Raw genomic sequence first — 56830 nt, forward strand, 5'->3', positions numbered from 1 at the left:
CCTTGGCGTCGTCGCCCAGGGCGCGGGCGGCGGCGGCGGCGGTGCGCAGGGCGGCCACGTGGTCCGGTACCGCGGCCAGCACGGTCGTCGCCTGGTCCAGCGCCTCGGCGGGACGGCCGGCGTCCAGCAGCAGCCGGGCGACGTGCTCGCGGACCGCGTGGTTGCCGGGGTCCGCCGTCAGCGCGCCGAGCAGGGCCTGGATCACCGGGTCGTCCGTCACGCGGCGTAGGGTACCTGCGCGCCGACCCTGTGGTGGGCGGGTTCGTCGTGGGCTATCGGGGTGGGTGTGATGGACGACGGTGCGGAGGTCGCGTTCCAGCGCGGTCGGGCGTTGCTCGACCTCGGGCGGGCGCGGGAGGCCGAGGCGCAGTTCCGGGTGGCGCTCGCGGCGGACCCCGGCAACCCCGTGGCGCACACGCTGCTCGCGCAAGCCCTGTTGCGGCAGGAGAAGTACCCCGAGGCGCGGGACGCGAGCCGCACCGCGCTGGCCGCCGCACCCGAGTTCGTCCTCGCGCACTCGACGCTCGCCGCGGCGCTGGCCGGCCTGGGCGAGCACGCCGCCGCGCTGGACGCGGTCCGCGGCGGTCTGGCCCTCGCGCCGGAGGTCGCCGGGCTCCACCTGCAGGAGGCCTACGTCCTGCTGGCGCAGCAGCGCAACGCCGAGGCGCTCGCCAGCGCCGAACGCGCCCGCGCCCTCGACCCGGACAGCGCCGACGCGGCGGCCGTCCACGCCGCCGCCCTGTACGAGTCGCAGCGGCTGGACGAGGCCGACGCGGCCGTACTGGAGGCGCTGCGGCTCGACCCCCAGAACCTCGACGCGCACCGGGTGCGCGGCCTGCTGGCGTTGCGGCGCGGTGGCGGTCGGTCGGCCGTGCAGGCGCACCGCACGGCGATGCGGCTGGACCCCACGGACGCCGGCATCCGCGACGGGCTGTCGGTCGCGCTGAAGTCCCGCAACCCGCTCTACGGCCTGCTGCTGCGGCTGAGCCTGTGGCTCAACGCCCAGCCGAAGGCGTTGCGCTGGGGCTTCCTGCTGCTGCCGTTCGTCCTGACCCGCCTGCTGCGACCGTTCGACGGGCAGACGTGGGCGCTGGTGCTGCTGGTGCTCGTGGTCGCCTTGGTGCTGCTGAGCTGGACGCTGGAACCGTTGATGAACCTGGTCCTGCTGTGCACGCGGGACCGGCACCTGCTGCGCCGGGCCGCCCGGCAGGCCACCTACGGGTTCGTCGGGTTCGGTGGCGCGGCGATCGCGGTGGCGGTGATCGGCGCGGCCGGTGGTCCGCCGCGACTGCTCGGGCTGGCGTTCGGCCTGGGCCTGTGGGCGATGGCGGTCGGGTCCGCGCACACCATCGCGGCGAAGCGGCGCCGCATCCTCCTGACGGCGTCCTGGGTGGCCGCCGCCGTGGCGGTGTTCGCGTTCGCGGGGACGCTGGCCGGGTTGGGCGGCGCGGTGCCGGCCGTGACGGTGCTGTTCCTCGGCGGCATCGCGGCGACGTGGTTCACCGTCCTGAGCTGACTCACTTCCGCCGCTTGCGCGGCAGGGCCTTGCGCAACAACTCCGTCTCCCGCTCGGAGGCGGAACGCGCGAAGTGCAGGAGCACGCCCTCGGGGTCGCCGGACGCGGACAGCACCTGCCGCAACGCGTTCGCCGCCGCCTCCGCCCGGCCCAGCGCCGGTTCGTAGCGGTAGGCCTTGCCGTCGAGTTCGCGCCGGACCCAGCCCTTGCGGTGCAGGTTGTCCAGCACGGTCATGACGGTCGTGTAGGCGAGCGGTTTGTCCAGCCGGTCGAGGACGTCGCGCACCTTCATCGTCCCGGACGCGCCCCACAGCACGTCCATCACCGCGCTCTCCAGTTCTCCGAGCCCGTGCATCGTGCCCCCCTGTCGCCGCGGCCATGCTACCGAGCGTGAATCGGGTCGGACGCGCCGTGCCCGGGTCGCGGGGTTGCGGGCGGACCGGCCCAGTGGCGTGGGGTCTGGCCGTTCGCGCCGAATGCGTCCGAATTGATTCCGACCTGATCGTCGATCATGTCCGGTGTCCGGAAATCGGCCATTCCGGCAATCGGGTGCACCCTTTCGCATTCCCCTGTTCGGACGCCCGTAGGCCTGCCTTTGCGGCCGTTGACACGTCACTGTGACCTGCATAACATGGCGAGCCGCTACCTGGGCGAACGAGGCCGCAGCGACGTGGGAAAAGCCGCCCCGCGGGCCCGGGAAAAGGGGGAGTGGTGGCGGGGGCCGATTCCGGGTTCGGGGCCTATTCACGTTTGCTGCGCGAGCCCGGCGCGGTCGCGTTGGGATTTTGGGGGATGGTCGGGCGGTTCCCCATCGCGATGCGGCCGATCAGTTGCCTGTTGCTGATCTCCGCCGTCACCGGGTCGCTCGGCGACGCGGGCGCGGTCGCGGCGGCCATGCTGGTCGCGCAGGGGATCGCCAGCCCGGCGCTGGGCCGGCTCGCGGACCGCGTCAGCCAACGACGCGTGCTGCTCACCGCCTGCGCCGCGCACGCCGCGGCGATCACCTCGCTCCTCGTCGCGATCCTGCTCGGCGCGCCCCTGTGGCTGCTGGTCGTGGCGGCGGCGGCCACCGGGTGCGCCTCGGTGTCGTTCACGTCGTTCATGCGCGCCCGCTGGACGCGGATGGTCGACCACGGCCTCCTGCGCACCGCGTTCGCCCTCGAATCCGTCCTCGACGAGACGATCTTCCTGCTCGGTCCGCTCCTGGTCACCGCGCTCGCCGCCACGGCGCACCCCGCGGCCGGGCTGGTCGCGTGCGCGGTGCTGACCACGGCCGGGTCCGTGGTGGTCGCGCTGCACCGCCGGTCCGAACCGGTGCCGGCGCCCACCACCGAACGGCCGCCGCGCGCGATCGGCGTCCCCGGCGTGCAGGTGCTGATGGTCGCTTACGCGGGCATGGGCTTCCAGCTCGGCGCGGTCGACGTCACGCTGGTCGCGTTCGCCCGCGAGTGGTCGATGCCCGCGCTGGGCGGCGTGTTCCTGTCCCTGACGGCGGTCGGCAGCCTGGTCGCCGGCGTGGTCTTCGGCGCGGTGGACGCGAAACTGCCGCCCAGGCGGCTGCTGTCGGTCACGACCGGGGTGCTGGCGCTGGGCGCGGTCCCCCTGGCGTTCGCCGGCTCCCCACTGGTCATGGGCCTGTTCGCGGCGACAGCAGGGGTCGCCATCGCGCCCGCCCTCATCACCGGCAGCACGCTGCTGGAGTCGTTGGCCCCCAGGGGTTCGCTCTCCGAGGGGTTCTCCTGGCTGACCAGCGCGGGCGCGGTGGGCATCGCCTCGGGCACGGCCGTGGGCGGGCGGCTGGCCGACGGCGGTTTCGCCGGATCGGCGTGGGTCGCGGTCGGCGGCGGCGTGCTCGCCCTCGTGCTCAGCCTCGGCGGGCAGGCGGCCCTGCGCCCGCGCGAAGAAACGACAGCACAGTGAGGAGTGCAGCATGAGCACAACGGGCTTACCGGTGCCGCGCCTGTCGTTCGACGAGTTCACCGCCTTCGGGCGGGAGGCGCTGATCCGGGCCGACGTCCCGGTGGTGATCACCCTGCCGGACAGCGTTCAGGGCCTGGGCCGCGACGGCGTGGCCAAGCGGCTGGGCACCATGCGCGTCACCCTGTTCACCGAACCCAGCGACAAGCAGAACTCCCGCCGCTGGACCACCCGCGAGATCGAGCTGCGCGAGTTCTTCGAGGACGAGCGCTACCAGAACGACCCGGCCACGTGGAACCGGATCGTCTCCAACATCCGCAACAGCCCCGAGGACGTCAACGCCATCCTCGGCTTCGACGCCGCCGAGCTGTTCGACTACCAGCGCTCCCTCAACGCCGCCAACCTGTGGATCAGCCACCGGGGCGTGTTCACCCAGAGCCACTTCGACGAGCTGGAGAACTTCAACATCGCGCTGGAGGGCCGCAAGCGGTTCGTGCTCGCGCCGCCCGGGTCGTTCGACTACTACCCGCGGTCCATCCGGCGCGGCTTCGGCGACAAGTCCCGGGCGCCCGACTTCGACGACGTGGACGCCCGCCGCTTCCCCAGGCTGGCCGCCAAGCTCGCCCGGCGCCGCGAGGTCGTCCTCGAACCCGGCCAGATGCTGTACCTGCCGCTGGGCTGGTGGCACCAGGCGGAGTCGTTGGAGGACCTGAACATCAACCTGAACTTCTGGCTGCGCGACCCGAAGATCTTCCGCCGCCCGTACGTGCTGGGCGTGGCGATCTACACGGCCGTCTACCGCAAGCTCAAGGGCGTCTACAACTACCAGCCCGCCGAGGGCGCCAAATGAGGGACATCGCCCCGACCCACCGCCACCGCAACAACGACAAGGCCATCGGCGTCGGCAACGCGTTCTGGGACATGTCCGAGCGCAACGGCCTGGCGGGCATCGTCGCCGAGCTGGCCGACGGCGTCCTGCGCACCGCCGACGGGCACGAGTTCGTCAACTTCACCTGCTGCTCCTACCTCGACCTGGACTCGCACCCGGCGGTGATCGACGGCGCGGTGGCCGCGCTGCGCCGCTTCGGCGTGCTGGACCACTGCATCCCGCGCAGCCGCGTGCAGATCCCGGCGCTGCTGGAGCTGGAGGCGTCGCTGGGGGAGCTGTTCGGCGCGGACGTGGTCAGCGCGATCTCCGCCGGCGTGGCCAGCGCGGGCCTGCTGCCGCTGATCGCGTCGGGCCACCTGGGCAACGGGGTCCGGCCGCTGATGGTGTTCGACAAGAACTGCCACGTGTCGATGGCCGGCGCGAAACCGTCGTGCGCCGACGAGACCGAGGTCGTGAACTGCGACCACCACGACGTCGGCTTCCTGGAAGACATGTGCAGGCGGTACCAGCGGGTCTGCTACGTCGTGGACGGCTCCGACAGCCTCGGCGGGTACGCGCCCGTGTTCGAACTGGCCGAGTTGCAGGAGAAGTACGGCCTGCTCGTCTACTACGACGACTCGCACTCGATCTCGGCCTACGGGGAGCGCGGCATCGGGTACGTCCGCACGCACAGTCCGGTGCTGGACGAGCGGACGATCACCGTGGCGACGTTGAACAAGGCGTTCGGCACCAGCGGCGCGGCGATCATGCTGGACGGCTTCCCGAAGCGGGTGCTGCGGATCGTGGAGCGGTTCGCGGGCGCGTTGAGCTACTCGCAGCCGATGAACACCGCCGCCGTCGGCGCTTCCCTGGCCTCCGCGGAGATCCACCGCACGCCGGAGCTGGGGCTGTTGCAGAAACGCCTGTACGCCAACATCGAGCTGTTCGACTCGCTGCTGGCCTCGGAGCAGTCCGGGTCCACCTACCCGATCCGGGTCGTGCCGGTGGGCGACGAGGCGGTGGTGGCGGCCGGCCGGCGGGTGTTCGAGGCCGGGTTCTACGTGTCGCCGGTGTTCTTCCCGATCGTCGCGCGCGGCACCGCGGGGTTGCGGGTGATGCTGCGCGCCGGTCAGACCGAGGAGCAGATCCGCGCGCTGTGCGCGGTGCTGGGGGAGGCGACCGCCGCATGAGAGCCACCCCGCGCAGCATCCTCTACACGCCCGCGCTGTCCCTGGACCGCCTGGTGAAGGCCTGGTCGTACGACGCCGACGTGCACCTGATCGACCTGGAGGACGGCGTTCCCGGGCCGGACAAGGCCGCCGCCCGCGCCGTCTGCCGCGCCGCGCTGGAGAAAGCGCCCGAACCGCGGAACACCGCCGTGCGGATCAACCAGCTCGGCACGATCGAGGCCGTCCGCGACGTGCTCGCGCTCACCGAGTCGCCGGTGCCGCCGGGCACCGTCATGATGACGATGGTGGACTCGGCGGTGGAAGTGGTGCTGCTCAGGGACATGCTCGCGTCCGCCGGCGCCCGGCCCGAGATCTACGTGACCGTGGAGACCCCCGCCGCCGTCGCGCACGTGGACGCGATCGCCGAGGCGGCGGACGGCCTGGTGCTCGGCTCCGCCGACCTGGCCGCGACCCTGGGCATCGAGATCACGTGGGCGGGCATGCTGGCCGCGCGGCAGGCGATGGCGCTGGCGTGCGCCCGCCACGGGACGGCGTGCATCGACACCGCCAACTTCCGGCTCGCCGAACCGGACGTGCTGGCCGAGGAGGTCGAGCGCGTCCGGGCGCTCGGGTTCCACGGCAAGGCGACCGTGCACCCGGGCGAACTGGCCGCCATCAACGCCGCCCTGCGCCCCGACCCGGACCGGCTGGCGCACGCCCGGCGCGTCACCGAGGCCGTCCGGGCGGCCGACGGCGGGATCGCCGTGCTGGACGGCAGCATGGTCGGCCCGCCGTTCGCCCGGCTGGCCCGCGACACCGTGGCCGCCCACGACGCCTGGACCGCCCGGTTCGGCGCGGGAGGTGCCCGATGACCCGCGTGGCCGTGATCGGGACCGGCGCGATCGGCCGGGACCTGGTCGGCAAGGTGCACCGCTCACCCGTGCTGGACTGCGCGCTGGTCGCCGGCCGCAACCCGGACTCCGAAGGGCTCGCCCACGCCGCCCGGCTCGGGTGCGCCACCTCCGCCGAGGGCATCGACGCCGTGCTGGCCGCCGGGCCGTTCCCGATCGTCTTCGACGCCACCAACGCCATGTCCCACCGGGAACACTGGCGGCTCCTCGAAGACACCGACACCCTGCTCATCGACCTCACGCCGAGCCGAGTCGGTGACATGGTCGTCCCCACGGTCACCGGCACCCAGGCCCCGACCGCCCGCGACGTCAGCCTGATCAGTTGCGGCGGCCAGGCGTCGATCCCGATCGCGCACGCGCTCGCGAGCCGGTTCTCCGTGTCCTACCTGGAGGTCGTGTCCACGGTCGCGAGCCGCATCGCGGGCCGGGCGACCCGGCTCAACCTGGACGAGTACGTGGCCACCACGCAAGCCGCGCTCACCGCGTTCTCCGGCGTCCGCGACACCAAGGCCATCCTCAACATCAGCCCGGCGGTCCCGCCGGCCACCTTCCGCACAGCCGTCCACGCCGTCATCCCCGACGCGTCCACCGCCGACGTCCGCGCCGTGGTCGCCGAGGCCGCCGAACAGGTCCGGGCCTTCGCCCCCGGCTACGAGGTGCGGGCGTGCGAGGTGACCGGCGACCGGGTCGTGGTGTCGCTGGAGGTCGCGGCGGACAGCGACGTGCTGCCCCGGTACGCCGGCAACCTCGACATCATCAACTCGGCCGCCATCCTGGTCGCCGAGCAGCACGCGGCACGACTGGCGGCGGTGGGCGGATGAACGCGGTCACGATCCACGACCCGACCCTGCGCGACGGGCAGCACGCGGTGCGGCACCAGTTGAGCGCGGCGGCCCTGCGCGGGTACGCGGAGGCGGCCGACGCGGCGGGCGTCCCGGTGGTCGAGGTGGGGCACGGCAACGGGCTCGGGGCGTCCTCGCTCCAGGTGGGCCGGGCGGCCGTGAGCGACGACGTGATGCTCTCCACCGTGCGGGAAGCGTTGCGGCACAGCCGGATGGCCGTGTTCATGCTGCCCGGCTGGGGCACGTCCGACGACCTGCGCAAGGCCCTCGCGCACGGCGCGGACGTGGTCCGCGTCGGCGTGCACTGCACGGAGACCTCGCTCGCCGAACGCCACCTGGAGTTCCTGGCGGGGGAGGGCGCGGAGGCGCACTGCGTGCTGATGATGAGCCACATGGCCACGCCCGCCGAACTGGCCGAGCACGCCGCCACGGCGGTCGGGTACGGCGCTCGCGGCGTCGGCATCATGGACTCCGCGGGCCACTTCCTGCCGCGCGACGTCAGCGAGCGCATCGGGGCGATCGCCGCCGCCGTGGACGTGCCGGTGATCTTCCACGGCCACAACAACCTCGGGATGGCCGTGGCGAACTCGGTGGCCGCCGCCGAGGCCGGCGCGACGGTCGTCGACGCCTGCGCGCGGGGGTTCGGCGCGGGTGCCGGGAACACGCAGCTGGAAGTCCTGGTGCCGGTGCTGGAGCGCACCGGGTTCACCACCGGCATCGACCTGTACGCGCTGCTGGACGCGGCCGAGTACGCCGAGCGCGAGCTGGTGCCCGCGCCGCCGGTGACCGGGTCGTTGAGCATCGTCAGCGGCCTGGCCGGGGTGTTCTCCGGGTTCAAGCACCCCGTGCTGGAGGCGTCCGGGCGGGCCGGCGTGGACCCGCGGGACGTGTTCTTCGAACTGGGCCGCCGGCAGGCGATCGCGGGTCAGGAGGACCTCATCGTGGACGTCGTCGCACACCTGCGGGAGGCCGCCCGATGACCGACCCGGAAGCCCTGGCCCGCGTCATCGACGCCTTGGCGGAGGCGTTCGCCGACCTGTCCTCCGGCCGCACGCGGTCCCCGTCCCGCACGGTCGTCGAGCACGGCCCGCACCGCCAGCTGCTGACCGGCACCGCGGTGTGGGAGCGGCGCGGCGTGGCCACCGTGAAGATCACCACCATCACCCCGGACAACCCCGACCGCGGCCTGCCGCTGATCCACGGCGTGGTCGTCCTGGTGGACCTGGAGACGGGCCGCGTGACCGCCCAGTTCGACGGGGCCGACCTGACCGCCGTGCGCACCGGCGCCACCGCGGCCCTCGCCACCCGCCTCTGCGCCCCCGAGGACGCCGCCGAACTGGCCGTCATCGGCGCCGGCGTCCAGTCCCGCGCACTCGTGGAAGCGATCTCCGCGGTCCGTCCCATCACCCACGTCCACGTCCACTCCCGAACCACCCCGACCGCCTTCGCCGAGTGGGCGACCGCCACCCTCGGCCACGAGGTGTCGATCCACCACAACGCGAAATCCGCAGTGGAGAACGCCCCGATCGTCTGCACCGCCACCTCGACCGACGATCAGACGCCCCTCATCGACGCCTCCTGGATCGCGCCGGGCGCGCACGTCAACATCATCGGTGGCACGCACGAAGACGCCATCGAGGTCGATCCGACCCTCCTGGCAAACGCTTTCGTGGTCGTGGAACAACGAGAAGCGGCCATCGCCGACGCGGGCGAGGTCCGCGCCGCCCTCGCCACCCACCGGATCCGCGCCACCGACCTGCACGAGCTGGGCGCCATCACCGGCCGACCACCCGGCGCCACTTCGGTGTTCCGCAGCGTCGGCATGCCCATCGAGGACACCGCCGCAGCCGCCGCGCTCCTCAGCCCCGGCACCGGACCATGAACGACCGCTCGAACACGATCACCACTTCCCCGGTGGACTTGGTCCCGGTGGTCTCGACGGTGACGATCCCGTTGCCCGGCCGGGACTTCGACAGCCGCTTGGCCAGCACCCGACTGGTCGCGTAGAGCGTGTCCCCGACGAACACCGGCTCCTTCAACCGGACCCGGTCCCACCCCAGGTTCGCCACCGCCCGCGCCGACAACGCCTGCACGGTCATGCCGCCCACCAGGCACAACGTGATGCCGCTGTTGACCAGCACCCGTCCGTACTCGGCTTGCGCCCCGTAGTGGGTGTCGAAGTGCAGCGGGTGCTGGTTCATGGTGAGCAGGGTGAGCCAGGTGTTGTCGGTCTCGGAGATCGTGCGGCCGGGCCAGTGCCGGATCACCATGCCCGGCGCGAAGTCCTCGTAGTCACCGCCGTGCTCCTCGACGAACTCGTTGTCCCCGACGCGGCGCAGCGTCATCGCGCGCTCCTTCCCGAGCGGTCACCCGAACCGTACAGTCGTTGCCTGCCACAGTGGACGGACCGATTCGGGGGACCCGCCCGTGACCAACACCCACCCGTGGTTCGGCACCCACCACCTACCGCCCGCAGCCGACGCCGACACCATCCGCACCTCGCTGAGAACCGCCATCCGCGACACGGGTTGGCCCTACCAACCCCTACTCCCCGCGGCCCCGATCGTCATCCCCCGCGGCTCCTACGCCGAACTGTTCCGCGTGACAGCCGCCCTCCTGGACCTGATCCGCCGCACGGCCCTGGAAACCGGCCCCACCACCGCGGACCGCCTGGCGGCGTACCGGATGCCCGAGTCCGAGCACAACCTGTTCATGGCGGACCAGTTCTTGGAGGAACGCTACGCGGACTGCGTGACCAGACCGGACATCGTCATCGGCGACCAGGGCCCGCAGTTCCTGGAGTTCAACGTGAGCGGAGCCCTGGGCGGCCCAGTGGAAACCCACTGCCGCCTGGAGGTCTGGCGCACCCTCTACCAAGACAGCCACGGCCGCGCCCCGTTCGCCCACCGAAGCCCCTTCGCCACCAGGGCCGAGATGTTCCGCCACCTGGCCAACGAGCTGGGAGTGGCACCAAGGATCGCCATCGTGGGCAGCGCCAGAGACCAGGGCGTCACCTCAACGCGTTACTTCGACATAGAGGTGGAGTACTTCACCAACCACGGCCTGACAGCCCAATTCTTCGAACCAGAAGACCTGCACAAGGCCTGGGACTGCCCACCCCACCTCCGCTACCCGTTGGGTTTGAGGAACTTCACCATCCCAGACTGGCAAGAACTGTCCATAGACACCACCCCGGTCCAAGCCGCTCTGGACCACGGCTGCCTCCTGGTAGGCACCCAGACATCAACGTTCCTGTCCAGCAAACTAACCATGGGCCTACTCTCCGAAGGCCGCCCGTGGATGACCACAGCAGAACGCGCCCTGGTAGACCAATACCTCCCATGGACGAGAGTATTGTCAGAACGCAAAACCACGTGGGAAGACCGTAAAATAGACCTGATCCCCTGGGCGGTGGACCGCAAGGACACCCTGGTCCTCAAAGAGGGTCTAGGGATGAGCGGCAAACAAGTCCTGATCGGCAAAGAAACCCCTCAGGCACTCTGGGAATCCGCCATCACCAAGGCCGCCCCCACGGCAACGAGCATCATCCAGAAGTACGTAGAGCCCAGGTCCTGCAAACTGGCCATGGTGGCCGACAACGCAGAGGAGCCCTACGAAACCGAAGTAGCCCCAGTCCTGGGCCCACTACTCTTCGGAGGCCGCCCAGCAGGCATGTTCTCCCGCTTCTTCGGCGACAACCGAACCGGCGTAGTAAGCGTAATGGGCACCAACAGTTCAGACAACTGCGTAGTGACCATCTAACAACCCGCACCCCGGCGCCGCACCAGGGCCTGGCGAGGTCACACCCCAACCCGGGCTTCTTGCTTGTGTCATCTCCGTATGGCCTGCCCGCAGGGCTACCACACTTTCCCGGGGTTGGGCCAAAAAGTTTTGCGAGGAACGAGCAAAAGTTTTTCGACCAACCCCGGGAAAGTGTGGTCGGCTCCGCCAGGCCATACGGAGATGACACAAGCAAGAAGCCCCCTCTCTTTCTTTTTTGTCATCTTTGGCGGCCTGCCCGCCGGCGAGGCTCTTTTAAGCTTTGAACTGAACGCTGACGCTCTCAAGCCGAACGCGCTTCGCGCTTTGAACGCGCGAAGCGCTCGAAAGATCAAAAGCGCCTCGCCGGCGGGCAGGCCCCCGGGGTCCTGTGGCTTGGCAGCCCGTGAATAGCGCGCCTGCGGCGCACAAGCGTGCCGTCGGCGCGGAGGGCTAGGTGCGAGGTGGGCGCTGATCGGGATCGCCAGGGGGGCCGGACACGGGATCCGGGATGACCTTCGCCGCTAACCCGAACACCTCGTCCAACATCGGCTCCGTCAACACCTCCTCCGGCGTCCCATGCGCCAACACCTTCCCGTCCCGCATCGGGCATCGTCATGGGCGACGCCGGCATCGGCCGCCCGGACGGCCAGCCCGACGTCAAGGACAAGATCTCGGTGAACCTCAGCCAGGAGGAGATCACCAAGCTCGACGCCGACATGATCTTCGTCGCCGCGTACCAGGACGAGACGAAGAACGCCGAGGACCCGAAGGCGAAGTTCCAGGCCAACCCGCTGTGGGGGCACCCTCAAGGGCAAGATCGTGGACGTCAACGACACCACGTGGTTCACCGCCGTGAGCCTCCAGGGCGCCAACGCGATGCTCACCGACCTGGCCAACCAGTTCGGCGTGACCCAGTAACACCGCTGTCGGCTTTTCGGGTGAAGCCGCGCGACAGCGGCTTCACCCGGAACCGGCCGTGCCATCATCGCGGGGTGGAGCGATCCGAGGCGACGTGGTCCCCGGCGGTCCTCTTCGAACCCTCCGGCTCCCGGCTGCTGTGCACCCTGTGCCCGACCGGTTGCTCCCTCGCCGACGGCCAAGTGGGCGCGTGCAAGGTCCGCCGACGCAGCGGCGACACCGGCGAAACCGCCACCCGGGCCACGTCCGTCCGCCACCTGGACCCGGTCGAGCGCAAGCCCTTCTACCACGTGCGCCCCGGCGCGCAGACCGTCACGCTGGCGGCCCCCGGCTGCACGTTCCGCTGCGACTACTGCGTCAACCACCGCATCTCCCAGTACGGCCGCGACCACGACACCTGGTCCGCGACCCCGGTGGACGCCAGTGCGATCGCCCGGGACGCCGCCACCCGGGACGCTTTCGTAGCGCTGTCCTACTCGGAACCCTCCCTGGCCGCTGAACTGACCCTGGACCTGGCCGCCCAAGGCGCCAGGGTCCTCTGGAAGAGCAACGGCTTCCTCACCCCGCAGGCCGCGGACCTGCTGGCCCCCGCCCTGACCGCCGTCAACATCGACATCAAGGGCACCGACGACACCCGCCACCACAGGCTCACCGGCGCGCCCGTCACCCCGGTCCTGGACACCATCCGCGCACTGCACGCCAAGAACGTCTGGCTCGAAATCAGCACCCCGCTGATCCCGGGCATCTGCGACTCCCCACGAGACCTGGCCACCATCGCCGAGTTCATAGCGGCCATCGACCCCGCCATCCCGTGGCACCTGCTGCGCTTCACCCCCACCTACCGCCGAGCACAGGACAACCCGACCACCCCGACCGCCCTGGCCGAAGCCCGCGCCATCGGCCACAAGGCGGGCCTGCACCACGTGTACGTGGAACGAGCGTTGGGCGAAGAAGGCCGCAACACCCACTGCCCGACCTGCCGAACCCCGGTCATCCACCGAACCATCTGGGGCCTGGCCCGCAACGACTTGAGCGACGGCACCTGCCCGCACTGCGCCACCACAATCCAAGGGATCTGGCGATGACGAACTACGAATTCGTGGACAGCCTCCCGGACCTGGTCCAGCCGGAGGAGTACGCGAACCACCCGACCGGCGGCCTGGTCCGCCTGCGCATCAGCGTGGAGAACGGCGAAATCACCATCCTCGGCGACGCCCTGCGCCCAGAACTGATCGAAAAACTCCTGGAGTCCTTGGCCCCGGAGACCATCGAACAAATGCTCTGCGGCTAACCCCCCACAACGCTGCGGCTAACCCGCCAACGCCGCCCCACACCGCGCCCCCACACCGCGCCCCCACACCGCCCTCCGCGCGCAGGGCGCTCTTCGCTCGCGCAGGGCGCTCTTCGCTCGCGCAGGGCGGCTCTTGGCGCGCGAAGCGCGCGGTGGCCCAGCCACAAGTGGAGGGCCTCGGTTCCCCCACCGTATGGCCTGCCCGAAGGGCTACCGCACTTTCCCGGGGTCGGGCCAAAAAGTTTGCGAGGAACGAGCAAAGTTTTTCGACCGACCCCGGGAAAGTGTGGTTGGCTCCGCCAGGCCATGCGGTGGGGGAACCGACGCCCTTCACCCCCCCATCGGTGGTCAGCCCGCCGGCGAGGCGCTTTTGATCTTGAGAGCGCGCAGCGCCCCTACCCGGCCAGCGCGGCGACCACCACGTCCAACACTTCCTCAGCCGAAGCGTCACACCGCAGCGTCAACCCGCCACCCCCGACCCGCCCGGGATACCGAACCCGGATGCACCGCAACGAAGGCCGCTCCGGCACCTCCGCGTACTCCTGCGTCAACACCAGCACCCGAGCCGGCCCGACCAACGGGTCCGCCAACCCGTCGGCCACCCGTTCCGCCGTCCGCAAAGCCGTCCCCACATCGGCCCGCCGCACCGACCCACCCGTCCACAACGCGGTCAAATCCTGCGCCCGTCCCAGAAAAACCGCCGCCCCCGGCTCGCCCGTCCGCACCACCGCACACCGGTGGTGGTCGTCCACCAACGCCGAAGCGACCAGGTGCGCCACCATCCGCAACGTCACCCCGACCTGCCCGTGCGCGGCGGGACTGTCGTCCAGGACCAGCACCGCCGACCGCAGCACCGGCGGCAACGCGCCCTGCCGCGTCCGGTACAGCAACTCGCCGCGCGTGTACCGCAACCCCAACAGCTCCGGCAACGCCAGTTGCGTCGGCACCAACGCGTTCACCGCGCCGTGCCGCGCCAACCCGGCCCGCTCGCCGAGCCCGGCACCCTGCGCCCGCCCGGCGGCCCGGGTGGTCAGCCGCAGCCCCAGCAACCGCCGCTGCCCGGCGTCCAGCGCCCACAACTGCTCGCGCAACGCCCGCATCCGCACCGGCAGCAACGGTTCCGCCGCCACCGCCTCCGGCCCCAACAACCCGAGCATCGTCAACAACCGGTCGTCCACACCGTCCAGCACGCCGACCAACGCCGCCAACGGCACCTCGGGCCGCACCGAACCCGCCGCCCCCAACGCGCCCGCCGCCGCCCCCAACGCCCCCGCCACCGGCGCCGCACCCGACGCCCCCGCCAGCGCCGCGCCCAACGCACCCGCCAACTCGTCCTCGAACGCGCCCCCAGGCGGCTCGAACCCGCTCTGCGGCGGCAACTCCGCCGCCAACAGCACCACGACCCCCACCAACGCGGCCACCGGCCACCGCAGCCCGCGCAACGCCACCACCCCGGCGTGCCCGCGCAACCACCCCAACCGCCCGTCGTCCCGCCCCGCCACCACGGCCAGCAGGTCCGCGACCGTGGCCAACGCGACCGCCGCGCCGGCCCGCGCGGTCGCCACGCCGAGCGAGGTCAGCACCCCGATGTCGAACGGCAGCGGCGAGGCGTCGCGCTCGACCTCCGCGTCCAGCCGCCACCGCAGCACCAGCCCGCCCGCGTACCCGACGCCGATCTCGTCGTCCGCGGACCACCGGACCGCCCACACGTCCCCGACCCCGTCCGGCCGGGGCAGCACCCGGGCGACCTTCCACGCCGTCACGTCCCACAGCGCGACCGTCCCCGCGCCCGCGCCGGGGAACGCGAGCATCGCGGAGTCCGGCGACCACGTCAGCGCCGGCGCCCACCCGCGCGCCCGCCCGGCCCCGGTCACCCGCCGGGCCTGCCACGTCACCGCGTCCCACACGGTCACGCCGGAGTCCGCCGCCGCCAGCCACCGCCCGTCCGGCGACCACGCGACAGGCCCGAACGGCGACCTGCCGGGCGTCTCCGCGGGTCCGGGCACGCGCTCCCAGCTCTCGCTGTCCCACACGACGACCCGCCGCCCAGAACTCGCCGCGAGCCACCGGCCGTCGGGTGACCAGGCGACCCGGCCGACGCCCTGCCGGGCGGGCAGCACCCGGGGCCGACCTTCCGGCGCGCCCCGGCGCACGGCGTGGACCAGCACGTGGTCGGGCGTCGCCCCAGGCCCGGGGACCGCCAGGAACCGCCCGTCCGGCGACCACGCCGGTCCTTGGCCACCGGGCACCGACGCGACCCGCTGGCCGGTGCCCGCGTCCAGCAGCAGCACGGTGTCCGCCTCGGAGTGGTGGAACGCGACGGCCACGAGCGCGGCGGCCTCCACACCCGGCCTCCCGCTCGCCCCCACGGCCCGCACCCCGCCGGCCTCCACGGCCCGCACCCCGCCGGCCTCCACGGCCCGCACCCCGCCGGCCCCCACGGCCCGCACCCCGCCGGCCCCCACGGCCCGCACCCCGCCGGCCCCCACGTCCAGCACCCCGGCGGCCTCCACGTCCAGCACGCCGCCGGGCACCGCGGGCACGTCCGCCGCCCACAGCGGCTCCTCCGCCGGGTCGCCGGTCCGCACCACCCGCCCGTCGGCGTCCTGCACCACGTAGGACCCGTCCAGCCAGGCGAACCCCGGACCCCACCGGTCGTCGCCCGCCGGCACCAGCACGTCCGACCGCACGGCGAGCACCCCGTCGTCGACCGCCCGGTCCCGCCCGACGCTGCGCGCCGCCCGCACGGCCCACCGCCGCACCGCCGCGGTCGTCGCCGCCCGGTCGGGGGTCGGCTCGGTGTCGGGCATCCGCCACACCCGGACCTCGTCCGGCGTGGCCCGCACGGCGACCGCGCCGGACCCGCCGACGTGCAGCCCGCCCGCTTCCCGCAACGCGGCCGGCAGCGTGCGGACCAGGTCCAGCTGCCGGTCCACGACCGCGACCTCGTCGCCGAACCCGACCAGCAGGTGCGCGCCGCTGCGGGTGAAGCCCAGCGCGACCGGGGACTGCCGGCCGCCGAGGTCGCGGCGGTCCAGGCCGCGCCAGGACGCGGTGTCGATGGTGAACACGTCCCGCGTGCCGGCGGCGGCGACCAGGCTCCCGTCCGGCGACCACGCCAGCCGCGCCACCGGGTGGGTGGTCGTGCCGATGCTGCGCAGCATGGCCTGGCGCGGGAGGTCCCACCACTGCAACGCGTTGGGCACCGCCACGCACAGCGCCGGTTCGCCGGGCCGCCAGGCCAGGGCGTTGACCCGGCCGCCGGTCTCGTGGCGGGTGACCACGGCCGTGCGCCGGTCCAGCACGACGACCTCGCCGGACGCGGTGCCCAGGGCGAGCAGCCGGCCGGTGGTGTCCAGGGCCAGCGCGGTGACGTCGTCCCGGTCGCCGACGCCCGGCGGCAGGCGGCGGGCCGCGCCGGTGTCCGGGTCCAGGGCGTGCGCGACGCGGTTGGCCAGCACGACCGGGTCGTGCCCGTCGGCGGCCCACTGCACCTCGACCGGGTGCTCGTCGGCGACCTCGATCCGCCGCGCCCACACCGGTGCGCCGGTCAGGTCCACCAGCTCGACGCCCGCGCGGCTGACCGCGAGCAACGCGCCCGCGTCCGGCGACACGGCCACACCCCGGGCCGTGCACGGCACCGCAGCGACGAGGTCGGCGTCCATCAGCCGCCACCCCCGGCGGCCTGCTCGTACAGCCGGGCCGCGCGGTAGAAGTCGCCCGCCAGTTCCAGCTGCCGGGCCGCCGCCGCGAGGTCGCCGGACAGCTCCAGCCGGGTGGCGGCCGAGACCAGCCCGACCCGCCGGGCGGGGTCGTGCTCGGGCGCGCCGACGGCGTCCGGCCTGGGCCGGGCGACCTCCTCCAGGCGCGCCAACAACCCCTCCGCCGCCGGGGACAGCCCGTCGCGCACCTCGGGCGGGTCCTCCAGCCACAGCGCCCAGGCCGGGACGGCGTCCTCCGCGCGGAACCGGAACGCGCCCGCCGCGGTGGCCACCACGACCGTGCCGCGGGCCAGCCCGAAGTGCTCGACCAGGGCGCCGGCCGGTGGTCGGGGGCGCAGGGTCGTGCCGGACTCCAGGTACAGGCCGTCCGAGCCGAACCGCGCGACCGGGACGCCGAAGGGGACGGGGTCCGTGGTGCCGCCGGGCTCGACCAGCAGGTGCCGCCCGGGTCCGGGGACGACGTGCAGCGCTTCGCGGGCGGGGCCGTGGGCGAGGAACACGCGCAGGGCGGGGAGGTCGTCGTCGGAGACCAGGGTCGCGTCGACGCGGTCGGCGGTGGTGTCGTCGCGCACGAGGGCGATGCCGATGGTGACCGCGTCCACGCGGGTCGCGGCGTGGCGCGGGGGAGCGGTGGCGGGCAGGTCGAGGGTCGGCGTGGTCTCGCGGGCGGTCACCACGACGTCCCACACCCCGGACCCGTCCGACGTCACGACCCACCGGTGGCCGGCGGGGACGGACGCGGCGAGGACGTCGTCGTCGACCGGGTAGCGGGCGCGGTGGTCGACCAGGAGGGACGGGCCGATCTCGCGGCACACGACGGTGTCGGGGAGGGCGGAGGTGGTGCGCAGCAACGATTTCGGCAACGGGTCTGCGCCACCCAGCCGGAGCAGCACAGCCGGTCGGACGTTGCCGCCCCGGCGGAGTTCGACCGCGGTGACGGTCACCGGCACCGAACTGTCCAAACAGGACCGGACGAGCGGTGCGGCGAGCAGACCCGGGGTCAGGACGGTGGCTTCGGCGCGGTCCGGCCCGGTCGGTGGGACGTCCACCGACGCGGCCAGCTCGGCGAGGGTGACGACGGGCCAGCCGGCGGTGTCCGGCGCGGGACCGACGAGACCGCCGAGCGCGAGGGCGGCTTCCTCGGCGGGGGCGGTGACGGGGACGCACACGGTGCCGTCGGGCGCGCGGTGGCAGCGGACGGCTTGGTCTTCCAACGCGCCGACGAAGGCCAACGCGGCGGCATCCCCGCGGAACCGCGCCACCCGGGCACCGGAGGCGGCCGGAGCGGGGGACGGACCCGGCTCGGGCGCGGGCTCACGCCGCAACGGCCGGACATCGCCGATGTACCCGCCGGGCCCCCGCCCACGCACGTCCGGCGGCGGCCCCCACGATTGGCTTTGCGGTGCGTTGGGCGGCGACCACGACTGGCTTTGCGGTGCGTTGGGCGGCGACCACGGCTGGTTCTGCGGTGGCTCAGGGGCGGGCATCGGCGGCGGCCCGGGCCACACCGGTTCCGGTGGCCACGGCACGTCCGCGGGCCACCCCGGCGGCGGGGGCCCGTCCGGGTCGAAGGTCCACAGCAGCTCCGGCGGCAGGTCCGGCGGCCACGGTAGCTCCGGCGGCAGCTTCGCCGGCCGGGGCGCGGTCGGGTCCAGCAGCCACAGCACCTCCGGCGGCACCTCGGGCGGCCACGGCAGTTCGCCCGGCCAGTCCGCCGGGCGCGACCCGTCGGGCGGCAAACCCATGAGTGCCAACGTCTCCGCGGGCAACCGGCTCAGGTCGATCGGCACCAGGAGCAGGTCGTCCGGCGGCTCCACCCGCCGGACGTCGAACAGCGGCGGGCGCGGGGCGGCGGGCTCGTTGGCCTTCTTGCGGCGCATGCGGTCCCAGATCACGCCGCACCCCCAGGCAACCCGGCCGTGCCGCCCAACGCCCGCTCCGCCCACTCCCGCCACTCCGCCAGCACCGCCGGGTGCCCACCGGCGAACGCGTCGGCGAACACTTGCGCCGCCAGGTCCGGCCGCCCCACCAGGTCCGCCGCCTGGACGGCCCACCGCTGCGGGGTGCCCCACTGCCGGTGGTCCAGCGCCGCCAACGCCTCCCGCAACGCCGAGTGCCCGCCGCCCTCCACCGCCCGGCACAGCGCCCGCACGATCGTCCGCCGCACGCCCGGCTCGGCCCGGTCGCCCTCGACCAGCCACCGCGCCCGCGCGGTGTTGCGCGCGGCCGTCACCAGGATCCACGCGGCCGACACGACGTCACCGGCCTGCTCCCAGCAGCCCGCCGCCTCCTCGACCCGGCCCAGCCGCAGCCAGCACGACACCGCCTCGGGCACCAGCCGGGCCCGCGCGTAGCAGTCGGCGGCCCGCTCCAGGTCCCCGCCCCGCTCGTACAGCACGGCCGCCGGGTGCAGGGTGCCGGCGCGCTCCCGGCAGCGGGCGGCCTCCAGCGGCAGCCCGGCCTGCTCGTAGCAGTCGGCCGCGCGTTCGAGGAGCCGCCGGGCGTCGGTCACCCGTTCTCCTGCGTCTCGGTCGACCGGCCCCGCTCGCCGTCGTCCTCCTGCGGCGCCCACGCCTCCACGGCGGGCCGCCCGGCCGACAGCTCCTCCTCGACCAGCGGTCGCGGGTCGAGGACGCGGCCGACGCGGTGGGCGATCTCGTCGTGGACGGCGTCGTGCTCCTCGCCCTCGCGGACCGCGCCCAGGTCGTCCACCTGGAACAGCTCCACCTCGCCGGTCTCGGCGATGACGCGCAAGCTCACCCTGACCCGCACGGCCTCACGACTCCATCTCGAACTGGATCTCGACCACGCCGTCCTCCTCGCGCACCACGAAGTTCTGCGCCCCGTTGCGGTGCGCGAACTCGGTGATCGCGCCCTGCACGCCGGCCACCATCGCCCGCTGCACGCCGCGCATGGTCCGCTCGTGGACCTCTTCCAGCCGTCGCTGCGCGGCCGAGCGCAGTTCCCGCTCCCGCAACCGGGACTCCTCCTCCAGCTTGCGGTCGGCGTCGGCCCGCGCGTCGGCCTCGGCGGCGGACGTCCCGTGCTCGCGCCGCAGCCGGGCCTGCTCCTCGGCCTCCCGCCGCAACCCGTCCCGGCGCCGCTCGGCGAGTTCGTCGGCGATCCGCTCGGCGGCGCGGCCGGCCTCCTCCTCGGCCTTCCGCCGGGTGCGGCCCATCCACTCGTCCTCGTACCACAGGCCTTCCTGCTCGGTCTCCACCTCGTCGGTGACCTCGCCGGACTCGACCCGCGTCGCCGAACCCTCCACCTCGACGGCCGCGGTCAGCCGCACGGAGATCTCCAGGTCGCCGGTGGCCGGTCGGTACACCACCAGCCCGTCGGGCACCCGGTGGTGGTAGTCCCCGTCCACCAGCTCCCACTCGGGGTCCTCGGCCAGCGCCCGTTCGAACGCCACCAGCAGCGGCCGGGCCAGCAGGGTGCGCAGCGAGCGGGTCAGCGTGGCCTCGCCGGCCACGGTGCCCGCCGCCCGCGCGGTGCGGACGACCTCGGTCCGCCACTGCTCGGAGATGACCCGGGTCGCGCGCACCCGGACCCGTCGTGGATTGCACATGGGTTCTTCCGCTCCTAGGTCGTCTGGCGCAGCCGTTGGGTGACCTGGTTGATCAGGCCGCGGACGGTGTCGATGGCCGCGTGCTCGTGGGGGTGCCCGCGTTGCAGGGGTTGCAGCACCTCCTGGTTGAGCACGCGCAGGGTGGTCATGACCGCCGAGCCGTCGGCGCCGGCCGGGTAGTCGTCGAGCTGCCGCACCCGCTGGTGGGCCAGTTCGAGCAGCGCGGTGACCGAGCGGCCCCCGGACCCGTCCTCGACCGCGCCCAGGTGGTCGTCCAGCACGCCCTTGGTCACCTCGGCGTCGCCGGGCTCGGTCCAGATGTGCCGCAACGGCCACAGGTCGCGCGGTTGGGCGACCTCCGCGCCGCGCAGCAGGGCCGCGCCGGCGACGAGCTTGAGGCCGCGCACGATCCGCCGGTCCGACAGCGCCACGCCGCGCGCGACCAGCTCGGCCACCACGTCGGCGTAGCGGGAGCGGACGTCGGTGAGCCGGACGTGCCGCAGTTGCCGGGTCAGCTTGCCCAGGTCGGACACCGACACCAGCGGCGAGGTGTTCACGCCGCCGCCGCCCAGCTGCTCGGTCTGGTGCTGCCAGCCCCGGTCGAGCAGCTCGTGCAGCCGGATGCGGGCCACCGGCTCGACCTCCAGCCGCAGCAGGAACCGGTCGGCGAACGCGAGCAGCGCCGGGTCGTCGGGCAGTTCGCTCGACGCGCCGAACAGGCTCACCAGCCGCGCGTGCTGCCGCGTGCCGCCGTTGTCGAACGACCGCTCGTTGAGCACCGCCAACAGGGTGTTCAGGATGGCGCTGCTGCCCTGGAAGACCTCGTCGAGGAACACGATGTCCGCCTCGGGCAGCATCCCGGTGGTGCGGACGCGGTAGGTGCCGGCCTGGAACTGCTGGAAGTCCAGCGGCCCGAAGATCTCCGACGGCTCGGTGAACCGGGTGAGCAGGTAGCGGAACTGCGAGGCGTTCACCAGGCCGCAGAACCGCGAGATCAGGTCGGTCTTGGCCGTGCCCGGCGGGCCGATGAGCAGCAGGTGCTCCTGGCACACCGCGGCCAGCACCATCAGCCGCACGGCCGCGCCCCGCCCGACGAACCAGCCGTCGAGCTTGCGTTCCACGGCGGCCAGCAGGTTGACCGTCCGGGTGGTCTCCTCGGGCCAGCTCACACGCGCCCCCGACCCACGTGCTCCCGCTTGCGGCTGATCTGGTGCCGGCCCACCAGCTCGCCGAGCTGGGTCGGCGTCGGCGGCCTGCCCTCGTACTTGGCGGCCACGAACGCGTCGCGGAACAGGGCCCGGATCTCGTCGCCGTTCCAGTCCACGGTGGCCCGCACGAGCGCTTCGGCGAACCCGTCCACCGGGATGCGGTAGCGGCGGGCGTGGACGCGGATGATGTCGCGGCGGGCGTACTCGTCGGGCAGGTCGATGGGGAAGCTCGCGAACCGGCTCGGGCGCAGCAGCGCCGAGTCGATCAGCTCCAGCCGGTTGGTCGTGCCGATGACCAGCATCTGCACGTCCGGGCGGAACCCGTCCATCTCGGTGAGGATCTGGGCGACCATCGCGTTGCCCGCGCGGCTGCCGCCGTCGTCGCCGCTGCCCCGGCGGGCGGCGATCGAGTCGAACTCGTCGAACACGATGACCGACGGCGCGTTGCGGCGGGCCTCGGCGAACAGCTCGCGGATGCGGCGCTCGCCCTCGCCGACGAACTTGTTGGTGACCTCCGGGCCGGACACGATCTGGATGGTGGCGTTGAACTTGTTCGCCACCGCCTTGGCGAACAGGGTCTTGCCGGTGCCCGGCGGGCCGTAGAAGACGAAGCCGCGCGGGGTCAGCTCGGCCCGCAGGTGCTGGTCCTCGTCGGGCAGCGCGCGGGACATGTTCATGATGTGCAACGTGCGTTCGAGGGCGGCTTTCACGTCGTCGTAGCCGCCGATGTCGTCCCAGCTGACGTCCGGGATCTCGAAGCTGGACGACTGCTGCGCCTTGAACGCCCGGATGGTGTCGCGCAGCTCGGCCACGGTCGCCTGCGGGTTGCCCTCGTGCTGCTGGTGGGCGTAGCGCATGGCCTGGCGCAGCCGGACCGGGCTCAGGCCCGCCAGGAACTTGTAGAGGTCGGTGTTCTCCCGGACGGAGAAGTGCGCGGCCTCCTCGCGGGTGATCAACGCGGTCTGGGAGGGCAGTTCGTCGCCGGTGTGCAGGCGGACCAGCCGGGGCGTGCCCTCGATGGCGATGCGGGTGCTGAACCGGGACGCCAGCACCTCGGGCACCGGCAGCGACGGGTCCGCGAACGCCAGCAGCACGCAGCGCGAGCCGTGGGTGGAGTAGAGCAGCTCGATCAGCTCGCGCGACTCGTTGGACAGCGCGCCGTCCTGGCCGCCGCCCAGCAGGTCCAGGTGCGGCACGACCAGGACCTGGCGGTCCTTGATCTCGCGGACCAGGTCGCGCAGGCGCGACAGCAGGCGTTGGCGCAGGGTCGCGGGCGGCGCGGGGAACCCGGCGACCGGCGGCCGGCTCTCCTGGTCGCCGTCGGCCTCCAGCAGCCGCGGGTCGCGCCCGGCGCGGCGGACGATGTGCTCGGCCAGGTGGGGGACCAGGATCTTCTCGCACGTGATCAGCACGGACTGGTCGGCGCGCAGCAGCGAGGCCGCCGCCTCGATCTCGACGCCGTGGGCGAGCTGGGTGGCCTGCTCCTCGGTGATCCTCTCCGGGTGCCGCGGCGACGGCGCGCCCGGTTCCGGCGGTCGCCGCGGCGGTGGTTGCGGTGGCGCGACCCCGGCCGCCGGCGGGTGCAGGACCGTCCCCGGCGTCAGGTCGGAGCGCAGCTGGAACTCCAGGTCGAAGTCGTGCAGCGGCAAGGCGGCTTGGTCGGGGCGCAGCGGTTCGACCAGCATGCACCGGTGCCGGGCCAGGACCGCCGCCACCGGAGCGCTCGGCGCCTCGCCCAGCACGTCCACCCGGGTCTCGGGCTGCTCGATGACCACCCGCAGGCTGATCGGTTCGCTCATCGGTACCTCCAGTGGAACCGGATGCCGTCCAGGTAGCCGGTGAACGCGGGCCGCGCGCGCAGGTCGCGCCGGTGGGCCCGCTCGACCGACGCCAGCGCCTGCCACCACCGCGCCGTGGCCACCAGCAGCTCGCCGCCGTCCTCCTCGGCCTCCCGCAGCCGCGCCCGGTGCGCGTCGCCGTGGTAGGTCATCGCGGCCTCGTACACGTCGAGCACGAACGCCCGGTCCCGGAACCGGAAGCGCTCGAACAGCTCGCCGCGCCACCGGCCCTGCGCGGGCGTGGTCGGCACGTCGGCCAGCCGCAGCACGGCGGCGCGCCGCGCGGGCGGGTCGTCGATCGCCAGGTCCAGCACGGCCTCCACCTCGTGCTCCTCCGCCGGCGCGGGCACCTCGAACAGGGCGTGCAACGGCGACCGCGCCAACACGACCTCCCGCAACCCGGCGTCCAACGCGCCCGCGCACCGCACCGAGACCCCGTAGTGCGCCACCAGGTCCGCGCCGGACCTGGGCATCGGCACCGCCTCCGCCAACCCGACCGCCACCGACCGCCGCTGCCGCCCGCCCACCGCCGCGCACAGCAGCGCCGCGCCGACCCCGGCCGGCCGGGCGTCGCCCAGCGGCGGGCCGCTCAACCGCAGCTTCGCGCTGGTGACGGCGACCAGCCGGCCGACGGCGGCCAGCACGTCCGGACCCGGCCGCGCCAGTTCCGCGGGCGCGCCCAGGTCGCCGCGCGGCGGCTGGCCGGCCCGGTCACTCGTCGTCCACTCCAACACCCGCAGGGAGGTATCTGTCGCGCTCATGTCTGATCCACTGGGTGCAAGCCCTCATGTCGTTGTCCTGGCGGCCGTAGAAGCGCAGCACCCGTCTGTGCTTGGTCACGTTGAGCAGACCGGCCACCTGCCAGGGCCTGCGGAACGTCGCGAAGTGCAGGTCGAGGTCCACATCGGACAGTCCGAGGCCGGTGCCCGCCTCGAACAGGTGCGTGTGGTACCAGCCGACCAGCTCCTCGCCCTGCCCGCGTTCGGCGCGCAGCTGGTTGACGGCGGCGAACGAGTCCGCGGTGAAGGTGAAGTGCCCCTTGCCCGCGCCGGAGCTCTGCGCGGGCGTCACGGCCGTGATCTCCACCAGGTAGCGGGTCTCGTCGCCGGCGATCGCGCGGACCGTGCCGAGGAAGAAGCCGCCCTCCTCGATCCGCTGCGACAGCGGCAGGTCGCTCAGCAGCAACGCGTGCGCGCCGGGCGTCATCAGCACGTTGATGGGGGTGAGGTACTCCTCGGGCATCCCGTGGTCGGCGGGCCGCACCTCCGCGACCGCCGGTTCCTCGACCTTGTTGATGGTGAACAGCGGCTGGTTGGTGGGGCGGTGCAGGTTCACGTCCACCGCGCCCTCGATCGACGGGGCCTTGCGGTAGCTGCGCTCCCCGTCCAGCACGGGGTGGCTGATCCGGAACGACCAGTGCCGCTCGTCGGCGTCCAGGCGGTCCACCAGCCGCCGCAGCACGGGCCCGAGCAGCGCGCCCACGCCGAACTTGCGCCGGTACACCATCTGCTTGCCGCGCACGGCCAGCACGTCCAGCTCGCCGAAGTCGGGCAGCAGGTTCACCAGCCCGTCCTCGGCCACCTGCTCCTCGCCGACCTGGTGGAACACCAGCACGAACGTGATGTCCTCGTCCGACTCGTCCAACGCCTCGCGCAGCAGCGGCTCCAGCGACAGGCGGCCGAAGTAGCGCGGCCGGGGCCGGTCGCCCTTGAACAGCATCACCTCGGCGATGGTCATCCCTGGACGCCCCACGCCCGCACGGTCAACGGCATCGGCACCCGCTCCTGGTCCGCGGTCTCCCGGGCCAGCTCGTGCACCCGCCGCCCGCCGATGGCCTCGATGGCGTCCTGGCCCGCCGCGGACCGCGCCCACCGGGCGGCCTGGCGGTCGAAGTAGCCCTCGCCCTCCTCGTCGGGGTCGAGCACCTCGTAGTTGCGGTAGCCCGCGATGTCCACGAGCATCCCGCACAGCTCGGCGAAGTCCAGGTCCGGCCGGTAGGCGTCCATCAGCGCGCCCAGGCACACCGCGCCCTTGGGCAGCGGGCCGGGCAGCCGGGCGATGTTGGGGTGGAACACCGGCGACTGCCACAGCACCAGCGGCGCCTCGCGCGGGAACTCGCGGTCCAGCGCGATCAGCACCTCGTGCTGCCCGACCTCGACCGGTTCGGGCCGGTAGGGGTCGGCGTCCTCGGGCAGCGCGAACCCGGTGGTGGTGATCCGGATGGTGAACTGGGTGGGCAGCTCGCGGCTGTTGGTCTTGACGATGTCGAACTCGTCGTGCCGCCGCGCGTAGGCCTCGATCTGGGCGCTGGCCCGCTCGACCCACTGCTGCCACCGCTGCGTCGAACCGGCGGTGGCCTGCGCGGCGACCTGCATGGCGTCGCCGTCGCGGACCCCGGCCTCGTGCAGGGTCTGGTTCGGGTCGAGCCTGCGGGTCTGGCCGTCCGCGCCGACGACGTCCACGACCGTGCGCGGGAACTCGCCGCGCCGGTTGCGCACGGCCTCGTCGTCGTACTGGCTGAGCACGGCGAACGGGATGTCGGAGACCAGCGTGGAGGCGGGCACCGCGCGCAGCTCGTAGGGCTGGCCGTCCGGTCCCTGCACGACCAGGCTCGCGATCAGGTAGGGCCGGAACGGGTGCCGCTCGTAGTTCACCGTGGCGTTGGAGCCGCGCTGGGACAGCTCCTGCTGCACGGCCGCCACCATCTGGTCGGCCCGCTGGCCGGGGTCGGGGATGCGCACCGCGGACACGTGCGGCGTCGTGTAGAGCAGTTCGGCCTCGGGCCCGGCGACCGCGCGCACCGCGTCCACGAACGCCGAGTGCTGGTCGGAGGTGATGGCGTAGAGCACGAAGCACGGCCCGCTGTCCTCCAGGCGCGGCCCGGCCTCGGTGGCGGTGGCCGACCCCGCGGTGGTCGGCGTGTCCTGCGGGGTCTCCGCGGCGCCGCCGGTCAGCTCGGCCAGCCACTTGGCGAGCAGGTCGTTGTCGGGGTACCAGCTCAGCGCGGTGCGCACGACGGCCTCCGGGCCGTTGGCCATGATGCCGCGCTCCAGCTCGCCGACCACGTTGAGCCAGAACGCCCGCGCGTTGGAGGTGAACGGCGGTATCCGGCTGGCCGGGTAGCCCGCCTCGCGCAGGAACTCCCGGGCGGGCTCCTCGGTGTCGAAGATCGCCGCGAGGTCGCGGGCCAGCTCTTGTCTCATGGTGCTCCTTCGCCGGTGGGGGCCAGCTCCAGGTAGCGGAGCCGACCGGCGGAACCGGGGGTGACGACGGGCAGCAGCTCGCGGGGCGCGACGCCCAGGTCGGCCAGGCGCGCGCCCGGCGGCGCGTCGCGCAGGTGCACGCTGGTGCGGCCGTCGACCGGGAACGGCGTCCAGGTCAGCGCGACCTCGCCGTCGTCCACGGCCGCGAGCACGTCCCCGGCGGTGCCGAAGTGGTTGTGCGGCAACGCGACGACCTCGGTCACTGTTTCGTGGAACGGGCACGCCGGGTCGCGCTCGACGCGGACCGGGTGCGCCGCGCCGCGCACGGGGTCCACGCGCACGACGGTCGTGCCGGGGCGGTGGCCGAACAGCAGGCGCAGGGCGGTGGTCGTCATCCACGCCGCGACCAGGGCGGAGATCGGGGCCGACGCGCCCCGGTGCCGGGGCCGGGCCAGGTCGGCGCAGCTCCACGGGTCGTCGGTGGCCGTTCGGTCGGCGGCCCCGAGCCCGCAGCCGAAGCACGCGTCACCGGCCGCGTGGTAGCGCACCTCGCCGCCCCACGGCGACGTGCCGCCGTCCAGCAGCGGCACCCCGACCAGGTTGCACCGGGTGGTCAGCCGCAGCCGGGCGGCCAGGCTGTCCAGGCAGCTCACCACCAGCGCCGCCGACCGCAGCTCGCCCAGCCCGGCCGCGGCGGCCAGTTCGGCGTGCCGGGGATCGACCACGGTGTCCGGCGCGATGACCTCCAGCGCCTCGGCGGCGGCCTCGACCTTGGGCCGCCCCACGTCGGCGGCGCGGAACAACGCGCCCCGGCTCAGGTTCGACTCGCTGACCACGTCCGGGTCGCACAGCACCAGCCGGCCCACGCCCGCCTGCCCGAGCAGCCGCGCCACTTCGGTGCCCAGCGCGCCGGCGCCGACCACGACGACCTCCGCGCGCACCAGGGCCGCCTGGTCCCACCCCGGGACCAGCGCGTGCCGGGCGTAGCGGTCGGCCACCGCGTCACCTCTTCCGGTAGCTCATCGGGCAGTGCGCCAGCTTCTTGTTGAGCAGCCAGCGGTCCCGGCAGTCCAGGCCGCGCGCGGGGTCGTGGTGGACGGGCAGCTTGCACTTGGGCGCGGTCTCGTCGCACGGGCACAGCACGACCGCCTCGAACGGCCGCAGGCTGTGCCCGCAGCCCGCGCAGCGCACCCGCTTGGGCAGGTTCGCGACCATCCACGAACTCGGGTTGAGCCGTTGGGCGACCTGGTTGAGCGCGTCGAGCCGGTCGATGGCGGCGTAGAACTCGGTGGCCAGCGCGGGGTCGTCGCGCTGCCCGGCGGTCGCGTCGCCGTGGCAGGGCAGTTCCTCGCTCGCGTGCACGACCCGGGCCGCGCCGTCGGCGGTGGCGTGCTGGACGTGGACGCGGTCGTTGACCCGGAAGGTGTGCCGGCACACCGGGCACACCTGCTGCCCGCCCGCGACCCAGAACGAGTTCGCGGTGGTGACCGCCGGCCCGTCGACACCGGAGTTGGTGCGGTCCACGCCCCGGCGCAGCCCTTCGGTGAAGCCGTCCTCGGCGGCCGGTGGCCCGGCCGAGCGCTCGCCCTCGGGCCGCGCGGTCCCGGGCTGCGGGGTCTCGGCGTGTGGGGCTTCGGCGTGCGAGGCCTCGGGGTGGCGGGTCATGCGGTGCCCTCCAGGTAGCGCATGCCGGACACCGGGCAGCCGCCCAGCCCCATCTCGGCCAGCCCGGCGTCGTAGGCGCGGCGCAGCGTGCCGCCGTGGCCCAGCGCGGTGTAGAAGCCCCGGGTGAACGCGGTCGCGCACGCGTCGCCCAGCGGGATCGTGGAGCCGACCACCGCTTCCGCCCGCGACCGCAGCGCGTGGGCGTAAGCGGCGGTGTAGCAGGAGTTGAGCAGGACGCAGCGCAGTTCGTCCAGGACGGCGAAGGTCCGCGCGAGGTCGTCCACCGCGACCGGGGCGGCGTGACCGGCGTCGTCCTCGAACAGCAGGCTGCCGTCGGGGGTGCCGTGCCCGGCGAAGTGGACCAGGTCGGGTTGGGCGGCCAACAACGCGGGCACGATGTCGCGGACCCGGGTCGCCGGGTTCACCACCACCGACAAATTCCGCAATTGTGCGGACGCCTCCAGAATGGTGCGGTGCTCGACTTCCAGCCGAACTCGCGCCGCATTAGTGGGAGACGCCAGCAGGCACAGCGCGCGGCCCGGTCCGGAACCGGCGAGCAGACGGCGCAGTTCCGCATTTCCGGGATACCACTCGGCCGCCGCGAGCAGGAGCGTTTCCAGGTCGAGTGGAAATCCGCCGTGATCGATTCGGCGGCACACCTCCCGCCAGAACCGCTCGGGCGGCAACGAGTCCGGCGGCGGCACGCCGGCTGCCGGCACACCGGCGTCCTCCAGCAGCGCCAGCACCGACGACCGGTCCCCGAACAACGTCCCGAGCAGGGGAAAGGCGCCGTCGCGGCGCAGTTGCTGGAACGTCACCCGACCCACGCGCCCTCCACGGTTTTCGGTATTGGCGGATGGACGTCCCCAGTGTCGCGCATTCGGCGGGAGTTGTTGCGAACTTCAGGAAACTTCCGGTGTCCAATAGGCCGTTCGGTGTCATTGCGGCGACTTCACTCGCAGGCGGCTGCGGCGATGTCTACCGTTCGGGACATCCGGGTTCGACTCGACCGACTCCCTGGGACGTGCATGACCGAACAGCTCCAGCTCATCCTCGCGGGCGACTTCGGGCGCGGATTGCAGACCTACGACATCGAGTTCGACGGGCGGCGGCGACTGGACCCGCCCCTGCTGTCGCGCTTCGGCCGCAACCGGGTCAACGAGCCCGTCGCGCTGCGCTCGGCCGGCCCCGACCCGGCGTCCGTGGCGCTGCTGCGGCGCGAGGTGGACGCCCTGACCCGGCTGCGCGGCCGGCTCACCGAGCGCCGCTACCCGACCCAGCTGACCCGGCTGATCGGGCACAACCCCGACCACGAGCCGCCGTACCTGCTGCGCACCAACCGGGGCGAGCCGCTGTCCCGGCTGGACCTGCCGCTGCCCGCCGGCGTCCTCGGGCCCGTGGTGGACGACCTGGTCCGCATCCTGCGCTACCTCGCGGTCAGCGGCCTGGTGCACCGCCGGATCGGCCTGTCCACGCTCAACTGGGACGGCGAGGGCCTCCAACTGGTCGACTTCGAGCACGCCGTGCTCTCCGGGCTGCCCGCGCCGGCGTGCCCGTGCTGCCCGGACCGGCCGCCGGCGCAGGGCGCGGCGCGCCGCCAGGACGACGTGCTGGACGCGGGCCTGGTGCTGTACCGGCTGTTCACCAACGAGGACGTGACCGATCCGGCCGAGGCGCGCCGCCGGCTCGACTTGCAGGACGTCGTGGTGCGCGACCTGCTCAACGGTGTGTTCGACCCCGACCGCGCCCGCCGCCCGGACCCGCTGGCCCTGCTGCGCCGCCGCAAGCTGCCCGACCCGTTGTCCGGCACCGGCCGCCCGGTGGCCACCCTCGCCGACCGCGAGACGCGTGGCGTGGAGGCGTTCGAACGGTTGCGCGCCGAGCAGCGCGCGTTCGCGGCCTGGTACCAGCACAACGCGCACGTGCTGCTGAAGGAGCCGGTGTCGCCGAGCCGCGTGACGGCGATCGTGTGGACGTCGGTCGTGGCGCTGGTCGTGGTCGGCGTGATCGTGTGGGGGGCGCTGACGTCGTGAGCCGGCCGCCGAATTCGTTGCAGTGCCCGATCTGCCTGCACACCGTGCTGTGGTCGGCCGCGCCCGTGGTCGTCCTCGACGCGCAGGGCGAGGAGACGCCGTTCGTCGCGCTGCCGGGCGAGAACCAGGAGGTGCTGTTCAACCGGCTGGCCACCGCCTACCGGGTGTGCACCGGCGGCGGCACCCGGCACTACCTGCCCCACGACTACGGCGACTACGACGAGCGCGTGGTGGTCGGCGTGATCGGGCAGGGCGCGGCGGGCAAGAGCCACCTGCTGGCCGCGATGGTCGGGCAGTTGATGCGCCGGGCCGCGCCGCTGCGCGACCTCGGGTTGCTGGTCGAGCCGCTCGACCTGCGCATCCACCAGCGGTACATGAGCACGGTCGTCGAGCCGTTCCTGGGGCGGCGGCAGCGGTTGCGCGCCACGCCGGCCCAGGCGATCGAGTTCGCCGACGCGTTGAAGGTGACCAACCTGCGCACCGGGCGGCGGTTCGCGCTGACGTTCTTCGACGTGGCGGGCGAGGTGCTGGAGCGGGTGGACCCGTCGGTGGCGTTCATCGGCGCGGTCAACGCCCTGGTGTTCGTGATCGACCCGGAGACCGTGCCGAACCTGTTGCGCGGCCGGCCGGAGACCACCGGTGACGCGGCGTTCGACGTCACGCTGGCGCGGATCTCGGCCATCCGCAACCGGCGGAGGCTGCCCTACCTGCCGATCCCGTCGGTGTCCGTGGTGGCCAAGGCCGACCTGCTGCGGTTCCGCTCGGCCAAGGTGGACCACTGGCTGTCGCGGGACGCCGAGGCGGAGGAGTTCGACTTGAGCACGGTCGAGGACGAGAGCCGGGACGTGTACGCCTACCTGTTCGCGCGCGACGCGCACCGCTGGCTGGCCCCGGCGGAGCGGTGCGCGTGGTCGACGCTGCACTTCGCGTCCGCCGCCGGGACCAGTCCCGAGGGGGCGGAGTTCCCGGCGGTGGCCTTCCGGCAGCGCCGGGTGCTCAAGCCGTTGCTGTCGCTGCTGGCGATGAAGGGCGTGCTGACGCCGACGCCGGTCGGGGGGTGGGTGTGAACGCCGACCTCTCGCGCGTGGACCAGGTCGTCTACCGGTGGTCCGCGCGGTCCCTGCTCGGGCGGCGCGGCGTGGGTCCGGTGGCGTCGTCGTTGCCGCCCGACGCGCTCGACCAGTGGGACCAGCGGCTGCACGAGCTGGTGTGGGCCGCGCCCGGCCCGCCGGGGCTGGTGTTCCTGGACTTCGACGGCGTGAAGGTGCTGATCCACAAGAAGGACGTGCCCGACGCGAACGGCCGTGAGGGTTCGGCGCTGGCGCACGTGCTGGTCGGCCGGTCGCTCAACGCCTGGCATGCGCTTGGACTGTCCACTTGGGACGGCTGGAGTGGCGAGGGCGACGAGGTGCCCGAGGAGCTGCCCGCCCTGCACGCGGGGTGGCTGCACGCCGCCGCCGAGCAGGGCCTGTGGGCGTTGCGCGGGTCGGTGCGGGGTCTGTCGCCGGCGCTGGTCGGGGACTTCCTCGCGACCCTGCTCGCCGAACCGGGCGCGGCGCTGACCGTCGTGGACCCGCCCGCCTCGCCGGCCGAGCTGCTGTGCGCCTGGCTGGACATCACCGGCGAGCCGCTGACCTTCGCCACCGCCGAGCCCGGGGACACCGGCCGGCACCTGCCGCGCGTCGTGTTCCTCACCGCCGCGTCCGGCTTCTCCACCCACGCCACCACGCGCACCCGCGTCCGGCTGGGTGGCCCGCGCGAGGCGAACCCGTTGCGGCACTTCACCTTCGCGCTGGCCGACCGGTACGCGCGCCGGGGCTACGAGGGGATGACCGCGCTGCTGCCGGCGCAGCCGCTGGCCACCGCCGCGGACGTCGAGGCGTGGGCGCGGCGGGTGCAGTTCGAGCCGGGCGTGCTGGCCGACGTGATGGACCTGCTCAGCCGGTCCACCAAGGGCGAGCTGACGCCGGTGGAGGAGGACGTGCTGCGGTCGGGCGTGGTGGACGAGCACATCGTGGAGCAGATCCGGCGGACACCCGACGGGGAGCTGGCGAACACGCTGGTGGACGTGCAGGCCAACGGCAGCGCCACCGCGCGGGCCTCCGAGCACCGGATGCTGGGGGAGTTGGTGCGGCGGATGGCGACCCGGCCGTTGTCCGAGCGGGCGCGGCAGCTGGTGCCGTTCCTGCGGTTCGACAGCACGACGCTGGTCAACGAGCTGGCCCGGACCAAGCCCGTCGCGCACGGCGTGGACTCGTGGCAGGAGCTGGTGGCCTTCGTCGGGTTGCTGACGACGTTCTCGCTGACCGACGAGCGGTGCCTGGGGCTGGTCGCCCGCGCGACGTCCCGGTTGCAGACCGCGACCCTGGTGCGCTGGCTGCACGAGGACGGCGGGCGCGAGCCGGCGACGTGCGAGCTGGTGCTGCGCAGCCTGCCCGGCCGCAAGGGCTCCGGAGAGCAGCGCAAGCACGCGCGGGAGGCGTTCCTGCTGGGCAACGCGCTGGCCAACGTGGTGGACGTGCTGCGCCCGCAGAGCGCGAGCGCCGCCGTGCCGCTGTTCGACGTGCTGGTCGGGGTGGTGTTCGGCGCGGACCTCGGCAGCACCCGGATCATCGGCGACGTCCTGGAGCTGCTCCCGCCGGACGCGCCGCCGGCGCTGCTGCACGTCCTCTACACCAGGGCGGACAACGCCCGCGTGCGGCGCCTGGTCGCGGACGCCGCGGCCCGCCGCTACTTCGAGGGAAACGGATTGGCGGACCGATGACTCTCGACGCCCTGGCGGACCGCTTCGACGGCTGGGCCCGCCGTCCCGGCGCCGCCGCGGACGTGTTGCGCGGCATCGGCGAGGACCTGCGGGCGGGCGGTCACGCCCTGGTCGGCAGCCCGCTGGTGGTGGCGTACCCGCCGGAGGTGCTGCTGCCCGACGAGGGCCGGCCGCGGTGGGTGGGGTGGCTGGAGGTCGTGCGGGACCTGCTGGTGTTCGTGCCGGTCGGGTTCACGTGGTGGCGCTTGAGCGGGGCGCTGGAGGCGCACGAGCGGGCGAACAGCACCGAGTCGTTCTTGTTGGGGTGGCAGCGCGGGTTCGGCGGCCAGGTCCCGACGCTGGGTGGGACGGCGGCTTTCGTGGCCTTCATCGTCCTGGTGATCATCGGCTTGACCCTGGTCGCGCATGTGCTGGGCAACCGCCACACCGAATCCCGTTCGGAGGACCGGGCGGCGCTGGGCCGAGACCTGGCCATGGCGACGGTTCTCGTCGGCAGGGTGGAGGTCGAGGGCGAGGTCCAGCTGACCAAACGCCAGGTCCGCGACTTCGCCGCCCGCATCGGCGCGTCGAACACGGCCCTGGTGAGCGCTCTCAAGGACACCGGCCGCACGATCGCCGGCGCGGTGGAGGCCGGTCCGGGCAGCGACCTGCACAACGCCCTGGCCGAGTGGACGACGGCCGCCCGAGCACTGCGGGACATGGGAAGCGCGCTACAGCCCCCCGCCGAGACCCTGGCCGCCTTGATCGCCCTGCACGAGACGGTCGTAGCCGACGGCAGAGCCCTCCAGGGTTCGCTCACTTCGCTGATCGGCCAGCTCGACCAGGCGACGCAACGCGCGGAGGCCGACGCCCAGAGCCACCGCGAGGTGGCCGGTGAGGTCGCCCGCTCGGCGGAGCGGTTGGGCGAGTCGCTGGACGTGTTCCGCGAGCGGACCGAGAGCCTGAGCGAACTGGTGGCCCAACTCCGCTACGCCCTGGACCGCCTGGACCACCGCTACGACGGCTGGGACGAGACCCGCTTGGACAACGCCGCGCCCCTGAGCGGCGGTGACCACTGATGGATCGCCGGCGGAGGCTGCACGTGGTGCTGTTGGCGGGCTGGCTGTTCGCGGACCTGTTCCTGGTCCTGTTCCTGGTGGGCCTGGAATCCACCCCCGGCGCGGCCACTGCCTCAAGCTCACCCACCACGACCACCACCACCACCACGACGACAACGACCACGACCACCACGACCACGACGGTGGCGGAACGCGTGCTGGACCGGACCCCGGTGAAGTTCGAGGTGGAGGCCGACCTGAACCGCCTGGCCGCGGAAGGCCCGGACGGCCCGGTGGCGGCGGGCGTGCTGGACGCGGTCAGCCGAGAGGTGGCCACCCGGGGCCCGGGTCGGGCGGTGGGCTTCGTGCTGATCTTCGCCGCCGGTCCGCAGGACGGCATCGCCCAAGCGCAGGACCGCGCGCGGACGGTGCTGGGCGTGCTGCAATCCCGCCACCCGGCCTTCGCCGACGCCAGCGGCGAGGGTTACTGGCGGGGCGGCGCGAACGTCCTGGAGTTCGACGTCTTCTTCTACCGCTGACCGACCGCGGGCTGTCCCGCTACCGGTGGGCGTGGGCCCTGTGGAGCGTGGTGCCGCGGGTGCGACCGCGGGCGCGGGTGCCGGGCCTGGTGGAGCCGTGGGCGTGGCCCGCGGGTGGCGGGAGGGGGAGGGGACGGCGGAGGACTCGGTGGGCGAGGGCTGCTCGGCGGTGGGGTGGGGCGGCGAAGACCGTGGCGGCGAAGGCTGTCGCGATCAGGGTCAGGGTGCCCGCCAGCACGAGGGTTTCCGACGCGCCGAGGTGTTCGCACAGCCAGCCGAGCAGGGGCGCGCCCACCGCGCCGGCCGCCGCGCCCACGGCGTGGTTGACGGCGAGGAGCCGGCCGCGCATGCCGTCCGCCGTGTCCAGTTGGAGGCGGGTGCTCATGGTCGTGTCGATGATCACCGCGCCGGCCGCGATCGGCAGGAGCACCAGCGCGAAGCCCCACGTGCCGGGCATCACGCCGCCGATCGCCTGGAAGACGCTCGTCACGCCCGCCGCGAGCAGCAGGAGTCGGAGGGTGAGGGTGCGGCAGGCCGAGGCCGCCAGGCCGCCCAGCACGGTGCCGACGGCGAAGACCGTCGACAGCAGGCCGTAGTGGGTGGCGCTGTCGCTCATGGCGGCCATCGTCACCTGGTAGTTGCGGCCCAGGCTGGACAGCACGAACCCGAGCGCGAACAGCAGCACCAGCCGCCCGGACGCGCTGATGTACCGCAGCCCGGCCCGCACGCCGGCCTGCTCGCGCGGGCTGGTGTCGAGCGGGTGCAGTTCGCGCGTGCGCATGGCCAGCACCGCGACCACGACGGCCAGGAAGCTGACCGCGTTGATCACGAACAGCGCGGGCGTGCCCAGCGCGGCGGCCAGGACGGCCGCGCTGCTCATGCCGAGGATCCGCCCGGTGGAGCTGAGCACGGACCCGAGCGCGAGGGCGTTGCCGAGGTCCTCGCGCGACACCACCTGCCCGCCGAACCTGCCCAGCGCCGGCCCGTCGAACACGGCCACCAGCCCGGCCGTGGCGGTGAGCGCGAACAGCACCGGGATCGGCGCGTTCTGCCACACCGCGAGCGCGAGCACGGCGGCGATGACGGCGTGCAGCGACTGGCAGGCGAGGATGATGTTCCGCACCGGCAGCCGGTCCGCCAACGACCCGGCCCACGGCCCGAGCAACACGGACGGCAAGGTGCCCGCGAGCACCGACAGGCCGACCGTCGCGGCGGAGCCGGTGCGCTCCATGACAACCCAGTTGAGGCCGATCAACTGCATCCACGTGCCGGTGACCGAGATGAGGTCGGCCACCGCCCACAAGCGGTAGTTTCGGCCGCGCAACGCGCGGAACATCGGGGCTCCCTGTACACGATCCTCGGGGCCTCGACGTGCCCTGCGAACGGCGTACACACTAAGCGTCGGTTCTGGGCTTTAAACCTCGTTGATCAGTGTTTTCCTTCACGTAACGCCCGCCCGGTGCGCCATCCCACACGCCGGGGGCGGGCCCGCGCCGACCGTCGCGCCAACGGTCGCGCCGACCGTCCTCCGGGGACGTTTTCGCCGGACGACCCAGGGCACCCCTCGGCCGGAGGTGGGTGCGATGAGCGAACCGGTGAGCCAGGACCCGGAGGAGTTCGCCGAGGAGGCGGGAGTGGACCCCACGCCCCAGGAGGTCGACCACTACCTCGAACTGGCGGAGGAGGTCCCGCCCTGGTCCGACCCCCAGCCCGACTCCGACCCCGCGCCCGAGCCGGGGGTGGACGCGAGCCCTGAGGCGGACCCGATCCCGGAGGCTGAGGCGATCCGGGAGGCTGAGGCGGGCCCGGAGTCGGGGCCGGAACCGAGCTGACCTGGCGGCGCTGCCCCCGCGGCGCTGGGTTGGCGGCCGGTGGGTTCGGTGGCCGATGGGGTTCGGCGGCCGGTGGGTTGCTGGCGGCCGGTTGGTGATCGGAGCGACCGGCTGCACCGGTTCCGCTGTGGCGGAGGCCCCGGAGGCACGCGACCACGAGGTCCTGGCATTGAGCCGCTCGGGCAAGCCGAACGCTTCGCTGCGGTCCCCCTGTCCAGTAAGCTTCTCAACGTCGAGATAATTGATATCAAGGGAAGTGTCTCGATGTCAAGATTCTCAACGTTGAGAGTTCTGGATTCATCCGGAGGGGCGACTTGGGTTCCGAGCGGGACGCGGTTGACGAGTTGACCGCCCAGTGGGCGCGCGAACGGCCCGACGTCGACGTGTCGCCGATGGGCGTGGTCGGTCGGGTGTCGCGGCTGTCGCGGGTGTTCGAGCGCAGGCTGAAGGACTACTTCGCCACCCACGGCCTGGAACCGTGGGAGTTCGACGTCCTGGCCAGCCTGCGCCGCGCGGGCGCGCCCTACGAACTGACGGCGGGCGCGCTGCTCAAGTCGGCGATGGTGACCTCGGGCGCGATCACCAACCGCATCGACCGGCTGGAGGCGAAGGGGCTGGTCCGGCGCGGTCAGTCGCCCGACGACCGGCGTTCGGTGCGGGTCCGGCTGACCGACGAGGGGCTCAAGGTGGTGGACGACGTCCTGGTCGGCCACCTCGCCAACGAGGAGACCCTCCTGGCACCCCTGTCACCGGTGGAACGGGACCTGCTGGTCAACCTGCTGCGCATGCTCCTGGTGGAGCACGGCGACACGTCCCTCGGCTAGTCCCCGGCGGGGTCGAGGGCCTCCGGGTGCACGGTCGCGCTCAGCAGGCGGCCGTGGGCCCCGAAGGTGAAGTGGGTCGGGGTCTCGCCGGACTCGTCCAGCCCGAACAGCGCCCCGTGCGACCGCAGGCGCGTGACGTCCCGGTGGTCCGCCACGGTCACCGCCGCGCACGGGATCACCTTCTCCCGCCACGTGAACACGTAGATCCCCGGCCGCAACTGGTACGTCGTGTTCTCGTCGGTGTCCGCCAACCCCCGCTCCGGGCCGGCGAGGCACTGCCACGTGTACCAGTGCGGGCTGAGGTAGACGTGCTCGTAGGCGTGTTCCGTGCTGTAGACCCACATCGCCCGCCGACCGATCAGCGCACGGCTCGGCGCCGGTGCGGTGCCGGTCGCGCCGGGCAGCGCCAGGGGCGTGAAGCGCTGGGTGACGCGCGGCGTCCCGGTGTCGTTGATCGTGGTGGTCACCACCAGCGCGCGGTTGCTCCGCAGGTCCAGGAAGAGCGAGACCGCCTCGCGGCCTCCCGGGTGGAACTGGCTGTAGTACAGGTCGTCGTCCACCGCGAACGTCTCGCACGGGTGCGTCCCGTCCCACTCGACGTCCGTGCCGGTGAAGCGGACCCGCCGGCCGTCCAGCTCGAACGCGTGCCCGTCCAGGTCGGTGACCGTCGGGGCTTTGTTCTGGTCGAAGCCGGGGGCCAGGCCGTCCAGCGGCAGCCAGGTGGAGGTGTCCGACAGCGTCGTCATCGCGGTCCTTTCCCGGGGGTCGCGGCCAGTGTGGTGCGGCCGGGACCCCCGGCGGAACGCCGCGGGCGAACCCCGTGCAACAGCGGACAAACGCAGTGCGCCGGCGGGCAAGCCGTCAGCGGGCGCGGACACCGGTCGCCGCCAGCTCGACCGTGCGGGCGATGCGGCGTTCCCGCGTCTCGGGCCGTTTCGCGCTCACCACCCACGCCACGATCAGCCGTTTCGAGGACGGCGGGAAGGCCGTGAAGTGCTCGTGGGCCGCCGGTGAGGCCTCCAGGGCCGTGCGCAGGTCGTCGGGCACGGTGTCCGGGTCGGGCACCGGGTTCCACGTGCCGGCCGCCTTCGCGAAGTCGATGGCGGCCTGCCCGGCGGGCGTCATCAGTCCTTCCGCCACCATCCGCTCCGCCCGCTCCCGGTTCACCGCGCTCCACGTGCTGCGCGGCGTGCGCGGGGTGAAGCGCAGCCGTGACGAGCGTTCGTCGTTCCTCTGGTGGTGGCCGTCGATCCAGCCGAAGCACAGCGCCTGCTCCACCGCCTCGGCGTAGCGCACGCTCGGCGTCGCGCTGCCCTTGTGGTGCAGCACCAACCAGATCTCCCGGGCGGTCGCGAAGTGCCCGGCCAACCACGCCCGCCACTCCGCGACCGTCGCCGCGCTGAACGTCTCCACGGTCACGCCCCCAGCACGTTCAGGTAGTGCTGGTTGAACATGACACCGAGGACGTTCCCGAACGGGTCCACCACGGACGCCGTCACGAACCCCGGACCGCGCTCGATGGGCTCCTGGTGCACCTTGGCGCCCAACGCGAGCAGCCGGTCGAACGCCGCGTGCACGTCGTCCACCGCCCAGTACGCGACCGCGCCACCGGGGGCCTCCGGCGCCGGCCCGGCGAACCGGCGGTCCACGATGCCCAGCTCGTGCTGGTAGTCGCCGATCCGGAACTCGATGTAGGCCGGCACGCCGTCCGCCTCGCGCAGGAAGTACGGCTGGATGCCCAGCACCTCGGCGTACCAGTCGCTCGCGGCGCGGACGTCGTCGGCGAAGAAGCTGATGGTGGTGAGTCCTCGCAACATCGGGGATGTCTCCTCTCAACGGGCTGTCGAAGACCATCCTCCGAGTCAAAGTGCTCACCAACTGAGCACTTTTCAGCGCAGGTTCGCACGGATCTCCGACGCGCTCCGCCGGTGCTCCTCCGCCTCCGCCGTCCGCCCCGATTCCGTCAGCGCCTCGGCCATCGCGACCTGCACGCGAGCCTGTTCGGCCTGGTAGCCGGTCTGCCGGCACAGCTCCAGCGCCTCCGCGTACCGGGGCAGCGCGGCTTCCGCGCCGTCCAACCGGTGCGTCGTGGCGGCGGCGTCGAACAGGATGCCCATCCGCAAAGTGCGCACGACACCCTCGGAGAACTTCAGCGCCTGCTCGAAGTACTCGTACGCCGCCGCTTTGTCGCCCAAGTGCCCGTACAAGACGCCCAACGCGCCCAACGCGACCGCGCCCAACCCCGGGTCGCCCAGGTCACGCGCGACGTCCACCGCCTCCTCCAGCCGCACCCGAGCCGAGTCGTAGCGGCCGGAGATGATGTCCTGGTCGCCGGAGTTGATCTGCGCCACCGCGACGCTGTGCCGGAACCCGCCGCGCCGCGCCGCCGCCAGCGCACGGGCGTGGAACTCCTCGGCCTCGGTGTTGCGGCCCAGCATGCCCACGGTGATGCCCAACTGGGTGTTGACCAGGTTCTCCAGGGCGAGGTCGTCGCCCACCACCGCCTGCGCCCGCCGCAGGAACGGCAGCGCCTCCTCCGCCAGCCCCAGCCGGGTCAGGCAGAACCCCCGGTTGGTCAGGGCGAACCCGTCACCGGTGCGTTCGGCGGCCACGGTGTGCAGCGCCAACGCGTCGTGCACCTGGGCGGTCGTGTCGAGGTAGCGGGCCAGCGCCCGCGAGAGGTGCGCCGCGTGCCGGGGCTGCCCGTGCCCGGCGACGGCGAGCAGGCACGCGCGTTCGTCGTCGACCCACCGCATCGCCTCGCGGTGCGTCGGGAACGCCGGATCGGGGCCCACCAGCGGCGGCACGGGCGGGCGGCGGTGCGGCTCGCCGGGGGTGAACATCGCCGCCGCCACCGACGCCACGTGGCAGTAGTGGTCGCACAGCCGCTCCAACGCGGCCGGGTCGTCGGCCAGTTCACGGGCGTGCAGCCGCACCAGGTCGTGCATCCGGTACCGGCCGGGCACGTGTTGCTGCACCAGGTGCGCGTCCTCCAGTTCGCGCAACGCCCGCCGCACGCGGGGGACCGGCAGGTCGGCCAGCGCGGCGGCTCCCGGCACCGCCACGTCCGGCCCCGGCACCAGCCCGAGCAGCCCGAACAACCGGACCGCGTCCGCGCCCAGGACCCGCAGCGACGCCGCGAACACCGCCCGCAGGCTGGTCGGCAGGTCACCGGTGTCCAGGGCGTCCAGCCGGGCGGCGCGCACCTCGTCGGCCAGCGCGGCCAGCGGCACGTGCGGCGCGGACTTCGCGCGGGCGGCCAGCACGCCCAGCGCCAGCGGCAGCCCGCCGCCGTGCCGGGCGAGCACCTCGGCGGCCTCGGGCTCGGCGGCCACCCGGTCCGCGCCCAGGTGGCGGGCGAGCACGTCGGCGGACCCGGGCTCGTCCAGCACGTCCACCGGCACCGGCACCGCGCCGCGGGTCGCGACCAGCCCGGTCAGCCGGTGCCGGCTGGTCACCAGGACCGCGCACGACGTCCCGCCGGGCAGCAGCGGCGCGACCTGGCCGGTGTCGCGGGCGTTGTCCAGCACGACCAGCAGCCGCCGGTCCGCGGTCAGCTCCCGGTACAGGCCCGCCTGCGCGTCGGGGTCGGCGGGCACCTCGCGCGGCGGCACCCCGAGCGCGCCCAGGAACCCGCGCACCACCGCGTCCGGCGCGAGCGGTTCGGCGACCGGGTCGAACCCGCGCAGGTCAACGTGGAGGCGGCCGTCGGGGAAGTCGTCGCGGTGGCCGTGCGCCCAGCGCAGCGCGAGCCACGTCTTGCCGACGCCGCCACCGCCGGTCAGCAGGGCGACCGGGGCGCGGTCGAGCAGCGCGTCCAGCGCTTCGAGCTCCCGCTCGCGGCCGGTGAACGCGGCCGGCGCGGCGGGCAGCAGTTGCGGCACGCGCCGGTTCGGCTCGGCCGGGGACGGGTCGGCGTCGAGCACCCGCTGGTGCAGTTCGCGCAGTTCAGGGCCGGGTTCGGTGCCCAGGTGGTCGATCAGCGCGCGTCGGGTGACCTGGTAGTGCCGCAACGCGTCGGCGGCCCGGCCCGCGCGGTGGAGGGCGAGCATGAGCTGCCCGGCGAGGCGTTCGTCCCACGGCCGTTCGGCGGCGCGGGCCGGGAGTTCGGCGAGCAGTTCGGCGTGCCGGCCGACGCGGAGGGCGAGGTCGATCCGGTGGGCCTGCGCGGCTTCCCGTTCGACGGCCACGAGTTGCCGCTCGGCTTCGATCCACGGCGTGTCCAGGCCCGTGAAGGGGTCCGCGACCGACAGCGCCAAGGCCTCCTCGACCAGCATCAACGCGTGCGCGGTGTCGTCCAGGCGGCGGGCGCGGGCGGTGAGGTCGCGGAAGCGGTGCAGGTCCACGTCGTCCGGGTCGGCGTCGAGCTGGTAGCCCCCGGCGCGCCGGCTGATGGTGGCGGTGGGTCCGAGGGCGCGGCGCAGGCGGGACACGTAGGTGCGCAGGACGCCGTCCGCGCGCAGGGGCGGCCGGTCGCCCCACACGCGGTCGATGAGCCGTTCGGCCGGCACGGGCCGGTTGAGGTCGACCAGCAACGCCGCGAGCACGCACCGCTGGCGGGCGTGCCCCAGGTCGAGCCGGACGCCGTCGGCCAGCGCCTCGACCGCGCCGAAGACCCGGAACTCCACGCGTCCCCTTCTACCGGGTCGCGCCTCGCGGGTCCAACGCCGTCGGGCAGCCGGGCCGGGGTGACCCGTGGGGCGGGTGGTGGTCCGCCCCACGGGCCGTGCGCGTCAGTACACGTAGCACTCGACGGCGGAGTGCGGCGTGAAGCCCGCCGCCCGCACGTCCGCCGCCGCGAGCGAGCCGGCGAACCGGCGGTCGACCTCGGCGCGCTCCGCCGCGTTGGGCAGCTCGTTCTTGCAGGACACCGGGGCGCTGGAACCCGACATCAGGTCGGCGCACAGGCCCGTGCGCCGGTCCGGCAGCCCGAGGATGTGGCCGATCTCGTGGGTCGAGATGCGCGGCCGGTGGTAGCCCTGCTGGACGGCCTGGCGGCCCATGTAGACGGTGCCGTTGCCCAGGGACGTCACGTAGGCGCGCGGCCAGCCGTTGTCGGCGTAGATCCGGATGTTCGTCGGCGTGCCCGCCGACTTCTTGACGAGCCGGACGTTGACCACGGAGGCGTTCCAGTTCGCCGCCGCCTTGTCCCAGTCCGCCGCGAACTCCTGGGCCTGGCTGGCGTCGTAGTACAGGGTGCGCACCAGCGCCTGGGGCTGCGCGGCCTCCGCCGACGCACTCGGAGCGGCGACCGCGACCAGCGGCAGCAGCATCCCGAGCGCGACCACGGCGGCGCGTGCGACCTTTCGCACGAGCATGGTGATCTCCTTGTAGACAGGGAAAATCGGGAGCCGGTGACAGGGAGGCTCCCGCTACCCAAACAACCAGTCGTGACGCCCCGCCACCAGACCCGTACGTAGGGTTGTATGGACCTTTGTGGTCGAGCGTTGCGCCGTTCGGCGCAGCGGACGGCCTCGGATGCGGCATTTGTCCGGACCGCACGGTTCCGGCGCGGGTCAGAGGCCCTGCGTGCGGAACTTGTCCAGGACCCGGCGTTCGCGCTTGGTGGGCCTGCCCGCGCCCCGGTCGCGCCGGGCGACCGGCAGCTCCGGCGGCGGCGGGGGAGTGCGGTCGATGTAGCAGGTCGCCGCGTCCATCGCGCCCACCCGCTTCTGGATCACCCGCACGACCTCGACGACCTTCACCGCGTCCCCGACCCGGGCGCGCACCTCGTCCCCGGGAACGACCGTCGTGGCCGGCTTGGCGGGCTTGTCGTTGATCCGCACGTGCCCGCCCCGGCACGCCGCCGCCGCGTCCGGTCGCGTCTTGGTCAGCCTGACCGCCCACAGCCAGCGGTCGATGCGGGTCGACTCCACGCCGTTCACCCTACGGTGACGACGGCCCCCGCCCCGCCGGACCGCGTCCGCGAGTCGGGGCACGTCGTCAGGGGCGGCCCCACACGTCGGTCGGCGGCGGTCCGGTCAGGCGGGCCACGTCCAGGGTGAACAGGGGTTTGGCGCGCTTGCGCAGCCGCGCCAGGATCGACCGCTGGCGTTGCGCCAGCTCGGTGATGATCGTCGTGGGCGCGGTGTCCGGGTCGGGGGTGTTGCGGTACCAGTTGCCCAGGACTTCCAGGCTGAAGTCGACCACGTGCGAGCCGCCGGTGCCCAGGACCAGGTCGCCTTCCGTGCGGAACTGGCCCGAGTGGAACGTCAGGTTCCGGGCCGTGTAGAGGGCGTCCAGGAAGGTCGCGATGCGTTGCTGGCTGTCCCGCAGCCACGCGCCGCACGCGGCGGGGTCGGCCAGCCGGTGGGACCAGTCCGAGACCTGTTGGGCGGCGAGGGGCGACGTGTGCTCCAGGACCCGGGTCAGGGCGTCGCGGGCGGCGGCCAACGCGGGCGGGTCGGCGGGTCTCGGCGGCAACAGCAAGTCCACCCACGTGTTCAGGTCGTGCAGGCGGGTGAAGCCGTCGGTCTTGGCGTAGCTGTTCACCACGGCCAGGTTCGCCGTCAGGTCGGCCTCGGCGGCCCGCCGGCGCCGCCGCGCCGCGGCGAGTTCCGCCCGCTCGTGCGACGCCCTCGCGTGCAGCGGGGCGTAGTCGGGGTGGTTCGAGGGGCACGCCTCCAACGCCCGGTCCAGGGCGCTGCTGCGCTGCTCCACCACCTCCACCCGGGAACGGGCCGCGCGCACCACGGCGGTGGCCGACTGGTGCAACTGCTGGTGCGCCTCGACCACCTGTTGCCGCAACGCTTGCAGCGCCAATGCCGCCGCCAGGTCGCCCCGGTTCTCCAGCCCGCACGCCTCCAGCGCCGCCCACGCCAACGCCGCGGCCGGCAGCGGAGCCTCCGTCACGCGGGCCACGTGGGCCATGCGCAGCCCGTTGCGCAGCGTGCGGGGCCACCCCGGCACCAGGGGATCGGCCCGCTTCACGGTGGTGCGGCGCGGCGGCAGGTGCCGGACCTGCCGGTCCACATCGGACACCAGGACGTCGTCGCCCAGCGACAGCGTCACCAGGCGGTGCCCGGCCATGTACTGGTCCAGCAACTCGGACATCGTCCGCCGCGCGGCCCGCCCGGCGGAGGGCGCGTCCACCGCGTCGACCTGGCAGGACGCCAGGCACGCCGCACCGTGCGTGGGCACCTCGCGGACGAAGGCCCGCAACCGGTTCGGCGACCCGAACCCGAGGCGCTCGGGCTCGGTCAACGCGGCCGACGTGGCGGTCGGGTCCAGCACCGAGAGGTGGGACAGGGCCGTCGCGCCGTGCACCACGACGGCCACCCGGTAGCGCTTCGGCCGGGGCAGCAGGAGGTCCAGCACCGACCGCGCGTCCAGCCGGTCCACCCCGTCGGCCAACTCGCGGCACAGCGTGTCGTGGTCGCGGTCGGTCGCCGCGACCAGGCACGCCAGCTCGTCGGACAGCAGGTCCAGGCCCGCGACGGTGTTGAACGACTCCGGACCCTCCCACACCACCGTGAAGGTCGACTCCAGGAACTCCCGCACGTCCGGCAGGAGCGCGCCGACCGCACCCGCCGCCTCGCGGGCCAGTTCCCGCCGCCGACCCATCGGGATCCTGATCTGGTCGTCCAGCACGGTGATCACCGCGTCGAGCACGTCCCGCACCTCCAGCAGCACGGGGTCGGGCCCCCACCGGGCGATCCCGCGCTCGACCGCCGCCCGCGTCCCCTCGCACAGCGACCGCAGCAGCGACACGCGGGGCTGCGAGGTGTCGGCGAAGTTCTCCAGCACGGCCCGCGTGCGGGGCAGTTCCGAGGCCATCCCGGCGAGCGCGGACACGTGCCGGCTGAACAGCGTCGTCCCGCTCACCGCCCGCAGGACCCGCTGCACCAAGTACGTCCGGGTCCACGAGACGCCGGCGCGGCGGAACGCGTCGAGCAGGCGGTGGTCGAAGCCGCTGTAGGCCATGCCGGTCAACCTATCCGTGCCGGTAGCCCCCGAGGGGATCGGGGAGCGCGGCGAGGGCGCGGCGGTCCAGCTTGCCGTTCGGGGTGCGGGGCAGGGCGGGCACCAGGCGCACCGCGTCCACGATCATGTGCCGGGGCAGGTGGGACGCGCAGTGCCGCTTGGCGTCCAGCAGGCCGAACTCCCCGGCCGCGACCACGTGGGCGACCAGCCGGGCGTCCAGCCCGGCGCCCCGGACGCTGACCGCCACCTCGCTCACCGCCGGGTGGGACTGCAACGCCGCCTCGACGTCCCCCAGCTCCACCCGGTTCCCGCGCAGCTTCACCATGCCGTCGCGGCGGCCCAGGTAGCGGTAGTCGCCGTCGGGCGACAGCACAACCCGGTCCCCGGTCGCGTACGGGCCGGTGTGCGGCGGCTGACCGTGGTAGCCCAGCATCACGGTCGGACCGGACACCACCAGCTCGCCCTCCTCGCCCACCCCGGCCACGGAACCGTCGTCCCGGACGGCCCACACAGTGTCACCCGAACACGCCCGCCCGATCGGCGCCGGCCGTGTCCAGGAGTCCGGGACCTCCCCGACCTCGAAGTACGTGCACACGTTGGTCTCCGTGGGCCCGTACAGGTTGAGCAGCCGCGCGTGCGGCAGGTGGGCCCGCAGCGCACGCAGGTGGTCAACGGGATACGGCTCGCCCGCGAACAGCACCGCGCGCAACTCCGGCAAGTCGGTCTCCAACAACCCGTTGCGGGCCATCAGGACCAACACGGACGGCACCGAGTACCACACAGTGATCCTCTGCGACACAAGCAGTTCGACCAACCGCTTGGGCGCGTACGCCGCCTCCTGCGGCACCAGGGCGACCGATGCCCCGACCAGGAAGGGCACGTACAGGTCCAGCACCGAGAGGTCGAAGTGGAACGGCGCGTGGTTGGCGAACCGGTCCGAGGCGCGAGCGTCCAGCGCGCCGGCCGCCCACTCCACGAACGCCAACGCGTTCCGATGCGAGATCCGGACACCCTTGGGCACCCCGGTCGAACCGGACGTGTAAAGGATGTAGGCCAAGTCGTCAGGCGACGCCGACACGGGCGGCAGCGGCTCCACAGGGCCACCGCCCAGCTCAAGGCACACCGCCCCCGGCACAACACCCACGTTCTCCGGAGTCGTCACGACCACCGCCGGCGCGCAATCCCGGATCACCTGCTGCGCCCGGTGCGCCGGACTCAACGGATCGACCGGCACGTAAGCCGCCCCCAACCGCAGCACGGCTTGCATCGCCACGACCGCCGCCAACGACTTGGGCAACCACAACGCGACCCGGTCACCACGCCGAACGTCCAAAGAGGACAGGAACCGGCCGACCCGGTCCGCCTCGCGGTCCAACTCCGCGTAGGTCATCGAGCCGTCCGCGGTCCACACCGCGGGCGCGGACCCGTCACGACGAGCGCCGGCGCGCACGAGATCGGGCAGGATCACAACCCCAGCTCCTTGGCCATCTGTTCGAGCTGCATCTCCGAAGTCCCGGAGAACGTGGTGGCCGCGACCGCGTCCAACAGGTCGGCTGACACCCGCTCGTCGCGCACCCCCGCCCCGCCCGTCACCCGCATGGTGAGCAACGCCGCGTCCACCGCCACCTCGCTGACCGCGAGCTTCGCCGACGCCACCTCCCACGCCGCCCGCTCGCCGCGGTCCAGCCGCCAGCACGCCCGCCACAGCAGCAACCGGGCCGCCTCCCACCGCGACCGCAGCCGCGCCACCGCGTGCGACACGGCCTGGTTCGCGCCGATCGGCCGCCCGAACTGCCGCCGCGTCCGGGCGTGCTCGACGCACCGGTCCAGCAGCCGCCCCGCCCGCCCGAGGTAGGCGGCGAACAGGCACGTCCGCTCCCACCGCATCGACGCCTGGAAGATCGCCGCGCCCTGCCCCTCCGCGCCCAGCATGTTCCGCACGGGCACCCGGCAGCCCTCCAACCGCACCTGCCCGGCCGGGCACGACGACAGCACGCTCTTGGCGAAGGCCGGCTCGACCACCAGCCCCGGCGTCCCGCGCTCGACCACGAACGCGCTCACGCCCAGGTGCCCGAACGCCGGCTCGGTCGACGCGTACACCACGAACACGTCGGCCACCGGACCGTTGCTGACGAACGACTTCACCCCGTCCAGCACGTAGTGGTCGCCGTCGAGCCGCGCCGTGCCGCGCAGGGCCGTCACGTCGGACCCGGCGTCGGCCTCGGTGATGGCGTTCGCCCCGACCCACTCGCCCGACGCGAGCAGCGGCAGCACCCGCTTGCGCACCCCGTCGTCACCGTGTTCGGCGATCGGCATCGCGCACGCGAACAGGTGCGCCAGCGCGGAGAACACCACCCCGAGGTCCGCGCAGCCCCAGCCGAACGCCTCGGCGACCCGGGCCGTGTCGAGGAAACCGCGCCCCGACCCGCCGTGCTCCACGGGCACGCTCAGCCCGAGCAACCCCTCGCGCCCGCACAGCGCCCACAGCTCTTCCCGGCCCGCCGCGGGCCACGACCGCGCCCGGACGCGCTCAACGTCGTCGTCCGCGTCCCATCCGAAGTCCACGCGACGGGAGCATAGGCACCCCGACTTCCCTTGTCCTCAACAGGAATGCGGGGCCGAGCCCTGGCCGAAGGGACGGCCCGCGCCCCGCATTCCGAGTGAAGACAACGGTTTTCCACGCTCCGTAGCATCGAGCGGCCGGTGGTGCCGCCACGTGCGAAGGAGACCTGGATGGAGCACGACGAGGTCCTCGAAGAGCTGACGGGGTTCATCCGGGACAAGGTGCTCGACCCCTCGGCCGGGGTCGAGGTCCGCCCGGACACCCCGCTGCTGGAGTGGGGCATCCTCAACAGCCTGTCCACGACGAGCCTGGTGGTGTTCATCCAGGAGCGGTTCGGCGTCGAGGTGCCCGCCGAGCGGATGGTGGGCCGCAACTTCCGCGACCTGGACAGCATCACGGCCCTCGTGCTGGACCTCGATCGCGCCGAGCTGGGGGAGACCCGTGGCAGACGTTGACTTCGACATCGGCATCGTCGGCGGCGGGCCCGCCGGTTCGACGATCGCCTCCTACCTGGCCCGCGCGGGCCTCAAGTGCGTGGTGCTGGAGGGGGAGCTGTTCCCCCGGCCGCACGTGGGCGAATCGCTGATCCCGGCCACCACGCCGGTGCTCGCCGACATCGGCGCGCTGGAGAAGGTGGACAAGGGCGGGTTCCCGCGCAAGTACGGCGCGGCCTGGACCTCCGCCACTCGCAGCGACATCTCGCCGCTGGGCTTCCAGCTCTCGCACGGCTTCAAGGCCGCCGAGGTGGAGTTCCGCGAGCGCGACCAGAAGGGCGTGCGGCAGGACTACACCTACCACGTCGACCGCGGCCAGTACGACCTGCTGCTGTTGCAGCACGCCGAGTCCCAGGGCGCGAAGGTCTACGAGGGCGTGCGCGTGCAGCGGGTCGAGCTGGAGGACGAGGTCAAGCGGATCGTGTTCACGCTGGGCCGCCGCGAGGTCGGCGTGCGGGTGCGGATGGTGGTCGACGCCAGCGGGCGCGGCACCCTGCTCGGCCGCCAGCTCAAGCTCAAAGTGCCCGACCCGGTGTTCAACCAGTACGCCATCCACACCTGGTACGACGGCCTGGACCGGACGGCGCTGGCGGTGGACGGCAAGCAGGCCGACTTCATCTTCATCCACTTCCTGCCGATCACCGACACGTGGGTGTGGCAGATCCCCATCACCGACACGATCACCAGCGTCGGCGTGGTGACGCAGAAGAAGCACTTCACCGCCGCCAAGCAGCAGTGGGGCGAGTTCTTCGACCAGTCCATGCGGACCCGGCCCGAACTGGCCGAGGCGTTGCGCAACAGCGAGCGCGTGCGGCCGTTCAAACCCGAAGGCGACTACAGCTACGCCATGCGCCAGATCTGCGGCGACGGCTGGCTGATGATCGGCGACGCGGCCCGGTTCGTGGACCCGATCTTCTCCAGCGGGGTCAGCGTGGCGATGAACAGCGCGCGCCTCGCGTCCTACGACATCGTCGCCGCCGCCGAGAAGGGCGACTTCTCCAAGCCGTCGTTCCAGACCTTCGAGGGCAAGCTGCGCCGGGCGGTGGGCAACTGGTACGAGTTCATCTCCATCTACTACCGGCTCAACATCCTGTTCACCGCGTTCGTGGCCGACCCCCGCTACCGCATCGACGTGCTGCGGATGCTCCAGGGCGACGTGTACGACGGCGGCGAGCCGACCGCGTTGACCCGGATGCGGGAGATCACCCGCGAGGTCGAGGAGAACCCCGACCACCTGTGGCACCAGCACCTGGGCACCCTGCGCGCGCCCAGCCAGGCACCGATGTTCTAAAAGGGGCTGCCGTGAAGAAGTACGTCCTGTCCGAGAAGGACACTCCGACCCAGTGGTACAACATCGTGCCCGACCTGCCCCGGCCGCTGCTGCCGCCGCTGCACCCGGTCACGCACGAGCCGGCGACGGCCGCGGACCTGGAACCCCTGCTGCCCCGCGCGGTGATCGAGCAGGAGATGAGCGCCGAGCGGTGGATCGACATCCCCGAGCCGGTGCAGGAGCTGTACCGGATCTGGCGGCCGTCCCCGCTGTACCGGGCGAACCGGCTGGAGAAGGCGCTGGATACACCCGCCCGGATCTACTTCAAGTACGAGGCGGTGTCCCCGGCCGGGTCGCACAAGCCCAACACCGCCGTGCCGCAGGTGTACTACAACTCCGTCGAGGGCGTGAAGCGCGTGACGACGGAAACCGGTGCCGGGCAATGGGGTTCCGCGCTGTCGTTCGCGGGCAGCCTGTTCGGCATCGACGTCACCGTCTACATGGTCAAGGCCTCCTTCCAGCAGAAGCCGCACCGCCACTCGCTGATGGAGACGTGGGGCGCGGAGGTGTTCCCGTCGCCGAGCACCCGCACGCAGGCCGGCCGCAAGATCCTCGCCGAGGAGCCGGACTCGCCGGGCAGCCTGGGCATCGCCATCAGCGAGGCCGTGGAGGACGCGCTGGCCCACGACGACACCAAGTTCGCGCTCGGGTCGGCGATGAACCACGTCGTGCTGCACCAGACGATCATCGGCCTGGAGGCCCGCAAGCAGTTCGAGCTGGCCGAGGACTACCCGGACGTCGTGATCGGCTGCGTCGGCGGCGGCTCCAACTACTCGGGGCTGGCGTTCCCGTTCATGGCCGACAAGCTCGCCGGGCACCGCGACACCCGGTTCATCGCGGCGGAACCGGCCGCGTGCCCGACCCTGACCCGGGGCAAGCTGACCTACGACTACCCGGACGTCGCCGGGCTGGGCCCGCTGCTGCACATGCGGACCGTGGGCCACGGGTTCATCCCCGCGCCGATCCACGCGGGCGGCCTGCGCTTCCACGGCGACGCGCCCACGTTGTGCCTGCTGCACGACGACGGCCACGTGGAGGCCCGCGCCTACAACCAGAACGAGGTGTTCACCGAGGCCGTGCGGTTCGCCCGGTCCGAGGGGTTCGTGATGGCCCCGGAGTCCTCGCACGCGCTGCGCGGCGCGGTGGCGGAGGCGCTGGCCGCCAAGGAGGCCGGCGAGGCGCGCACGATCCTGTTCGGCTTCTCCGGCCACGGCCACTTCGACATGGGCGCCTACGACGCGTTCCTGGCCGGGAAGCTGGAGGACTACGAGCTGCCGCAGGAGGAGATCGACGCCGCGCTGGCCGACCTGCCGACCATCGCGACGACATGACCTGGATCGACGTGCACCACCACGCCTACCACGGCGAGCTGGCCGACGCGCTGGCTCGGCGGGGCGTGACCCACATGGCGCCGGGCGTGCCGGTGCCCCGGTGGCGGGTCGAGGACTCGTTGCGGGTCATGGCGAGCTGCGGCCTCGACGCGGCGATCCTGTCCGTCCTCGTGCCCGACCAGGCGCTGCGGCTGCCCGACGGGCCGGACCTGGTGCGCGCGACCAACGAGTGGACCGCCGAACTGGTCGGGGCGCACCCCGGCCGGTTCGGCCTGCTCGCCACGCTCCCGCTGCCCGACCTCGACGCGTCCCTCGCCGAGGTCGGGCACGCCTTCGACGCGCTGGACGCCGACGGGGTGGTGCTGCCGGCGAGCCTCGCGGACGGCGCGCTGCTGGGCGACCCGCCGCAGGAGCCGCTGTTCGCCGAGCTGGACCGGCGGGAGGCCGTGGTGCTCGTGCACCCGAATCCCGGCTACCGGTGTTCGTGCACGGGCGCGCCGGACTCCCCGGCCGTCGTCCCGCCGCCGCTGGTGGACTTCGTCATGGACACCACCCGGGCGGTGGCGAACCTGCTGTTCCGGGGCGTGCTGAGGCGCCACCCGCGGATCCGGTTCGTCCTGGCGCACGGCGGCGGCACGATCCCGTTCCTGGCGGGCCGCCTCGAACTGGCCGAGACCTGGGTGCTGCCCGACCGCGCCGGCTCGGTGCGCGACGAGCTGGCGGGGCTGTACTACGAGACCGCGCAAGCGTTCTCCCCGGGCGCGCTGTCCTGCGTGGACACCGTCGCGCCGCCCGGTCACGTCCTGTTCGGCACGGACTTCCCGTTCATGACCGAACCGGTCGTCGCCGCGACCCGCCGGGGCGTGGCCGCCCACCGCGCGGACGTCGGCGCCGCGGCCCTGGCCCTGTTCCCCCGGCTGCGGGCCGCCGCGAGGAGGTAGCGTGCGCTATTTCGAGGATTTCCGGGTCGGCGAGGTGCACGAATTGGGCAGCCGCGCGTTCACCGCGGCGGAGATCCGCGCATTCGCCCGGGTGTACGACCCCCAGCCTCGGCACATCGGCGGATCGGGTGAACCGCCGATCGCCAGCGGGTGGCAGGTCGCGGCGGCGTTCATGCGCCTCTACGTGGATTCGGTAGTCCGCAGCGCTGCGGCCGACGTGTCGCCTGGAATAGCGGAACTGCACTGGCTGCGCCCGGTCCGGCCGGGAGACGTGCTGGTCGGGCGGGCCACGGTGCTCGGCACGGCCCCGTCGCTGTCCCGGCCGGACTGCGGGGTCGTGCGGCAACGCGGGGAACTGCTCGACGAATCCGGCCGACCCGTCATGACTTTCGTGTTCTACGGATTGATGCGCAAACGGCATTACGCCCCCGTCGCGGTCGGCGGAGCGGAACCCGATACGCTGCGCCCATGAGCAGTCCCGTGGAAATCCTGAAAGAAGCCGGCGTTTCCTTTTCCACGTTCACGCACGCGCCGATCCGCACCTACGAGGACATCGAGCGCGAACTCGACCTGCCCGCCGACCGGCTGCTCAAGACCCTGGCGTTCCGCGCCGAGGACGGCCGGTTCGTGCTGGTGTCGCTGCCGATGCTGCTGCCCGTCGGGTACGGCAAGGTCGCCAAGGCCGCGGGCGTGTCCCGGTCGAAGCTGCGCCGCGCCGGCGACGACGACCTGCGCGAACTGGGCATGGCCCCGGGCGGCATCAGCCCGGTGACCCGCGTGGAGCCGCGCACGGTCGTCTTCCACACCTCCGTGCCGGACATGGGCACCGTGTACTGCGGCAGCGGCCGGGACGACGAGACCGTCCAGGTGGAGGCGGCCGATCTCGTCGCCCTCGTGCGGCCGGTGCTCGCCGAGGTCGGCTGAGGCGGGGAGCCGGTCGAGCCGCCGGTCAGTTGACCGGTTCCGGCACCGGCTGGGGTCTGCGCAGGTAGAACAGCTTGAGCAGCGGCCCGGTCATCACCGTGGTCACCACGGCCATCAGCACCAGCTGCGAGTACAGGTCCTGGCCGAGCAGTCCCAGCTCCAGGCCGATGCCCAGCATCACCAGCTCGGTCAGGCCGCGCGTGTTCATCAACGTCCCCAGCGCGACCGACTGCCGCCACCCGACCCGCGCCAGCCGCGCGCCCAGCACCGCGCCGGTGAACTTGCCGCCCACGGCCACCAGCATGATCAGCGCGAACCCGAGCCAGCCGACGGCGAGCCCGGACAGGTCCACCTGCAACCCGGCCACCACGAAGTACACCGGCAGCAGCAGCACCTTGCCGACCTGCTCCACCGGGGCCGTCACGCCCGCCCGCAGCTCCGGGTCGCGCGGCATGACCAGGCCGAACAGGAACGCGCCGAAGATGAAGTGCAGGCCCATCCACTCGGCCAGCGCGCTCCACACCAGCAGTCCGACCAGCACGGCGGCGAACAGGTCCCGCCGGTTGCTCAGCCTGGCCAGCACCGGCCGCACCACCAGGAAGCTCACCGCCACCAGCGGCACGGCCAGCAGCAGCCGCCACTGGTCCGGGGAGCCCGCGCCCAGCGTCGCGATGGCCACCGCGAGCAGCGACCACGCCACCAGGTCGCCCAGGGCGGCGCTGCCCAGCGCGAGCGTGCCCAGGCGGGTGCCGCCGAGCCGGAAGTCCGCGATGATCCGCGCCAGCACGGGGAACGCGGTGACCGCCATGGCCGTGCCCAGGTAGAGCACGAACCCGGTCCGGTCGTCGCTCATGGTCAGCGCCAGCAGGACGCCCAGCGCGAACGGCACCAGCATGGACCCGGCGGCCACCGACGCCACCGCCTTGCCCCGGCCGCGCAACAGCTCCCGGTCGAACTCCAGTCCCACCAGGAACATGAAGAACACCAGGCCGACGTTGGCCAGCGAGCCGAGCATGGGCCGGATGTCCACGGGGAACACCGCGTCCGCGATCGCGCCGCCGAACAGCGTCGGCCCCACCAGCACACCGGCGACGATCTCGCCCACCACGGCCGGTTGCGCGAGCTTGCGGGCCAGCGCACCCATCAGCCGCGCGAGCGTGACGACGACGGCGAGGGCGATCAGGAGTTGGACCACCTGGTGCGAGGTCATCGGACACCGACCTCCACCCGCGCCGGGCGCAACCCGATCACCAGGCCCACCAGCACCAGGCACACGCCGACCAGGTCCGCGAGCCCCGGCCGCCCGGTGCCCAGCAGCGCGCCGGACACGATCGCGCCGATGGGCAGGAAACCGGAGAACAGCCCGGCTCTGTCGGCCCCCAGCCGAGGCAGCGACGCGTACCAGCACAGGAACGCGAACACCGTCACCACGACCGCCAGGTACGCCAACGCCAACCCCTCCGCCACCGTCGGGACCCGCACCACGCCGGTCCCGTCCACCACCAGCCCGACCACGACCAACTGCGGCACCGCCAGCGCCGCCGAGTACGCCGACACCCGGATCGCGCCCAGCCGTCCCAGCACCGGCAGCGCCAGCAGGGAGAACCCGGCCTCGCACGCCAGCGCGCCGAACGCCAGCAGCAGCCCCAGCGGCGAACCGCCGCCCAACCCGGACGTCACGCCGACGCCGACCACCACGACCACGGCGGCCACCAGCACGCGCGGCGCGGGCTTGCGCCGCTCCACCGCAGGCCCCACCAGCGCCAGCACGATCGGCACCGCGGCGACGACCGTGCCCACGGTGGCCGGGTCGGCGAACCGGGTGCTCTCCACGACGAGCACGTTGAACGCGGTCAACCCGGTCAGCGCCAAGAGGAACAGCAACAGCGCTTCGCGCCGGGTCAGCCGCAGCGGCCCCTTGCCGAACGCCTGCGCCACCACGAGCAGCAGCACCGCGCCGACCAGGTAGCGCACGGCCTGGCCGCCGTAGACGGGGTAGTCGTGCAGCGCCGGGGACACCCCGGTCAGCGTGCCGACGCAGAACATCGCGGTCGCGGCCCCCAGTGCGCCGCGCCGCTGGTCGCCGGGCGCCACCGCTAGGGCCTCCGCGCGCGCGTCGCCGACTCGCCGACGCTGATCAGGCCGGTCTCGTAGGCGTAGGCGACCGCGCTGGCCCGGTTGGGCAGCCGCAGCTTGCGCAGCAGGTTCTGCACGTGGAACTTGACCGTGCTCTCGGTCAGCGACAGCTTGCGCGCCATCTCGGAGTTGGTCTGGCCGCTGACCAGCAGCCGCAGCACGTCGGCCTCGCGGCGGGTGATCTGCTCGGGACCGTGCGACTCGACCGGGTCGGCGGGTTCGGCGCGGGCGAAGAAGGCGTAGCCGGCGGCGAGCATCCGGATGGCGCTGAGGAACTCGTCGGGCCCGGCGGCGGGCGGCAGGACGCCCACGCGCGGCGCGGCGGGCAGCACGGCCCGGTCGTCCACCACGAGGACGCCGGTCCGGTCGGAGGTCCGGCTGTCCAGGAACCGCCGGGCCGCCACCGGTGGGCGCGGCACGTCGGCCAGCGCGCCGATCACCACGACGTCGGGTTGTTCGGCGGCGTGCCGCACGAGCGCGTCGTAGGTGTCGACCTGGTGCACCACTTCGATCCCGGTGGCGTCGTCGAGTATTTTCCGCATGCCGATCCGGAAAAGCGTCCGGTGTTCGGCGATGACTAATCGCGTTGTTCCCGTCAGGAATGCGTTCTGCACAGCGTCAGGCCCCCAACCCGGTCCTCGCGTCGTCGAACGGGCGCCCCATCGCCCGTGACCGTCCTGTGTGGACTGATTCCCCCAAGGCCCGATCAATGTTTCCCGCGAACCACGATCAAATCAACCGGGCGGGCGAGATTGGGCCGAACGGGTGGCCGGCGCGGGTCCACCCGAACTCCACCCGGACGCGACCCCGGTCGGCGATGATCCGCGTGGGTACGACTCGGGGGGTTGCTGTGCGATACCGGCGGATCGCGGCGCTGGCCGTGCCGATGGCCTTGCAGACCGCGATGATGCTCGTCGGCCAGGTGGTCGTGGTCGCGCTGATCGGGCGGATGGGCGACGGCGCGCTGTACGTGCAGGCGCTGTACGCGCCGGCGGAGTTCCTGCTGGTGGCCGTGGTGAACGGGTTCGCGGTGGCGTTGCAGGTGGCCACCGCGCGGCGGGTCGGGGCGGGCGAGCCCGGCGCGGTCGCCGGGTACTACGGCGGGCTGCTGGCGCTGGGCGTGGCCGCGTACGCGGTGCTCGCGGGGGCGTTGATCGCGGCGGCGGGCACGTTGGGCGAGCTGGTGGACGTCGCGCCGGCGGAGGCCGGGCGGTTCCGGTCGTTCCTGGTGGCGATGGTGCTGGTGGGGTCGTTGCGGCTGGGCGGCGAGCTGTGCTCGGCGGTGCTGCGCGGGGTCGGGCGCGGGACGGCGGCGGCCATGCTGACGTTGACCTACGTGGTGCTGATGACCGTCGGGGTGGCGGTGTTCGCGTCGGACCTGGCGGCCGTGCCGGTGGTGGCGGGCGTCGCGGGCGCGGTGGAGCTGGGCGTCGGGCTGCTGCTGGTGGCGCGGGCCGGGTTGGTGACGTGGTCCGGGGTGCGGGCGTGGCCGTCGGACGTGGGTCGGCTGGTGGCGGGCGTGGGGCTGCCGGTGGCGGCCACCTACGTGCTGCTGTTCGTGGTGAACCTGCTGCTGGTGCGGATCGTGGCGATCGACGGCCCGGCGGCGGTGGCCGGGTTCAACGCGGGGTACACGGTGCAGACCGCGGTGCTGGTGCCCGCGATCGGGTTCGGGTCGGCCATCGCGGTGCTGGTCAACCAGGGCGTCGGCGGCGGCGACCGGGAGCTGGCGGCGCTGGCGTTCCGGCGCGGGCTGGT

54 protein-coding genes (2 of these 54 only partly in view) are annotated in these 56830 nt (G+C 73.2%); 25 read left to right on the forward strand and 29 right to left on the reverse strand.

The features are described 5' to 3' along the window. On the reverse strand, positions 1-220 hold the start of the coding sequence (locus ABD126_RS30210) for an AAA family ATPase (protein WP_343937383.1). It extends 1034 nt beyond the left edge of the window; only the first 220 of its 1254 coding nucleotides appear in the window; it begins with the start codon at positions 218-220; its stop codon lies beyond the left edge, outside the window. A 69-nt stretch (positions 221-289) separates the two neighbouring features. On the opposite strand from ABD126_RS30210, the gene ABD126_RS30215 reads away from it, so the two are divergent. Further along, positions 290-1516, forward strand: coding sequence for a tetratricopeptide repeat protein (locus ABD126_RS30215; protein ID WP_343937384.1), 1227 nt, complete (start codon positions 290-292; stop codon positions 1514-1516). A gap of 1 nt (position 1517) precedes the next feature. Here ABD126_RS30215 and ABD126_RS30220 read toward each other — a convergent pair whose 3' ends face one another. Beyond that, positions 1518-1871 carry a BlaI/MecI/CopY family transcriptional regulator gene (locus ABD126_RS30220; RefSeq protein WP_343937385.1) on the reverse strand — a complete coding sequence of 118 codons (354 nt, stop codon included), beginning with the start codon at positions 1869-1871 and terminating at the stop codon, positions 1518-1520. A gap of 356 nt (positions 1872-2227) precedes the next feature. On the opposite strand from ABD126_RS30220, the gene ABD126_RS30225 reads away from it, so the two are divergent. The 7 genes from ABD126_RS30225 to ABD126_RS30255 are packed head-to-tail and all read left to right on the forward strand — an operon-like array spanning position 2228 to position 9105. Next, the gene (locus tag ABD126_RS30225; RefSeq protein ID WP_343937386.1) at positions 2228-3436 is read left to right on the forward strand and encodes an MFS transporter; all 1209 of its coding nucleotides are present in this window, start codon (positions 2228-2230) and stop codon (positions 3434-3436) included. A gap of 10 nt (positions 3437-3446) precedes the next feature. Then, entirely contained in the window at positions 3447-4283 is an 837-nt protein-coding gene (locus ABD126_RS30230) for a cupin-like domain-containing protein (RefSeq protein ID WP_343937387.1), read from the forward strand. Continuing rightward, positions 4280-5491 (forward strand): 8-amino-7-oxononanoate synthase family protein, encoded by a 1212-nt coding sequence (locus ABD126_RS30235; protein WP_343937388.1) that lies wholly within the window; start codon positions 4280-4282, stop codon positions 5489-5491. The genes ABD126_RS30230 and ABD126_RS30235 overlap by 4 nt, the downstream gene beginning before the upstream one ends. After that, positions 5488-6342: an HpcH/HpaI aldolase/citrate lyase family protein gene (locus tag ABD126_RS30240; RefSeq protein WP_343937389.1), complete on the forward strand. Its 855-nt coding sequence runs from the start codon at positions 5488-5490 to the stop codon at positions 6340-6342. The genes ABD126_RS30235 and ABD126_RS30240 overlap by 4 nt, the downstream gene beginning before the upstream one ends. Beyond that, on the forward strand, positions 6339-7202 hold the full coding sequence (locus tag ABD126_RS30245) for an acetaldehyde dehydrogenase (acetylating) (RefSeq protein ID WP_343937390.1): 864 nt from the start codon (positions 6339-6341) through the stop codon (positions 7200-7202). The genes ABD126_RS30240 and ABD126_RS30245 overlap by 4 nt, the downstream gene beginning before the upstream one ends. Then, complete coding sequence (gene dmpG, locus ABD126_RS30250; protein ID WP_343937391.1) at positions 7199-8203, forward strand: 4-hydroxy-2-oxovalerate aldolase; 1005 nt, start codon at positions 7199-7201, stop codon at positions 8201-8203. Before ABD126_RS30245 ends, dmpG begins: the two co-directional genes overlap by 4 nt. Next, positions 8200-9105, forward strand: coding sequence for an ornithine cyclodeaminase family protein (locus ABD126_RS30255; protein ID WP_343937392.1), 906 nt, complete (start codon positions 8200-8202; stop codon positions 9103-9105). Before dmpG ends, ABD126_RS30255 begins: the two co-directional genes overlap by 4 nt. On the opposite strand, the gene ABD126_RS30260 is transcribed toward ABD126_RS30255, so the two are convergent. Further along, positions 9083-9568, reverse strand: a complete 486-nt coding sequence (locus ABD126_RS30260) for a MaoC family dehydratase (protein ID WP_343937393.1) — start codon at positions 9566-9568, stop codon at positions 9083-9085. The genes ABD126_RS30255 and ABD126_RS30260 overlap by 23 nt on opposite strands. A gap of 82 nt (positions 9569-9650) precedes the next feature. On the opposite strand from ABD126_RS30260, the gene ABD126_RS30265 reads away from it, so the two are divergent. The 3 genes from ABD126_RS30265 to ABD126_RS30275 all read left to right on the forward strand — a co-directional run bounded on the left by ABD126_RS30265 (position 9651) and on the right by ABD126_RS30275 (position 13194). Further along, positions 9651-10985: a hypothetical protein gene (locus ABD126_RS30265; protein WP_343937394.1), complete on the forward strand. Its 1335-nt coding sequence runs from the start codon at positions 9651-9653 to the stop codon at positions 10983-10985. Between the two features lie 992 nt (positions 10986-11977). Continuing rightward, positions 11978-12988, forward strand: a complete 1011-nt coding sequence (locus ABD126_RS30270) for a radical SAM protein (protein ID WP_343937395.1) — start codon at positions 11978-11980, stop codon at positions 12986-12988. Then, positions 12985-13194 carry a radical SAM-modified peptide, FtsH ternary system-associated gene (locus ABD126_RS30275; RefSeq protein ID WP_343937396.1) on the forward strand — a complete coding sequence of 70 codons (210 nt, stop codon included), beginning with the start codon at positions 12985-12987 and terminating at the stop codon, positions 13192-13194. The genes ABD126_RS30270 and ABD126_RS30275 overlap by 4 nt, the downstream gene beginning before the upstream one ends. Before the next feature lie 395 nt (positions 13195-13589). Here the strand turns inward: ABD126_RS30275 and ABD126_RS30280 are convergent, their stop codons facing one another. From ABD126_RS30280 to ABD126_RS30340, 13 genes are read right to left on the reverse strand one after another with little or no spacing between them, the layout of a single operon-like run. Next, a complete protein-coding gene (locus ABD126_RS30280) occupies positions 13590-16859 on the reverse strand; it encodes a WD40 repeat domain-containing protein (protein ID WP_343937397.1) in 3270 nt (1089 codons plus the stop codon). Further along, a complete protein-coding gene (locus tag ABD126_RS30285; RefSeq protein WP_343937398.1) occupies positions 16859-18811 on the reverse strand; it encodes a hypothetical protein in 1953 nt (650 codons plus the stop codon). The genes ABD126_RS30280 and ABD126_RS30285 overlap by 1 nt, the downstream gene beginning before the upstream one ends. After that, a complete protein-coding gene (locus ABD126_RS30290; protein WP_343937399.1) occupies positions 18808-19428 on the reverse strand; it encodes a soluble NSF attachment family protein in 621 nt (206 codons plus the stop codon). The genes ABD126_RS30285 and ABD126_RS30290 overlap by 4 nt, the downstream gene beginning before the upstream one ends. Beyond that, positions 19425-19688, reverse strand: coding sequence for a hypothetical protein (locus ABD126_RS30295; protein WP_343937400.1), 264 nt, complete (start codon positions 19686-19688; stop codon positions 19425-19427). Before ABD126_RS30295 ends, ABD126_RS30290 begins: the two co-directional genes overlap by 4 nt. A 4-nt stretch (positions 19689-19692) precedes the next feature. After that, on the reverse strand, positions 19693-20487 hold the full coding sequence (locus ABD126_RS30300) for a hypothetical protein (protein WP_343937401.1): 795 nt from the start codon (positions 20485-20487) through the stop codon (positions 19693-19695). Between the two features lie 14 nt (positions 20488-20501). Next, complete coding sequence (locus ABD126_RS30305) at positions 20502-21656, reverse strand: AAA family ATPase (protein WP_343937402.1); 1155 nt, start codon at positions 21654-21656, stop codon at positions 20502-20504. Continuing rightward, on the reverse strand, positions 21653-23494 hold the full coding sequence (locus ABD126_RS30310; RefSeq protein ID WP_343937403.1) for an ATP-binding protein: 1842 nt from the start codon (positions 23492-23494) through the stop codon (positions 21653-21655). The genes ABD126_RS30305 and ABD126_RS30310 overlap by 4 nt, the downstream gene beginning before the upstream one ends. After that, the gene (locus ABD126_RS30315; RefSeq protein WP_343937404.1) at positions 23491-24294 is read right to left on the reverse strand and encodes a hypothetical protein; all 804 of its coding nucleotides are present in this window, start codon (positions 24292-24294) and stop codon (positions 23491-23493) included. The genes ABD126_RS30310 and ABD126_RS30315 overlap by 4 nt, the downstream gene beginning before the upstream one ends. Further along, positions 24245-25285 carry a JAB N-terminal domain-containing protein gene (locus ABD126_RS30320; protein WP_343937405.1) on the reverse strand — a complete coding sequence of 347 codons (1041 nt, stop codon included), beginning with the start codon at positions 25283-25285 and terminating at the stop codon, positions 24245-24247. Before ABD126_RS30320 ends, ABD126_RS30315 begins: the two co-directional genes overlap by 50 nt. Next, positions 25267-26736, reverse strand: coding sequence for an effector-associated domain EAD1-containing protein (locus ABD126_RS30325; protein ID WP_343937406.1), 1470 nt, complete (start codon positions 26734-26736; stop codon positions 25267-25269). The genes ABD126_RS30320 and ABD126_RS30325 overlap by 19 nt, the downstream gene beginning before the upstream one ends. Beyond that, positions 26733-27734, reverse strand: a complete 1002-nt coding sequence (locus ABD126_RS30330; protein ID WP_343937407.1) for a ThiF family adenylyltransferase — start codon at positions 27732-27734, stop codon at positions 26733-26735. The genes ABD126_RS30325 and ABD126_RS30330 overlap by 4 nt, the downstream gene beginning before the upstream one ends. 4 nt (positions 27735-27738) lie before the next feature. Next, a complete protein-coding gene (locus tag ABD126_RS30335; RefSeq protein ID WP_343937408.1) occupies positions 27739-28401 on the reverse strand; it encodes a hypothetical protein in 663 nt (220 codons plus the stop codon). Next, entirely contained in the window at positions 28398-29228 is an 831-nt protein-coding gene (locus ABD126_RS30340; protein WP_343937409.1) for an effector-associated domain EAD1-containing protein, read from the reverse strand. The genes ABD126_RS30335 and ABD126_RS30340 overlap by 4 nt, the downstream gene beginning before the upstream one ends. Before the next feature lie 201 nt (positions 29229-29429). Between ABD126_RS30340 and ABD126_RS30345 the strand changes: the two genes are divergently transcribed. Genes ABD126_RS30345 through ABD126_RS30365 form a run of 5 tightly spaced genes read left to right on the forward strand, consistent with a single transcriptional unit; the run spans position 29430 to position 34774 of the window. Next, positions 29430-30434: a protein kinase family protein gene (locus tag ABD126_RS30345; protein WP_343937411.1), complete on the forward strand. Its 1005-nt coding sequence runs from the start codon at positions 29430-29432 to the stop codon at positions 30432-30434. Then, positions 30431-31501, forward strand: coding sequence for a hypothetical protein (locus ABD126_RS30350; RefSeq protein ID WP_343937413.1), 1071 nt, complete (start codon positions 30431-30433; stop codon positions 31499-31501). The genes ABD126_RS30345 and ABD126_RS30350 overlap by 4 nt, the downstream gene beginning before the upstream one ends. Next, complete coding sequence (locus ABD126_RS30355; RefSeq protein WP_343937415.1) at positions 31498-33198, forward strand: hypothetical protein; 1701 nt, start codon at positions 31498-31500, stop codon at positions 33196-33198. The genes ABD126_RS30350 and ABD126_RS30355 overlap by 4 nt, the downstream gene beginning before the upstream one ends. Beyond that, positions 33195-34256 (forward strand): AAA family ATPase, encoded by a 1062-nt coding sequence (locus ABD126_RS30360; RefSeq protein WP_343937417.1) that lies wholly within the window; start codon positions 33195-33197, stop codon positions 34254-34256. The genes ABD126_RS30355 and ABD126_RS30360 overlap by 4 nt, the downstream gene beginning before the upstream one ends. Continuing rightward, positions 34256-34774 carry a hypothetical protein gene (locus ABD126_RS30365; RefSeq protein ID WP_343937419.1) on the forward strand — a complete coding sequence of 173 codons (519 nt, stop codon included), beginning with the start codon at positions 34256-34258 and terminating at the stop codon, positions 34772-34774. Before ABD126_RS30360 ends, ABD126_RS30365 begins: the two co-directional genes overlap by 1 nt. A 19-nt stretch (positions 34775-34793) precedes the next feature. On the opposite strand, the gene ABD126_RS30370 is transcribed toward ABD126_RS30365, so the two are convergent. Continuing rightward, positions 34794-36110, reverse strand: a complete 1317-nt coding sequence (locus ABD126_RS30370) for an MFS transporter (RefSeq protein ID WP_343937421.1) — start codon at positions 36108-36110, stop codon at positions 34794-34796. Between the two features lie 247 nt (positions 36111-36357). Between ABD126_RS30370 and ABD126_RS30375 the strand changes: the two genes are divergently transcribed. Both ABD126_RS30375 and ABD126_RS30380 read left to right on the forward strand, forming a co-directional pair. Further along, positions 36358-36606 (forward strand): hypothetical protein, encoded by a 249-nt coding sequence (locus ABD126_RS30375; protein ID WP_343937423.1) that lies wholly within the window; start codon positions 36358-36360, stop codon positions 36604-36606. A gap of 314 nt (positions 36607-36920) precedes the next feature. Continuing rightward, positions 36921-37430, forward strand: coding sequence for a MarR family winged helix-turn-helix transcriptional regulator (locus ABD126_RS30380; protein WP_343937425.1), 510 nt, complete (start codon positions 36921-36923; stop codon positions 37428-37430). Here the strand turns inward: ABD126_RS30380 and ABD126_RS30385 are convergent. The 9 genes from ABD126_RS30385 to ABD126_RS30425 all read right to left on the reverse strand — a co-directional run bounded on the left by ABD126_RS30385 (position 37427) and on the right by ABD126_RS30425 (position 47918). Continuing rightward, the gene (locus tag ABD126_RS30385) at positions 37427-38176 is read right to left on the reverse strand and encodes a MoaF C-terminal domain-containing protein (RefSeq protein WP_343937427.1); all 750 of its coding nucleotides are present in this window, start codon (positions 38174-38176) and stop codon (positions 37427-37429) included. The genes ABD126_RS30380 and ABD126_RS30385 overlap by 4 nt on opposite strands. A 115-nt stretch (positions 38177-38291) precedes the next feature. Beyond that, entirely contained in the window at positions 38292-38849 is a 558-nt protein-coding gene (locus ABD126_RS30390) for a YdeI/OmpD-associated family protein (RefSeq protein ID WP_343937429.1), read from the reverse strand. Continuing rightward, positions 38846-39247: a VOC family protein gene (locus ABD126_RS30395; RefSeq protein WP_343937431.1), complete on the reverse strand. Its 402-nt coding sequence runs from the start codon at positions 39245-39247 to the stop codon at positions 38846-38848. Before ABD126_RS30395 ends, ABD126_RS30390 begins: the two co-directional genes overlap by 4 nt. A 72-nt stretch (positions 39248-39319) precedes the next feature. Then, complete coding sequence (locus tag ABD126_RS30400) at positions 39320-42058, reverse strand: AfsR/SARP family transcriptional regulator (RefSeq protein ID WP_343937433.1); 2739 nt, start codon at positions 42056-42058, stop codon at positions 39320-39322. A gap of 105 nt (positions 42059-42163) precedes the next feature. After that, positions 42164-42748: a snapalysin family zinc-dependent metalloprotease gene (locus ABD126_RS30405; protein ID WP_343937435.1), complete on the reverse strand. Its 585-nt coding sequence runs from the start codon at positions 42746-42748 to the stop codon at positions 42164-42166. A gap of 198 nt (positions 42749-42946) precedes the next feature. Next, positions 42947-43306: an RNA-binding S4 domain-containing protein gene (locus ABD126_RS30410; RefSeq protein WP_343937437.1), complete on the reverse strand. Its 360-nt coding sequence runs from the start codon at positions 43304-43306 to the stop codon at positions 42947-42949. Positions 43307-43373: 67 nt separating this feature from the next. After that, positions 43374-45353 (reverse strand): hypothetical protein, encoded by a 1980-nt coding sequence (locus ABD126_RS30415; protein WP_343937439.1) that lies wholly within the window; start codon positions 45351-45353, stop codon positions 43374-43376. Positions 45354-45363: 10 nt separating this feature from the next. Then, positions 45364-46821, reverse strand: a complete 1458-nt coding sequence (locus ABD126_RS30420) for an amino acid adenylation domain-containing protein (protein WP_343937441.1) — start codon at positions 46819-46821, stop codon at positions 45364-45366. Next, complete coding sequence (locus ABD126_RS30425) at positions 46818-47918, reverse strand: acyl-CoA dehydrogenase family protein (RefSeq protein ID WP_343937443.1); 1101 nt, start codon at positions 47916-47918, stop codon at positions 46818-46820. Before ABD126_RS30425 ends, ABD126_RS30420 begins: the two co-directional genes overlap by 4 nt. A 168-nt stretch (positions 47919-48086) precedes the next feature. On the opposite strand from ABD126_RS30425, the gene ABD126_RS30430 reads away from it, so the two are divergent. From ABD126_RS30430 to ABD126_RS30455, 6 genes are read left to right on the forward strand one after another with little or no spacing between them, the layout of a single operon-like run. Further along, positions 48087-48371, forward strand: coding sequence for an acyl carrier protein (locus ABD126_RS30430; protein ID WP_343937445.1), 285 nt, complete (start codon positions 48087-48089; stop codon positions 48369-48371). After that, positions 48358-49701, forward strand: coding sequence for an NAD(P)/FAD-dependent oxidoreductase (locus ABD126_RS30435; RefSeq protein ID WP_343937447.1), 1344 nt, complete (start codon positions 48358-48360; stop codon positions 49699-49701). Before ABD126_RS30430 ends, ABD126_RS30435 begins: the two co-directional genes overlap by 14 nt. A gap of 11 nt (positions 49702-49712) precedes the next feature. Then, a complete protein-coding gene (locus ABD126_RS30440) occupies positions 49713-51071 on the forward strand; it encodes a TrpB-like pyridoxal phosphate-dependent enzyme (RefSeq protein ID WP_343937449.1) in 1359 nt (452 codons plus the stop codon). Next, positions 51068-52012, forward strand: a complete 945-nt coding sequence (locus ABD126_RS30445) for an amidohydrolase family protein (RefSeq protein ID WP_343937451.1) — start codon at positions 51068-51070, stop codon at positions 52010-52012. Before ABD126_RS30440 ends, ABD126_RS30445 begins: the two co-directional genes overlap by 4 nt. A gap of 1 nt (position 52013) precedes the next feature. Beyond that, positions 52014-52484, forward strand: coding sequence for a hotdog family protein (locus tag ABD126_RS30450; protein WP_343937453.1), 471 nt, complete (start codon positions 52014-52016; stop codon positions 52482-52484). Continuing rightward, positions 52481-52936 (forward strand): aminoacyl-tRNA deacylase, encoded by a 456-nt coding sequence (locus ABD126_RS30455; protein WP_343937455.1) that lies wholly within the window; start codon positions 52481-52483, stop codon positions 52934-52936. The genes ABD126_RS30450 and ABD126_RS30455 overlap by 4 nt, the downstream gene beginning before the upstream one ends. A gap of 25 nt (positions 52937-52961) precedes the next feature. Here the strand turns inward: ABD126_RS30455 and ABD126_RS30460 are convergent, their stop codons facing one another. From ABD126_RS30460 to ABD126_RS30470, 3 genes are read right to left on the reverse strand one after another with little or no spacing between them, the layout of a single operon-like run. Beyond that, positions 52962-54146 (reverse strand): cation:proton antiporter domain-containing protein, encoded by a 1185-nt coding sequence (locus ABD126_RS30460; RefSeq protein ID WP_343937457.1) that lies wholly within the window; start codon positions 54144-54146, stop codon positions 52962-52964. Continuing rightward, positions 54143-55030: an EamA family transporter gene (locus ABD126_RS30465; protein ID WP_343937459.1), complete on the reverse strand. Its 888-nt coding sequence runs from the start codon at positions 55028-55030 to the stop codon at positions 54143-54145. The genes ABD126_RS30460 and ABD126_RS30465 overlap by 4 nt, the downstream gene beginning before the upstream one ends. A 2-nt stretch (positions 55031-55032) precedes the next feature. Further along, the gene (locus ABD126_RS30470; RefSeq protein WP_343937461.1) at positions 55033-55614 is read right to left on the reverse strand and encodes a helix-turn-helix transcriptional regulator; all 582 of its coding nucleotides are present in this window, start codon (positions 55612-55614) and stop codon (positions 55033-55035) included. A gap of 308 nt (positions 55615-55922) precedes the next feature. On the opposite strand from ABD126_RS30470, the gene ABD126_RS30475 reads away from it, so the two are divergent. Then, positions 55923-56830 carry the 5' portion of an MATE family efflux transporter gene (locus tag ABD126_RS30475; RefSeq protein WP_343937463.1) on the forward strand. It continues 391 nt past the right edge of the window, so only the first 908 of its 1299 coding nucleotides appear in the window; the start codon lies at positions 55923-55925; its stop codon lies beyond the right edge, outside the window.

The sequence above is a fragment of the Saccharothrix mutabilis subsp. mutabilis genome, from assembly GCF_039521145.1.
In the GTDB taxonomy this organism is placed as follows: domain Bacteria; phylum Actinomycetota; class Actinomycetes; order Mycobacteriales; family Pseudonocardiaceae; genus Actinosynnema; species Actinosynnema mutabilis.

Bases quoted from the DNA above. Each gene is read 5' to 3' on its own strand.
- ABD126_RS30215 (WP_343937384.1), top strand. From the start codon at position 290: ATGGACGACGGTGCGGAGGTCGCGTTCCAGCGCGGTCGGGCGTTGCTC.
- ABD126_RS30220 (WP_343937385.1), bottom strand. From the start codon at position 1,871: ATGCACGGGCTCGGAGAACTGGAGAGCGCGGTGATGGACGTGCTGTGG.
- ABD126_RS30230 (WP_343937387.1), top strand. From the start codon at position 3,447: ATGAGCACAACGGGCTTACCGGTGCCGCGCCTGTCGTTCGACGAGTTC.
- ABD126_RS30235 (WP_343937388.1), top strand. From the start codon at position 4,280: ATGAGGGACATCGCCCCGACCCACCGCCACCGCAACAACGACAAGGCC.
- ABD126_RS30240 (WP_343937389.1), top strand. From the start codon at position 5,488: ATGAGAGCCACCCCGCGCAGCATCCTCTACACGCCCGCGCTGTCCCTG.
- ABD126_RS30245 (WP_343937390.1), top strand. From the start codon at position 6,339: ATGACCCGCGTGGCCGTGATCGGGACCGGCGCGATCGGCCGGGACCTG.
- dmpG (WP_343937391.1), top strand. From the start codon at position 7,199: ATGAACGCGGTCACGATCCACGACCCGACCCTGCGCGACGGGCAGCAC.
- ABD126_RS30255 (WP_343937392.1), top strand. From the start codon at position 8,200: ATGACCGACCCGGAAGCCCTGGCCCGCGTCATCGACGCCTTGGCGGAG.
- ABD126_RS30260 (WP_343937393.1), bottom strand. From the start codon at position 9,568: ATGACGCTGCGCCGCGTCGGGGACAACGAGTTCGTCGAGGAGCACGGC.
- ABD126_RS30275 (WP_343937396.1), top strand. From the start codon at position 12,985: ATGACGAACTACGAATTCGTGGACAGCCTCCCGGACCTGGTCCAGCCG.
- ABD126_RS30280 (WP_343937397.1), bottom strand. From the start codon at position 16,859: ATGGACGCCGACCTCGTCGCTGCGGTGCCGTGCACGGCCCGGGGTGTG.
- ABD126_RS30300 (WP_343937401.1), bottom strand. From the start codon at position 20,487: ATGTGCAATCCACGACGGGTCCGGGTGCGCGCGACCCGGGTCATCTCC.
- ABD126_RS30310 (WP_343937403.1), bottom strand. From the start codon at position 23,494: ATGAGCGAACCGATCAGCCTGCGGGTGGTCATCGAGCAGCCCGAGACC.
- ABD126_RS30315 (WP_343937404.1), bottom strand. From the start codon at position 24,294: ATGAGCGCGACAGATACCTCCCTGCGGGTGTTGGAGTGGACGACGAGT.
- ABD126_RS30325 (WP_343937406.1), bottom strand. From the start codon at position 26,736: ATGAGACAAGAGCTGGCCCGCGACCTCGCGGCGATCTTCGACACCGAG.
- ABD126_RS30335 (WP_343937408.1), bottom strand. From the start codon at position 28,401: ATGACCCGCCACCCCGAGGCCTCGCACGCCGAAGCCCCACACGCCGAG.
- ABD126_RS30345 (WP_343937411.1), top strand. From the start codon at position 29,430: ATGACCGAACAGCTCCAGCTCATCCTCGCGGGCGACTTCGGGCGCGGA.
- ABD126_RS30360 (WP_343937417.1), top strand. From the start codon at position 33,195: ATGACTCTCGACGCCCTGGCGGACCGCTTCGACGGCTGGGCCCGCCGT.
- ABD126_RS30365 (WP_343937419.1), top strand. From the start codon at position 34,256: ATGGATCGCCGGCGGAGGCTGCACGTGGTGCTGTTGGCGGGCTGGCTG.
- ABD126_RS30370 (WP_343937421.1), bottom strand. From the start codon at position 36,110: ATGTTCCGCGCGTTGCGCGGCCGAAACTACCGCTTGTGGGCGGTGGCC.
- ABD126_RS30375 (WP_343937423.1), top strand. From the start codon at position 36,358: ATGAGCGAACCGGTGAGCCAGGACCCGGAGGAGTTCGCCGAGGAGGCG.
- ABD126_RS30385 (WP_343937427.1), bottom strand. From the start codon at position 38,176: ATGACGACGCTGTCGGACACCTCCACCTGGCTGCCGCTGGACGGCCTG.
- ABD126_RS30395 (WP_343937431.1), bottom strand. From the start codon at position 39,247: ATGTTGCGAGGACTCACCACCATCAGCTTCTTCGCCGACGACGTCCGC.
- ABD126_RS30405 (WP_343937435.1), bottom strand. From the start codon at position 42,748: ATGCTCGTGCGAAAGGTCGCACGCGCCGCCGTGGTCGCGCTCGGGATG.
- ABD126_RS30415 (WP_343937439.1), bottom strand. From the start codon at position 45,353: ATGGCCTACAGCGGCTTCGACCACCGCCTGCTCGACGCGTTCCGCCGC.
- ABD126_RS30430 (WP_343937445.1), top strand. From the start codon at position 48,087: ATGGAGCACGACGAGGTCCTCGAAGAGCTGACGGGGTTCATCCGGGAC.
- ABD126_RS30445 (WP_343937451.1), top strand. From the start codon at position 51,068: ATGACCTGGATCGACGTGCACCACCACGCCTACCACGGCGAGCTGGCC.
- ABD126_RS30455 (WP_343937455.1), top strand. From the start codon at position 52,481: ATGAGCAGTCCCGTGGAAATCCTGAAAGAAGCCGGCGTTTCCTTTTCC.
- ABD126_RS30460 (WP_343937457.1), bottom strand. From the start codon at position 54,146: ATGACCTCGCACCAGGTGGTCCAACTCCTGATCGCCCTCGCCGTCGTC.
- ABD126_RS30470 (WP_343937461.1), bottom strand. From the start codon at position 55,614: ATGCGGAAAATACTCGACGACGCCACCGGGATCGAAGTGGTGCACCAG.